48 protein-coding genes and 2 tRNA genes (2 of these 50 cut by a window edge) are annotated in these 57671 nt (G+C 62.2%); 16 read left to right on the top strand and 34 right to left on the bottom strand.

What is annotated here, in order from left to right; all coding sequences use genetic code 11:
* A protein-coding gene (locus FQ320_RS12665) for a chloride channel protein (protein WP_255509485.1) crosses the window boundary here: on the bottom strand, window positions 1–1247 show its 5' portion. 364 nt of this gene lie to the left of the window's left edge; the window shows 1247 of its 1611 coding nt (coding positions 1–1247); its start codon is at window positions 1245–1247; its stop codon lies off the left edge, out of view.
* Between the two features lie 173 nt (window positions 1248–1420).
* On the opposite strand from FQ320_RS12665, the gene FQ320_RS12660 reads away from it, so the two are divergent.
* Both FQ320_RS12660 and FQ320_RS12655 read left to right on the top strand, forming a co-directional pair.
* Window positions 1421–2788 carry an FAD-binding oxidoreductase gene (locus FQ320_RS12660; RefSeq protein WP_148472770.1) on the top strand — a complete coding sequence of 456 codons (1368 nt, stop codon included), beginning with the start codon at window positions 1421–1423 and terminating at the stop codon, window positions 2786–2788.
* Window positions 2789–2901: 113 nt separating this feature from the next.
* Window positions 2902–4137 carry an Hsp70 family protein gene (locus FQ320_RS12655; RefSeq protein WP_148472768.1) on the top strand — a complete coding sequence of 412 codons (1236 nt, stop codon included), beginning with the start codon at window positions 2902–2904 and terminating at the stop codon, window positions 4135–4137.
* A 78-nt stretch (window positions 4138–4215) separates the two neighbouring features.
* On the opposite strand, the gene recN is transcribed toward FQ320_RS12655, so the two are convergent.
* The 14 genes from recN to FQ320_RS12585 all read right to left on the bottom strand — a co-directional run bounded on the left by recN (window position 4216) and on the right by FQ320_RS12585 (window position 18833).
* Entirely contained in the window at window positions 4216–5865 is a 1650-nt protein-coding gene (recN, locus tag FQ320_RS12650) for a DNA repair protein RecN (protein ID WP_148472766.1), read from the bottom strand.
* 39 nt (window positions 5866–5904) lie between these two features.
* A complete protein-coding gene (locus tag FQ320_RS12645) occupies window positions 5905–6750 on the bottom strand; it encodes an outer membrane protein assembly factor BamD (RefSeq protein ID WP_148472764.1) in 846 nt (281 codons plus the stop codon).
* Window positions 6751–6887: 137 nt separating this feature from the next.
* Entirely contained in the window at window positions 6888–7808 is a 921-nt protein-coding gene (lpxC, locus tag FQ320_RS12640) for a UDP-3-O-acyl-N-acetylglucosamine deacetylase (protein ID WP_148472762.1), read from the bottom strand.
* A gap of 227 nt (window positions 7809–8035) precedes the next feature.
* The gene (gene ftsZ, locus FQ320_RS12635) at window positions 8036–9715 is read right to left on the bottom strand and encodes a cell division protein FtsZ (RefSeq protein WP_148472760.1); all 1680 of its coding nucleotides are present in this window, start codon (window positions 9713–9715) and stop codon (window positions 8036–8038) included.
* A 172-nt stretch (window positions 9716–9887) separates the two neighbouring features.
* On the bottom strand, window positions 9888–11222 hold the full coding sequence (gene ftsA / locus FQ320_RS12630) for a cell division protein FtsA (protein ID WP_148472758.1): 1335 nt from the start codon (window positions 11220–11222) through the stop codon (window positions 9888–9890).
* A gap of 1 nt (window position 11223) precedes the next feature.
* Window positions 11224–12099 (bottom strand): cell division protein FtsQ/DivIB, encoded by an 876-nt coding sequence (locus FQ320_RS12625; RefSeq protein ID WP_148472756.1) that lies wholly within the window; start codon window positions 12097–12099, stop codon window positions 11224–11226.
* Window positions 12087–12983 (bottom strand): D-alanine--D-alanine ligase, encoded by an 897-nt coding sequence (locus FQ320_RS12620; RefSeq protein ID WP_370513056.1) that lies wholly within the window; start codon window positions 12981–12983, stop codon window positions 12087–12089. The genes FQ320_RS12625 and FQ320_RS12620 overlap by 13 nt, the downstream gene beginning before the upstream one ends.
* 134 nt (window positions 12984–13117) lie before the next feature.
* Window positions 13118–14038 carry a UDP-N-acetylmuramate dehydrogenase gene (gene murB, locus FQ320_RS12615; RefSeq protein ID WP_148472752.1) on the bottom strand — a complete coding sequence of 307 codons (921 nt, stop codon included), beginning with the start codon at window positions 14036–14038 and terminating at the stop codon, window positions 13118–13120.
* A gap of 197 nt (window positions 14039–14235) precedes the next feature.
* The gene (locus FQ320_RS12610; protein WP_148472750.1) at window positions 14236–14487 is read right to left on the bottom strand and encodes a DUF2484 family protein; all 252 of its coding nucleotides are present in this window, start codon (window positions 14485–14487) and stop codon (window positions 14236–14238) included.
* Window positions 14472–14771, bottom strand: coding sequence for a DUF2484 family protein (locus FQ320_RS12605; protein WP_148472748.1), 300 nt, complete (start codon window positions 14769–14771; stop codon window positions 14472–14474). The genes FQ320_RS12610 and FQ320_RS12605 overlap by 16 nt, the downstream gene beginning before the upstream one ends.
* The gene (locus FQ320_RS12600; RefSeq protein WP_148472746.1) at window positions 14768–15067 is read right to left on the bottom strand and encodes a hypothetical protein; all 300 of its coding nucleotides are present in this window, start codon (window positions 15065–15067) and stop codon (window positions 14768–14770) included. Before FQ320_RS12600 ends, FQ320_RS12605 begins: the two co-directional genes overlap by 4 nt.
* Before the next feature lie 12 nt (window positions 15068–15079).
* Window positions 15080–16483 (bottom strand): UDP-N-acetylmuramate--L-alanine ligase, encoded by a 1404-nt coding sequence (murC, locus tag FQ320_RS12595; protein ID WP_148472974.1) that lies wholly within the window; start codon window positions 16481–16483, stop codon window positions 15080–15082.
* A gap of 19 nt (window positions 16484–16502) precedes the next feature.
* Window positions 16503–17615 (bottom strand): undecaprenyldiphospho-muramoylpentapeptide beta-N-acetylglucosaminyltransferase, encoded by a 1113-nt coding sequence (murG, locus tag FQ320_RS12590; RefSeq protein ID WP_148472744.1) that lies wholly within the window; start codon window positions 17613–17615, stop codon window positions 16503–16505.
* Window positions 17616–17666: 51 nt separating this feature from the next.
* Window positions 17667–18833, bottom strand: coding sequence for a putative peptidoglycan glycosyltransferase FtsW (locus FQ320_RS12585; protein WP_148472742.1), 1167 nt, complete (start codon window positions 18831–18833; stop codon window positions 17667–17669).
* A 151-nt stretch (window positions 18834–18984) separates the two neighbouring features.
* Here FQ320_RS12585 and FQ320_RS12580 point away from each other — a divergent pair, with 151 nt between their 5' ends.
* Window positions 18985–20193: an NAD(P)/FAD-dependent oxidoreductase gene (locus FQ320_RS12580; protein WP_148472740.1), complete on the top strand. Its 1209-nt coding sequence runs from the start codon at window positions 18985–18987 to the stop codon at window positions 20191–20193.
* A 30-nt stretch (window positions 20194–20223) separates the two neighbouring features.
* Here the strand turns inward: FQ320_RS12580 and murD are convergent, their stop codons facing one another.
* From murD to FQ320_RS12535, 9 genes are all read right to left on the bottom strand, one after another.
* The gene (murD, locus tag FQ320_RS12575; RefSeq protein ID WP_148472738.1) at window positions 20224–21615 is read right to left on the bottom strand and encodes a UDP-N-acetylmuramoyl-L-alanine--D-glutamate ligase; all 1392 of its coding nucleotides are present in this window, start codon (window positions 21613–21615) and stop codon (window positions 20224–20226) included.
* 100 nt (window positions 21616–21715) lie between these two features.
* A complete protein-coding gene (gene mraY, locus FQ320_RS12570) occupies window positions 21716–22801 on the bottom strand; it encodes a phospho-N-acetylmuramoyl-pentapeptide-transferase (protein ID WP_148472737.1) in 1086 nt (361 codons plus the stop codon).
* Window positions 22802–24265 carry a UDP-N-acetylmuramoyl-tripeptide--D-alanyl-D-alanine ligase gene (gene murF / locus FQ320_RS12565; RefSeq protein WP_148472735.1) on the bottom strand — a complete coding sequence of 488 codons (1464 nt, stop codon included), beginning with the start codon at window positions 24263–24265 and terminating at the stop codon, window positions 22802–22804.
* Window positions 24262–25761, bottom strand: coding sequence for a UDP-N-acetylmuramoyl-L-alanyl-D-glutamate--2,6-diaminopimelate ligase (locus FQ320_RS12560; RefSeq protein WP_148472733.1), 1500 nt, complete (start codon window positions 25759–25761; stop codon window positions 24262–24264). The genes murF and FQ320_RS12560 overlap by 4 nt, the downstream gene beginning before the upstream one ends.
* 14 nt (window positions 25762–25775) lie before the next feature.
* Entirely contained in the window at window positions 25776–27563 is a 1788-nt protein-coding gene (locus FQ320_RS12555; RefSeq protein ID WP_148472731.1) for a penicillin-binding protein 2, read from the bottom strand.
* The gene (locus FQ320_RS12550; RefSeq protein WP_148472729.1) at window positions 27560–27901 is read right to left on the bottom strand and encodes a cell division protein FtsL; all 342 of its coding nucleotides are present in this window, start codon (window positions 27899–27901) and stop codon (window positions 27560–27562) included. Before FQ320_RS12550 ends, FQ320_RS12555 begins: the two co-directional genes overlap by 4 nt.
* 5 nt (window positions 27902–27906) lie before the next feature.
* Window positions 27907–28893, bottom strand: coding sequence for a 16S rRNA (cytosine(1402)-N(4))-methyltransferase RsmH (gene rsmH, locus FQ320_RS12545; RefSeq protein ID WP_148472728.1), 987 nt, complete (start codon window positions 28891–28893; stop codon window positions 27907–27909).
* Window positions 28894–28897: 4 nt separating this feature from the next.
* Complete coding sequence (locus FQ320_RS12540) at window positions 28898–29401, bottom strand: division/cell wall cluster transcriptional repressor MraZ (RefSeq protein ID WP_148472726.1); 504 nt, start codon at window positions 29399–29401, stop codon at window positions 28898–28900.
* Between the two features lie 767 nt (window positions 29402–30168).
* A complete protein-coding gene (locus tag FQ320_RS12535) occupies window positions 30169–31227 on the bottom strand; it encodes an Mrp/NBP35 family ATP-binding protein (RefSeq protein ID WP_148472724.1) in 1059 nt (352 codons plus the stop codon).
* Window positions 31228–31463: 236 nt separating this feature from the next.
* On the opposite strand from FQ320_RS12535, the gene FQ320_RS12530 reads away from it, so the two are divergent.
* Window positions 31464–31685 carry a DUF1127 domain-containing protein gene (locus tag FQ320_RS12530; protein WP_148472722.1) on the top strand — a complete coding sequence of 74 codons (222 nt, stop codon included), beginning with the start codon at window positions 31464–31466 and terminating at the stop codon, window positions 31683–31685.
* Between the two features lie 692 nt (window positions 31686–32377).
* Here the strand turns inward: FQ320_RS12530 and FQ320_RS12525 are convergent.
* From FQ320_RS12525 to FQ320_RS12515, 3 genes are all read right to left on the bottom strand, one after another.
* Window positions 32378–32824 carry a hypothetical protein gene (locus FQ320_RS12525; protein ID WP_187393886.1) on the bottom strand — a complete coding sequence of 149 codons (447 nt, stop codon included), beginning with the start codon at window positions 32822–32824 and terminating at the stop codon, window positions 32378–32380.
* 66 nt (window positions 32825–32890) lie between these two features.
* Window positions 32891–35332 carry an ATP-dependent helicase gene (locus FQ320_RS12520; RefSeq protein WP_148472718.1) on the bottom strand — a complete coding sequence of 814 codons (2442 nt, stop codon included), beginning with the start codon at window positions 35330–35332 and terminating at the stop codon, window positions 32891–32893.
* Window positions 35333–35390: 58 nt separating this feature from the next.
* Complete coding sequence (locus FQ320_RS12515) at window positions 35391–36494, bottom strand: class I SAM-dependent RNA methyltransferase (protein ID WP_148472716.1); 1104 nt, start codon at window positions 36492–36494, stop codon at window positions 35391–35393.
* A gap of 98 nt (window positions 36495–36592) precedes the next feature.
* On the opposite strand from FQ320_RS12515, the gene FQ320_RS12510 reads away from it, so the two are divergent.
* The 3 genes from FQ320_RS12510 to FQ320_RS12500 all read left to right on the top strand — a co-directional run bounded on the left by FQ320_RS12510 (window position 36593) and on the right by FQ320_RS12500 (window position 41877).
* Window positions 36593–37747 (top strand): alpha-hydroxy acid oxidase, encoded by a 1155-nt coding sequence (locus tag FQ320_RS12510; protein WP_148472714.1) that lies wholly within the window; start codon window positions 36593–36595, stop codon window positions 37745–37747.
* Between the two features lie 497 nt (window positions 37748–38244).
* Window positions 38245–41691 carry a pyruvate carboxylase gene (locus FQ320_RS12505; RefSeq protein WP_148472712.1) on the top strand — a complete coding sequence of 1149 codons (3447 nt, stop codon included), beginning with the start codon at window positions 38245–38247 and terminating at the stop codon, window positions 41689–41691.
* Between the two features lie 111 nt (window positions 41692–41802).
* Window positions 41803–41877: transfer RNA gene (locus tag FQ320_RS12500), tRNA-Gly, on the top strand.
* 154 nt (window positions 41878–42031) lie between these two features.
* Here the strand turns inward: FQ320_RS12500 and FQ320_RS12495 are convergent.
* A tRNA-Leu gene (locus tag FQ320_RS12495) sits at window positions 42032–42115 on the bottom strand.
* A 165-nt stretch (window positions 42116–42280) separates the two neighbouring features.
* On the opposite strand from FQ320_RS12495, the gene FQ320_RS12490 reads away from it, so the two are divergent.
* Window positions 42281–42778 (top strand): Hint domain-containing protein, encoded by a 498-nt coding sequence (locus tag FQ320_RS12490; RefSeq protein WP_148472711.1) that lies wholly within the window; start codon window positions 42281–42283, stop codon window positions 42776–42778.
* A 320-nt stretch (window positions 42779–43098) separates the two neighbouring features.
* Here FQ320_RS12490 and FQ320_RS12485 read toward each other — a convergent pair whose 3' ends face one another.
* On the bottom strand, window positions 43099–44856 hold the full coding sequence (locus tag FQ320_RS12485) for a divergent polysaccharide deacetylase family protein (RefSeq protein WP_187393884.1): 1758 nt from the start codon (window positions 44854–44856) through the stop codon (window positions 43099–43101).
* A gap of 165 nt (window positions 44857–45021) precedes the next feature.
* Between FQ320_RS12485 and FQ320_RS12480 the strand changes: the two genes are divergently transcribed.
* On the top strand, window positions 45022–45603 hold the full coding sequence (locus FQ320_RS12480; RefSeq protein WP_148472707.1) for an aminodeoxychorismate/anthranilate synthase component II: 582 nt from the start codon (window positions 45022–45024) through the stop codon (window positions 45601–45603).
* On the top strand, window positions 45600–46616 hold the full coding sequence (gene trpD, locus FQ320_RS12475; protein WP_148472706.1) for an anthranilate phosphoribosyltransferase: 1017 nt from the start codon (window positions 45600–45602) through the stop codon (window positions 46614–46616). The genes FQ320_RS12480 and trpD overlap by 4 nt, the downstream gene beginning before the upstream one ends.
* A 55-nt stretch (window positions 46617–46671) precedes the next feature.
* Here the strand turns inward: trpD and FQ320_RS12470 are convergent, their stop codons facing one another.
* The gene (locus FQ320_RS12470; protein WP_148472705.1) at window positions 46672–48219 is read right to left on the bottom strand and encodes an NAD(P)H-hydrate dehydratase; all 1548 of its coding nucleotides are present in this window, start codon (window positions 48217–48219) and stop codon (window positions 46672–46674) included.
* 167 nt (window positions 48220–48386) lie between these two features.
* Here FQ320_RS12470 and FQ320_RS12465 point away from each other — a divergent pair, with 167 nt between their 5' ends.
* The 3 genes from FQ320_RS12465 (at window position 48387) to FQ320_RS12455 (ending at window position 51547) form a co-directional block, all read left to right on the top strand.
* On the top strand, window positions 48387–48725 hold the full coding sequence (locus FQ320_RS12465; protein WP_148472703.1) for a P-II family nitrogen regulator: 339 nt from the start codon (window positions 48387–48389) through the stop codon (window positions 48723–48725).
* 69 nt (window positions 48726–48794) lie between these two features.
* Complete coding sequence (glnA, locus tag FQ320_RS12460; protein ID WP_148472699.1) at window positions 48795–50201, top strand: type I glutamate--ammonia ligase; 1407 nt, start codon at window positions 48795–48797, stop codon at window positions 50199–50201.
* Window positions 50202–50323: 122 nt separating this feature from the next.
* On the top strand, window positions 50324–51547 hold the full coding sequence (locus FQ320_RS12455; protein WP_148472697.1) for a GAF domain-containing sensor histidine kinase: 1224 nt from the start codon (window positions 50324–50326) through the stop codon (window positions 51545–51547).
* Window positions 51548–51560: 13 nt separating this feature from the next.
* On the opposite strand, the gene FQ320_RS12450 is transcribed toward FQ320_RS12455, so the two are convergent.
* A complete protein-coding gene (locus tag FQ320_RS12450) occupies window positions 51561–52481 on the bottom strand; it encodes an ADP-ribosylglycohydrolase family protein (protein ID WP_148472695.1) in 921 nt (306 codons plus the stop codon).
* 155 nt (window positions 52482–52636) lie between these two features.
* Between FQ320_RS12450 and FQ320_RS12445 the strand changes: the two genes are divergently transcribed.
* Window positions 52637–53854, top strand: a complete 1218-nt coding sequence (locus FQ320_RS12445) for a bifunctional alpha/beta hydrolase/OsmC family protein (protein WP_148472693.1) — start codon at window positions 52637–52639, stop codon at window positions 53852–53854.
* Between the two features lie 46 nt (window positions 53855–53900).
* Here the strand turns inward: FQ320_RS12445 and coaD are convergent, their stop codons facing one another.
* The 3 genes from coaD to FQ320_RS12430 all read right to left on the bottom strand — a co-directional run bounded on the left by coaD (window position 53901) and on the right by FQ320_RS12430 (window position 55900).
* A complete protein-coding gene (coaD, locus tag FQ320_RS12440) occupies window positions 53901–54398 on the bottom strand; it encodes a pantetheine-phosphate adenylyltransferase (RefSeq protein ID WP_148472691.1) in 498 nt (165 codons plus the stop codon).
* Window positions 54399–54461: 63 nt separating this feature from the next.
* Window positions 54462–54896, bottom strand: coding sequence for a CBS domain-containing protein (locus FQ320_RS12435; protein ID WP_148472690.1), 435 nt, complete (start codon window positions 54894–54896; stop codon window positions 54462–54464).
* Window positions 54897–54991: 95 nt separating this feature from the next.
* Entirely contained in the window at window positions 54992–55900 is a 909-nt protein-coding gene (locus FQ320_RS12430) for a LysR family transcriptional regulator (protein ID WP_148472972.1), read from the bottom strand.
* A 106-nt stretch (window positions 55901–56006) separates the two neighbouring features.
* On the opposite strand from FQ320_RS12430, the gene FQ320_RS12425 reads away from it, so the two are divergent.
* Together FQ320_RS12425 and FQ320_RS12420 are read left to right on the top strand one after the other, a co-directional pair.
* Entirely contained in the window at window positions 56007–57503 is a 1497-nt protein-coding gene (locus tag FQ320_RS12425) for a CoA-acylating methylmalonate-semialdehyde dehydrogenase (RefSeq protein ID WP_148472688.1), read from the top strand.
* A 59-nt stretch (window positions 57504–57562) separates the two neighbouring features.
* Window positions 57563–57671: the beginning of an enoyl-CoA hydratase/isomerase family protein gene (locus FQ320_RS12420; RefSeq protein WP_148472686.1), read on the top strand. The gene runs 932 nt beyond the window's last position; 109 of the gene's 1041 nt are visible here — the first part of the coding sequence; the start codon lies at window positions 57563–57565; its stop codon lies beyond the right edge, outside the window.

The following is a 57671-nucleotide window of genomic DNA, read 5'->3' as shown; positions in this document are numbered from 1 at the left end:
CGCGAGGCCAAGGCGGTGGACAGCGACACCGCCACCATCACCGCCAGTCCGGTCTGCCAGTCCCCGGTCAATTCAAACACGATCAGCGTCGTCGAGATCGGCGCGCCCAGAACTGCCGCCGCCACCGCGCCCATCCCGGCCAGCGCATACAGCGTCTCGGAGCCCGAAACGTTGGGAAACACCCCGGTCGCAATCAGCCCAAAGGCCAGCCCGGTCAAAGCACCCAGCATCAATGAAGGTGAAAACACCCCGCCGCCCATACGCCCGCCCATGGTGATCGCCACCGCGACGGTCTTCAGAACGGCAAAGACGATTGCCTCGTGCAGGATCAGATTGCCGGTCAGGGCGCGGGACGTCGTCTCGTATCCCACACCGATGATATGGGGAAACCAGATCGCCAAACCGCCCAGCAACGCCCCCGCCAAACAGGGTCGCAAGGCGCGCGGCAGACGAATCGCAGCCTGCATCCGCGTCCCCATTTCATCGGCCCAAAAAATTGCCCGCATCAGCACAACGGCAACCAGACCACAGACCAGCCCCAGCATCAGAAAGGCGGGCAGCTCCACATAGAATTCAAGAACACCGTCAGGGCCCAACGAAAACTCGGTCACGTCGCCAAAGGCCAGCCGGTTGATTACCGTTCCCGCGACCGATGCGATGACGATGGGCGCAAAGGCATGAACCGCAAAATGGCGCAGCACGACCTCAAGAGCGAACAGCGCCCCGGCGATGGGCGCATTGAAACTGGCCGACACCGCCGCCGCCACGGCACAGCCCAGCAGATTGCGACCGGTAATCCCATCGGCATGGATCAGGTTCGACACCCAGGACGATACCACCCCGGCCAGGTGCACCACCGGCCCCTCGCGCCCGGATGATCCCCCCGACGACAGGGTGATCATCGATGCCAGCGCACTGGCCAGACCGGCGCGTTTTTCCACCCGCCCGTCGTGCAGCGCCGCGCCCTCGATCACGTCAGCCACCGCGCGCACATGCCCGTCGGGGGTGAATCGATCAAGGATCACACCTACGACCAACCCGCCGATGGTCGGAATCAGCAAGATCCAGTACCAGTCCAGCGTGTTGGCAAAGCTGTGAATATATGCCGGGTCATCAGTGCCATACAGTGCGGATTGCAGCCAGCTGATGCTCTTGCGAAACCCCAGCGAGGCGAACCCCGCCGCCACTCCGACGATCAGCGCGATGAACCAGAACTGCACCTGCCCCGGGCCGCGATGGCGCAGCATACGCCAGCCCCGGCCTCCCGCAGCCCTTGCCCTTGCAAAGAGGATGGGTCGCCGTCGCGCGTTTCTGCTCGCTGATCTCGGGCGTGACATGCCCCCACCCCGTTCTTGCGGGGCTTTCGCAGGTGCGAACAACTCCCTAGGCTTGGACGGACGGCGACGCAGGAGGGCCACGTATGACGAACCAGCAGGCATTGTCCGAATTATCCTCCTTGTTAGGGGATAGGTTCAGCGCCGGGAAGTCCGATCTCGATCTGCATGGCCGATCCGAGACGCATTTCCCCCATTTGCCGCCCGATGCAGTGGTCTATCCGGGCAGCACCAAAGACGTGCAGGCCATTGTCGCGATCTGTGCGCGCCATAGATGCCCGGTCACCGGATGGGGCGCGGGCACCTCGCTTGAGGGCGCGGCACTGGCCATGCGCGGCGGAGTCACCGTCGATTTCAGCCGGATGGACAAGGTGATCGAGGTGAACGCCGAAGATATGGACGTCCGCGTCCAGCCCGGCCTGACCCGCGAGGCGCTGAACCGCGAGCTGCGGGCGACAGGGCTGATGTTTCCGGTCGATCCTGGCGCGAATGCCTCGCTCGGGGGAATGGCTGCGACCCGAGCCAGCGGGACGACGGCGGTGCGCTATGGCACGATGAAGCAGAACGTGCTGGGATTGCAGGCGGTGCTGGCCGACGGACGGATTATCCGCACCGGCAGCCGGGCCCGGAAATCATCCTCGGGATATGACCTGACCTCGCTGCTTGTCGGATCCGAGGGCACCCTGGGGTTGATCACCGAACTGACCCTGAAACTACAGGGCATCCCCGAAGCAGTCAGCGCGGCGACCTGCGCATTCCCGGACATCGGTGCAGCGGTCGATGCGGTGATCGCGACGATCCAGTCCGGCGTGCCCATGGCACGGATCGAATTCGTCGATATCGACACGGTGGCCGCCTTTAACTCCGTGAACGGCGCAGACATGCCGCCCCTGCCCCATCTGATGGTCGAATTCCACGGCTCGCCGCAAGGCACCGAGGAAGACGCCGCTCGGTTTGGCGAGATCGCAGGCGAATTCGGCGCCGGAAACTTTGCCTGGGCCAGTGCCGCAGAGGACCGCAATCGCCTTTGGAAAATGCGCCATGAGGCCTATTGGGCGATCCTGCAAACCCGCCCCGGCGCACGCGCCATTGTCACGGACATCTGCGTGCCGATCTCTCGGTTGGCAGAGGCGGTGGAACAAACCCGCGCCGACATTGCAGAATCGCCAATCCCCGGTCCGATCCTTGGGCATGTGGGTGATGGCAACCTGCATGCGATCCTGCTGGTGAAAGATGACGCAGATATGCAAGTAGCGCAAAGGCTGGCCGGGCGGATGGCCGACCGCGCATTGCGGCTGGGCGGCACGATCACCGGCGAGCACGGCATCGGCATGGGCAAACTGGGGTATATGGAAGCCGAACACGGGGCAGCCTGGGATGTGATGAGCGATATCAAGCGGGCGCTGGATCCATTGGGTATTTTCAACCCCGGCAAGGTGGTGCGGCAGGATTGAGACGCTTCGCCCGGGGCGTCGGGCGGGTTTGAGTATTTGTGCAAAGAAGAAGCAGGGGTTGCGGTTCCAGTCCCTTCCCGGTAGGCGGCGTTCCTTTCAACGGAGACCCCGCCATGGCAACGCTCGGCATTGATTTCGGCACGTCGAATTCCGCCTGCGGGGTGCTGGTGAATGGACGCCCACACCTGATCGAGATCGAGCCGGGCGAAAAGACCCTGCCCACAGCCGTTTTCTTTGATTTCGACGCCCGGCGCACGCTGTTCGGCCACAGCGCCAACCGCGCCCTGATCGCCGGAACCGAGGGGCGGTATATGCGGGCGTTGAAGCGGGTGCTTGGCACGTCGTTGATGCGCGAAAAGCGTCAGTTGATGAACGAGCGGGTGGATTTCATCGATATCATCGCGCGGTTTCTGTCGCGGCTGAAGACTGGGGCCGAGGCGGCCTGTCACACCGAGTTCACCCATGCGCTGTCCGGACGCCCGGTGCATTTTCATTCCTCCGACCCGGTTCGCGATGCACAGGCGCTGACCGATCTGACGGAATGCTATGCCAGAGCCGGGTTTGCGGCGGTCGAATTCCTCTATGAACCCGAAGCGGCCGCGATCGCCAACGGCGCTCTGTCAACCGACGGACCGGGGCTGATCGTCGATATCGGCGGCGGGACCTCGGACTTTACGCTCTACACGGCCCGGGCGGGCGCGATCGAAGTGCTGGCCAGCCATGGACTCCGTCTGGGCGGGACCAATTTTGACCGCAGGCTGAGTCTGGATCACGCGATGCCGCTGTTCGGCGCGGGCGGCGCAATCCGCAACACTTTCGGCGACGGCGCCCTGCCAGCCCCCAACGGGCTGTTTCATGATCTGGCCAGTTGGGAGAAAATCCCGTTTCTCTATTCCGCACAGACCCTGCGCGACGTGCGCGCAATGGCCCGGCAGGCGGTCGACCATGCACCCTTTACGAGGCTTTTGTCGGTGCTGGAGTTGGAACTTGGCCACGACATCGCCTTTGCGGTTGAACGGGGCAAGATCGCGGCGAATGCGGGCACGGGACGGATCGATCTCGCGGTCGTGGAGCGCGGGCTAGATGTCGCGCTGACGGCCGGCGAGGTTGGTGTATCGCTGAGCGATCAGGCGCGGGCCATCGGCGATGCGGCGGGCGAAACCTGTGCGATGTCCGGGGTTGCGCCAAAGGATGTGGGCAGTGTGGTGTTCGTCGGGGGATCGTCGCTGATGCAGGTGGTGATTGACCGGATCACCGAGATGTTTCCCGGGGCGGATCAGAAACGCTCGGACCCTTTCACCGGCGTGGTCGATGGGCTTGCCATCAGCTCGGCAAGTGCATTCAGGTGAAATTTCGGTAGGATTTTTTTGATAATTTCCGGGATGTTCATGGCTGAAATTAGGTTAGACTAGCACATATCCAACAATTCAACCGGCCAGCAGTTTTGCCGCCGCCCCTCGCGCTTCGTCTGTCACCGTGTCGCCCGAGAGCATTCGCGCGATCTCGTCTATGCGCTGATCGGGGTTCAGGGGGATAACGTTTGAGGTGGTGACATCGCCGCTGACGGTTTTTTCCACCCGCCAGTGGTGTTGCCCCAGTGCAGCGACCTGGGGCGAATGGGTGACAACCAGCACCTGTTGCCCCTCGGCCAAAGCCGACAACCGCCGCCCGACAGCATCGGCGGTGGCCCCGCCGACACCCCGGTCGATTTCGTCAAAGATCATTGTCAGGCCGGTGGCTGCGCGGGTCAGGCAGACCTTGAGCGCCAGCAGGAACCGCGACAATTCCCCCCCGGATGCGATGCGGCCCAATTGTCCGGCGGGCGCGCCGGGGTTGGTGGCGACGGTAAACGAGACGGTATCGCGCCCGTCGGGCCCCGGATCAGCTGGGGTGATTTCGGTTGCGAAAACCGCACGTTCCATCTTCAGCGGCGCGAGTTCAGCCGCCATCGCGACATCCAACCGCGCCGCCGCCGCGCGCCGCAATTCGCCCAACCGAAGTGCCGCCGTGTCGTATGCGGCGCCAGAGTCCTCTACGGCACCGTGCAGGCGCGACAGATCGGCGGCGCCCGCGTCCAAAGCCTCGATCCGGGTGCGCAATCCGTCTGCGAATCCGCTCAGATCGTCGGGCTGAACCGAGTGTTTTCGCGCCAGAGCCCGGATGGCGAACAGCCGTTCTTCGGTGAATTCCAGCGCATATGCATCAAATTCAAGCGCATCAAGACAGGTGGACACGCCCTGTTCGGCCTCGCCCAAGGCATCGAGTGCCCGGCCCAACGCCTCAATCGGCGCATCAAGCATACCCTCGGCTTCGGACGCCGCGCCGTCAAGCCAGCGCGCAGCATCGCCCATTTGCCCCTCGGCCCCCTGCCCGCCCAATGCGTTCAACGCACTGACGATCCCTTCGCGGATGCGTTCGGCACCCTGCATCCGGCGACGGGCCGAGTCGAGTTCGGCCTCTTCGCCCGGTTGCGGATCAAGCGTGTCGAATTCAGATATGGCATGGCGCAGGAATTCTTCTTCGGCGCGCAGGGCGGCCAGCGCAGTCTCGGCCTCGGCCAGTTGTTTACGGGCCACAGCCGCCGCACGCCACGCCGCGCGGGTTCCGGCCAATGCAACCTCGGCCCCGGCGAATTGATCCAGCAATGCCATATGACCGCGCGGATTCAGCAATCCGCGATCATCATGCTGCCCGTGCAGTTCGACCAGTGTATCGGACAGCGCGCGCAGCACTTCACCCGACGTGCGGCGGTCGTTTACAAATGCGGTCTTGCGCCCGTCACCGCTGTTGATGCGGCGCAGGATCAATTCGTCGGACTGGGGCAGACCGGCTTCGTCCAGAACGGCGCGCGCAGGGTGATTGGGCGACAGATCGAACCAGGCCGTCACCTCGCCCTGTTCAGCCCCCTGTCGGACAAGATCGGCACGACCGCGCCAACCCAGAACAAAACCCAATGAATCCAGCAGGATGGATTTGCCCGCCCCGGTTTCACCCGTCAACACGTTCAGGCCGGGCTGGAACATCAGTTCAAGCCGGTCGATCAGCAGCATGTCCCGAATATCAAGCCCGCGCAGCATTTTTGTTTATCCAACCGGTGGGGAAACCCCCACCGTACCTCACAACCACTCGCCTTTGAGCACCTGACGATAGACATCGCTGAGCCAGCTTTTGCCCGACGGTTCCAAAGCCAATCCGCGCCCGGTCAGCAGGGTAAAGCCATCCTGATACCATTCGGACGAGCGGAAGTTGTGACCGAGAATTGCACCAGCCGTTTGCGCCTCGGCGTTCAGACCCAACGACAGATAGGCCTCGATCAGGCGAAACAACGCCTCGGGCGTGTGGGTGGTGGTCTGAAACTCCTCAACAACCACGCGAAACCGGTTGATCGAGGCAGGGTAATGTTTGCGCTTAAGATAATAGCGACCGATTTCCATTTCCTTGGCCGCCAGATGATCGAAGGCCAGATCGAATTTGAGAATCGACGAGCGGGCATATTCGCTGTCGGGGTATTTCTCGATCACTTCGCGCATCGCCTGCAGCGCTTGAAAGGTCAGCCCCTGATCGCGGCCCACATCATCGATCTGGTCGTAATACGACAGCGCCATCAGATATTGCGCATAGGCCGCATCCTCGTCAGCCGGATAGAAATCCAGAAACCGCTGCGCTGAAGACCGCGCCGCCTCGTAATCCTCGTCACGGTGATAGGCAAAGGCCTGCATGATCAGCGCGCGCTTGGCCCACTCGGAATAGGGATACAGCCGCTCGACCTCACCGAAGTAACGCGCGGCCTCATCTGGTTTTTTCGCCTCAAGCTCGAATTCCGCGCGCTTATAGATGTCTTCGGCGGAAAAGCTGTCAAGCGGTTGCTGGCGGCTGGAAAAGGAATTGCCGCACCCCGACAGGATCAAGGCGACGAGAATCGTCGCGCCCGCCATCCGATGCCTGCTGTTGCCAAAGATCATGCCACGCTCCTCAAACTCTGCCGGTCCGCACTGGAACCGCGACAGGGCCGAACCCACTCTCGCACCATGGTTTAGCACAGATAAATTCGGGGCAAAACGTCTTTAGGTCGCAAAAGTGCTGCGCGCGACGTATCGTTTCACATTGCGCGCGGGGCGTCCTGACGCGACAGGCCCACTCCGGGCAGGCGGGCCACCATCGGAGCGTCGCAGATCACCATGCGGCAAGCGTCAGGGCGGGCGAAAAGCGTGCGCAACAACGCGTTGGTCATCGCGTGCCCGGCCCGGTATCCGGTGTAGCGGCCCAGCAACGGCGCACCGGCCAGTGCCAGATCGCCCAAAGCATCCAGCATTTTATGGCGCACCGCCTCGTCACGGTGGCGCAGACCGCCGGGCGACAGAACCTCGGCGCCATCGACAACAACGGCATTGTCCAGCGTACCACCCAGTGCCAGACCCCGGGCGCGCATCGCATCCACATCGGACTGACGGCAAAAGGTGCGGCTGTCGCAGAGTTCGTGAACGAAGGCACCGTTCGACATCACGAGATGTTTTTCCTGAACACCAATGGCGGCATCCGGGAAATCGATGTGAAAATCGATCTCCAGCGCGGTTCCCGGCTCAAGGCGGGCAAAGGCATCGCCATTGCGCACTTCGACCGTCGACAGCACCTCGAATGCGCGGATCGGCGCGTCCAGACGACGCAATCCCTTGGACAGAATTCCGGTCACAAAGGCCGCAGACGACCCGTCAAGGATCGGCACTTCGGGCCCGTCCAGTTCGATCAGCAGGTTTTGGATGCCGCATCCGGCGACGGCCGCCATGATATGTTCAATCGTCGAAACGCTGACGCCCTGTGCATTCGCAATCTCTGTGCACAGTTGCGATGGGCGCACGGCATCCCAATGGGCGGGAACCAAAGCGTTGCGATCCGTGATATCCGTGCGGCGGAACCATATGCCATATTCAGCCGAGGCAGGACGCAGGGTCATACGCGCCGGACGGCCCGAGTGAAGGCCGAAGCCGGAAAAGCTCACTGGTGACTTCAGTGTGGTTTGCATGGTTCGCCTCTTGCGTTATCTGTCGCACCGATGCCAGGCCCGGGCGTTAACATCAGCTAATCACAAGAACGGATTGAAACAATTCAATCTTTGTAACGGTCTGAAACAACAGATCACGGCCACGGCGGAAACCTGCCTCATTTCTGATGTTTTGAATTTATCAGATTGTTATTAAACGAAAAAGGCCAGCTTGCGCTGGCCTGATCCGTATAAGTTGTGACCCCGCGTCAGTTCGCTTGACGGCGCAGGAAGGCCGGAATCTCGATCCGCTCCTGTTCGGGCGACAGTTCTTGCTCGGCCTGATGGCTGACCTGAGGCTGTTCGCGACGCACCGCAGGCTGTCCGGCGGCGGGGCGATCGCCCTGACCCTCCTGATGTCCGGTCATCCGGTTGATCAGCGAATTGATCCCGAAACGCGGCTTGTCCGCTGCCGATGCGGGCTGGGCCGGGGCGCGTTGTGCTGCCGGTTGCGCGGCGGGTGCCGGACGCTGCTGGGGCTGTTGGCCCGGTGCGCGCTGAACCGCGTTTTGCAGTCGCGCCAGTGCTTCGGGCGATGGGGTGCCGGGACGCGGGGCGCGGGGGGCCACAAAGGATTCCGCATCGTGATGGTCGGAAACGCTTTCGACCCGAGGCTGGAATGCCGCTTGCTGACGCACCGGCTGTGGTTGCGGACGATAGGCCGGGGCCGGCAGGTCATCGACGGGTGCGGCGCGCTCAAACCTGTCGTCGGCGCTATTCCGACCCGTGTGCATATCGGCGAAGAAATCGTCGATCTCCTCCTCGACCGGCTCGGGCCGCACGCGGGCGACTTCGGCGACCTGAGGAATGTGGCGCGGTGCGGGCGCAGGTGCAGGGGCCTGAACCTCGTCCTCAAGAACCGAGGTCGTGCGCAGCGGTTCGGCCATCCGGCGACGCGGCACCGGGACATCGTGAACTACGGGGCTGGCGTCGATCCCGGTGGCAACGACGGACACGCGCATGCGGCCTTCCATCGCCTCGTCCAGGGTCGAACCGACGATGATATTCGCCTCGGGGTCGACTTCTTCGCGGATGCGGTTGGCGGCTTCGTCCAGTTCGAACAGGGTCAGGTCATGCCCACCGGTGATGTTGATGAGAACACCCTTGGCGCCGCGCAGGCTGATTTCATCCAGCAGCGGGTTGGCAATGGCGCGTTCGGCGGCTTCGATGGCGCGGTTGTCGCCCTCGCCCTCACCGGTGCCCATCATCGCCTTGCCCATTTCATCCATCACGGCGCGGACGTCGGCAAAGTCGAGGTTGATCAGGCCCGGGCGAACCATCAGATCGGTCACGCCCTTGACGCCCTGATACAACACATCGTCGGCCATGCTGAAGGCTTCGGTAAAGGTGGTGCGTTCGTTTGCCAGCCGAAACAGGTTCTGGTTGGGGATGATGATCAGCGTATCGACCATTTTCTGAAGAGCTTCGACGCCCTCCTCGGCCTGCTTCATCCGCTTGGAGCCCTCAAACTGGAACGGTTTGGTGACGACGCCCACGGTCAGAACGCCAAGTTCACGGGCTGCTTGTGCGATGATCGGCGCGGCGCCGGTTCCGGTGCCCCCACCCATTCCGGCCGTGATAAAGCACATATGTGCCCCGGCCAGATGGTCGACGATCTGTTCAATGCTTTCCTCGGCAGCCGCAGCGCCGACGCTGGGGCGGGCTCCGGCGCCCAATCCCTCGGTCACCTTGACGCCCATCTGGATCCGGGCCGGTGCCGTGGACTGCTGCAATGCCTGAGCATCGGTGTTGGCCACGACAAATTCGACACCGTCGAGTTCTTTCGCGATCATATTATTCACAGCATTGCCACCTGCGCCACCGACACCGAACACGGTGATCCGGGGCTTCAGTTCATCCTGCTGAGGCATGGTGAGATTCAGTGCCATGATTTCTGTCCGCCTGTTTTTCGACCCACTTCGGGGCGTTGCTGCCTTGATTTTCGACGATTCTATAGAGTCGTAAGCCTCACGTCATCCAAAAAAGGCAAATTTGCCACAAAATGTGGCCTTTTCTTGGCCGATTTCGGCGGTATTTCGCCCCGGTCCCATCATCTTGCGTCTACCAGTTGTCCTTGAACCATTTCACGGCCCTTTTCAACGACCGTGAAGGATATCTGTCGGCTGGCACTTCGAAGTCCCACCATTCGTCCTGCGGGTGCGCTGCGAAAAGGCACAGTCCCACGGCGCTGGCAAACCCCGCGCCCGTCGCGGCCTGCGGCAGGCCCTGAACCCGCAGCGGCCGGCCAATCCTGACCTGTTGGCCAAGGATCTTGGGTGCAAGCCCGTCCAGCCCCGGAATTTGGCTCGCACCTCCGGTCAGGACAATCTGCTGGCTGGGCAGGTACTCAAATCCGGCCCCGTCAAGACGCATGCGCACTTCCTCAAGGATCTCTTCGACCCTCGGGCGCATCACACCAATAAGTTCGGCCCGGCTGACCGTGCGGCGGTCCAGTTCCCAGTCGCCGGTCTCGCCGCCGATCTCGATCATTTCGCGGTCGTCCACGCCGGTGGCCACGACCCCGCCATAAAACGTCTTAATCCGTTCGGCGACCGCAAGCGGCACCTGCAACCCCTTGGAAATGTCCGAGGTCACCTGATCGCCACCCATCGCCACGGTATCGGCATAAATCATGTGTTTCTTGATAAAGATCGACATCCCGGTCGCACCGCCGCCCATATCGATACAGGCGGCGCCCAACTCTTGCTCGTCCTCGACCAGACTGGAAATACCCGACACATAGGCAGAAGAGGCAAGCCCGGCGAGTTCAAGATCGCACCTCTTGATACAGTACAGAAGATTGCCGATCACGTTGCCGTCCACGGTCAGCAGATGCATGTCACAGGACAGTCGGTTACCGATCTGGCCGCGCGGATCGTTCATCCCGCTGCGGTGATCCAGCGCAAAGTTGACCGGCTGCGCATGGAGCACCTGCCGCCCCTCGCCGATATCGGGCACATCGCAGGCGCCCATCACCCGCGCCACGTCCTGTTCGGTTACGGCTGAATTCTCCAGATCGACCTGCCCGGCCAACCCATAAGACCGGGGCGCGCCCCCTGCCAGACAGGCGATCACATGGTCGACCCGGACATTGGCCATCTTTTGTGCTGCCTGCACCGCGGTGCGGATCGCGCGTTCGGTTTCCTGCATCGTGTCGATTTCGCCGAACCGCACGCCGCGCGACCGGGTGGTGGCCGCGCCGATCACCCGGAAACTGCTTTGCCCGGCCATCGACCCCACGCCATCGCTTTCGCGAAATTCATCGACCCCGTCAAAGCGCAGCACAAGGCAGGCAATCTTCGACGTTCCGACATCGAGGATGGCGATCACCCCGCGCTGCATCGCAGCTTTGCGCATCGCCCGCATGGCGCGCTGCGATTCATAGAGGTCTTTCATCTCAATCCACTCCCAATTCCAGAAGCCTGATCTGGCGCAACTCTTCCGACGCCACTTCCCCCAGCCGCACAGTGGGCCGTCGGTTGTTGCGCATGTCGATGTCCACAACATTGCGGGCAAGGATATCCTGTGCCTGATCCAGCGCGATCACCTGTTCCAACGCGTCGATCGCGCCCTCTTCGGGCAGCATGATCCGCTGACCGTCGGCCAGGATCACATCCCAGCGCCGCTCCCCGACCCGGACCAGACCGCGCAGGCGATCCGACAGCGGTGCCCCGGTGGCAACCAGAGCGACACCCTCGGCCACCGCTTTTTCCGCACCCCATCCGGCAATCAGCGGCAGATCGTGACGGACCGACCGACTGGCCAGCGGGGCAACGCGGTGGCCCTCGACATCCAACAGATCAAGCGAGTCCTCGTTGCGCCAGACGGCAACCGGGACGCGTTCGACCACTTCGATCTGCAACACGCCGCCCGGACGGATACGCAGATCGGCCCGTGCCACAGCATCCAGAGCGGCGACGTCGTGCAGCATCTGCGGCAAGTCCAGATCAAAGGAAGACACCGGGAAATCCACCGGGACTGCCTCGCGGATATCGTCGGCGACACCTGCCGAAGCACCGTCAATCGCCATCAGCTTGACCATGAATTCGGGCCGTTCGCGCACCGCCGCCTTGATGTCATGCACCATCAGCGTGATTGCATCGCGCCGCTCCTGATCGGCCAGATACAGGCCCAGCGCCGACGAAAGGCAAAGCACCGGAAACCCGACCCAGACCAGACGGCGGATGAACGGCGTCAGCAGCAGACGCTGCATCCGGTACGCCATGCGGGATGGGGCGGGATCGCGGCGCGGCGCGGTTCTTATCTGTCGCATGACGCATCCTCGACCATCCAGGCGCAGAGCTCGCCAAACGTTATGCCGCAATGGGCCGCCTGTTCGGGTGCAAGCGATGTCGGCGTCATTCCCGGTTGAGTGTTGGTTTCCAGCAAGATCAGCCCGTCCAGCCCGCGGGTTTCATCCCACCGGAAATCGGTGCGCGACACGCCCCGGCACCCCAACACCTCATGGGCGCGCAGGGCAAAGTCGAGACAGGCCGAGTGGATTTCACGCGGGATCACGGCAGGCACCACATGGCGCGATCCGCCGGGTTTGTATTTCGCGTCGTAGTCATACCAGCCGTCGGTCACGATATCCGTGACGGTCAGCGCCCGCGCATCATATTCGGCACCCGCCCCCATGACTGTGGTGGTCAGCTCGCGCCCCGGTGCAAACCGTTCAACCATCACCCATTCAGGCATATCGGCAGAAAGTTGCGGTGGGCCATTCGCCGCCTCATGCACCAGATAGACCCCGACGCTCGACCCTTCGTTATAGGGTTTGACGACATAGGGCGGGTCCATGACATGAGAGGCCTGAACATGCCGCGCTTGGGCCAAAAGCGATGCAACCACCGGCAGGCCGGCCTTGCGGAACGCGTCTTTGCTGCGCTCCTTGTCCATCGCCATGGCCGAGGCAAGCACGCCAGAGTGGGTATAAGGGATGCGCAGCCATTCCAGCAGGCCCTGCACACAGCCGTCTTCGCCCCACCGTCCATGCAGAGCGTTGAACACCACATCCGGGCGCTCTTCGGCCAATCGCGCAGGCAAATCGACGCCCGCGTCCAGAGTGACCACGTTGAATCCTTCGCCCCGCAGCGCAGCAGCGCATTCGCGCCCCGACGACAGAGACACCTCGCGCTCGGCCGAGGGTCCGCCCATCAATACTGCAACCTTGAGGGATGTCCTGCTCGACATACCCGTCACTTATCGCCTCGCATGGCCTGTATCGGCCATATTTTTAATTATTTCGGGCTGGTTCGCCCGTTTCTGCCTGGTCTTGGTCGTGTACGAAATCAGGGTGCCGGTTCGCCGACACGCATAATTTCCCACTCTAGACGAATTTCGCTGTTTTGAAAGACCTTTTCGCGCACCTCTTCGCCAAGCCCCTCAAGATCTGCGGCACTCGCATTGTCGGCGTTGACCAGAAAGTTGGGGTGCTTTGGCGACATCTGTGCCCCGCCCCGTCTGTGACCGCGCAGACCGGCATCATCAATCACCTTCCACGCCTTCAGATCATGGGTATCGTCGGCCGCGCCCGTACTGGAAAACCCCGCCGGATTGCGAAAGGTGCTGCCCGCCGTGCGATCCTTGGTCGGCTGGGTGGCATCGCGTTTTGCCAGTTGTTCATCCATCCGCGCGGACAGCACCGCCGGATCGCCCGAGGGCGCTTTGAACGTGGCATCGATCAGCACCGCACCGTCCGCCAAAGTGGAATGGCGATAGCTGAAATTCAGCTCATCAGGCGTCAGCGTTATCAGCGATCCATCGCGCAGCACCGCCCGGGCCTGCATCAGATCATCGGCAATATAACGCCCGTAGCACCCCGCATTCATTCGCACCGCCCCGCCGATGGCGCCGGGAATGGTGCGCAGAAACGTCAGGTCTACGCCTTGCTCGGCGGCTTTGCGCGCCACATGCGCATCCAGTGCGGCGGCCCCGGCAGTAACCATGGTGCCGTCAATCGTGATGGTGTTGAACCCCCGCCCAAGGCGGATCACCACGGCACGGATTCCCCCGTCGCGCACGATCAGGTTGCTGCCCACGCCCATGGGAAACACCGGAATATCAGCGTCGAGATCACGCAGGAAGGATTGCAGATCCTCGATATCCGCCGGCTGAAACAGATAATCCGCAGGCCCGCCAACGCGCAGCCATGTCAGATCAGCAAGAGGACGGTTCGCGGTAAGAATGCCGCGGGGGATGGGAAGGGTCATGGGATGCTCGCAGTTTTCTGCCTTTTAGAGCATGTGGCCTTTGAAATGAATCAAATTCCACCCAAGGATTTCGCGAATTTCGATCTGACAGATTTCCGCCAGCCCCATATCGCGTTCAGTCATATGCATAATCCCGGGGATGCTTGAGCGCGTGCCGCTATATGGACAATGCCATATCGAGGCGGCGGCATCCGGCTTCAGGGCCGGTGGGCGCGGCGCTTCATCCAGTCCACCAGATGCCGCAGGGGCCAGCGCAGGATTGACGCTCCGCCTGCCAGCACCAGCAGACCCACCCAGGGGCCATGCTGCCAGGTGACGAACCCCAACAGCGGAATGCCGACCGCAATCAGGCACCATGCCAGCGGCCAGTGATTGCGCCCGCTGGGCAGGATGGCGCCGACGTTGGCCGCAAGGAACCACAGGCTGGCAAGGATCAGGGACAGGGACATCGGGGACTCTCCTCACTGGCTTGCGCGCTTGTCTCGGGGTGGGAAATGGTCAGACCGATCATCCGCCGCGCCAGATAGATCAATGGCCTGCGAAACATCGACAGGGCGGCAGCCAGCACAGCCAGCGCCACCCAGGGTCCATGCGCAACGCCGATCCAGCCGATCAAAACCGGTGCGCCGATCAGCAACGCGATGCCGGGTGCATATTGCCGGCGCATCGGCAGTATCGCCGTCAGGGACGCGACTAGAACCCAAAGGCAGCCAGCGATCAGTGCCGCGCTCACAACGCACCGCCTTCACGCCATTTCAGCGGGCCAACCGCCTGCCCCAGCAGAAGCAGAACGACGCCGGGAACGACCATCCATGGCATGTCGGGACCGTTCAGCAAACTGCCCCCGATGTTGAGCAGAACGGCAATCGCCAGCCCGCCAATCACCGCTCTGCCTCCCATGTTGAGCAGAACGGCAATCGCCAGCCCGCCAATCACCGCTAGCGCGGCCACGGGCCAGACCAAGCGAAAAGGCAGGCTGATCCCCGACCAAAAGCCCGGCCCGAAGGCAGAACAGAGGAGGAGGAACATGACCTCCATCCATCAACCGTCCGAAGCAAGTCGCGCTGGCAACCCGTTCGCCCAGGTCGAAATCGTACCGGCGCCAAGGCAAACCACGATATCACCGGGCCGCGCCTGTTCGCGCACCAGACGTTCCAGATCATCTTCGTCGCGGATGGCGCGGGCGTGACGATGGCCGTGACGGATCAGGCCAGTGACCAGATCGTCGCGCCCGGCGCCTTCAATCGGCTCTTCACCGGCTGCAAAGACATCGGCAATGGCAACCACATCGGCCTCGTTGAAACAGGTGCAGAAATCTTCGAACAGCGAGGCAAGCCGCGAGTACCGGTGCGGCTGATGCACGGCGATCACCCGGCCTTCGCTGGCCTGACGCGCGGCTTTGAGAACGGCGGCAATTTCCACCGGATGGTGACCGTAATCGTCGATGATCGTCACGCCGTTCACTTCGCCCACCCGGGTAAAGCGCCGGTTGACGCCACCAAAGGCGGCCAATGCCTTGCGGATTGCATCGTCGGACATGCCAAGGTGCCGCGCCACGGCCACCGCCGCAAGGGCGTTGGAAACGTTGTGATCGCCGGGCATTGGCAGGGTGCAGCCCTCGATCACCACATCCTCGGCCTGAAGCGCGATATCGAAATGCGCGACGCCTTTTTCATACCGCAGGTTCACCGCCCGCACATCGGCCTGAGCGTTGAACCCAAAGGTGACGACACGCCGGTCGGTGATCCGGCCCACCAGCACCTGTACTTCGGGGTGGTCGGTGCAGCACACGGCAAGCCCGTAGAACGGGATGTTGCTCACGAAATCCAGAAACCCCTGACGCAGGGTGTCGAAATCGCCCCAATGCTCCATATGTTCGGGATCGATATTGGTCACGATAGCGATGGTGGCGGGCAACCGGTTGAAGGTGCCGTCGGATTCGTCCGCCTCGACGACCATCCATTCGCCCTGCCCCATCCGCGCGTTCGATCCATAGGCGTGGATGATGCCGCCGTTGATCACGGTCGGGTCGATCCCGCCTTCGTCCAGCAGGGCCGCAACCATGGTGGTTGTCGTCGTCTTGCCATGGGTGCCCGCGACGGCGATGTTGGATTTCAGCCGCATCAGTTCGGCCAGCATTTCGGCCCGGCGCACCACCGGCAAGCCGCGCAGACGGGCAGCGTCCAATTCCGGGTTGCCCTTCTTGATCGCCGACGAGATCACGACCACCTCGGCCTTGTCCAGATTCTCGGCGCGCTGCCCGGTGAACACGGTCGCGCCCAAAGTCTCCAGCCGTTCGGTGATCGGCGATGCCTTCAGGTCAGACCCCTGCACGGTATATCCGTGGTTCAGCAGCACTTCGGCAATGCCGGACATGCCGATGCCGCCAATTCCGACAAAGTGAATGGGTCCCATCTGAGTGGGCAGTTTGGTTGCAGCGTTCATGGCGGGCTCTTTCAGGACATCAAACATCCGCAGTCTCCTGGCGGTTCTCGGGCGGTAACAGGGAATCGATCAGCGCGACAAGGCGCTGGGTGGCATCGGGACGGCCCAGTGACAGGGCGGCGGCGGCCATCCGCGCCGCACGGACGGGATCGGACAGGATGGCAGCGGTTTCTGCGGCAAGGGCTTCGGCTGTGAATTCGGTTTCGTTCATCAGGGACGCGGCTCCGGCCTCGACCAAGGCACGGGCATTTGCGGATTGCTCATCGCGGATGGCGGCGGCCAAGGGAACCAGAATCGCCGGACGGCCAATCACGGTTATGTCAGCCATGGTCGACGCACCCGATCGGGTGATCACCAGCTGCGCATCGCGGAACCGCTGCGGCGCATCGTCAAAAAAGGCCCGCACATCAGCGGTGATCCCGGCGGCGCGATAGGCCTCGGTCACCCGCTCGTGATCCTCGACCCGGGCTTGATGGGCCACGGTCAGACCCGCACGCCGCGCGTCGGGCAGCAGCGCCAGTGCGGCGGGAACAACATCAGACAGAATGCGTGCGCCCTGACTGCCCCCCATCACCAGCACCGATGCCCTGTCGCCCGGCAAATCATAGGGACTGGCGGCCAGTTCCAAAATTGCGGCACGAACCGGATTGCCGATATGCACACCTTTGACACCGCCGGGCAGAGCCGTTGGCCAGGTGCCACAGGCAACCGCATGGACATGGCGGGCGAAAAGCTGGTTCACCCGGCCAAGCACGCCGTTCTGTTCATGGATCAGTCGGGGCAGACGCAGCATGGTGGCGGCAAGCATCGCAGGAACAGCGGGATAGCCGCCAAATCCGATGACAACGGCAGGCGGATCGCGGCGCATCGACGCCCGCGCCCGCATTGCCCCCGCCAGAATACGAAACGGCACCGCCGCCTTGGCGAACAGGCCACCCCGCGCAAAGGTGGCGGCTGGCACCTGTTCGATCCCCACGGCCCCCGGAAATCCGTCGGTATATCGCGCACCGCGGGCGTCGGTCGACAGTTTCACCCGCCAGCCTCGCGCCAGCATCGCTTCCGCCAAGGCCTGCGCCGGGAACATATGCCCGCCCGTGCCGCCTGCGGCGATCACGATCAGCGGCGCACTCACCGCCCGGGCACCGCGATGAGGGCCGGCACGGACCGAAGAGCGCACCGCATCTCAGCGCCCCCGCTGGATCAGGATATCGCCGATTTCACCCTGCGGACGCACCCGCGTAAACGCCAGCAACATACCGACGGCAATACCGCTCGCGATCACCGAAGAACCGCCATAGCTGACGAAAGGCAGCGTCATGCCCTTGGCCGGCAACAGCCGCACCGCGACGCCCATGTTGATCATTGCCTGCACGCCGAACACACAGGCCAGACCCGTGCCCGCAAGCCGGATGAACGGATCACGCTCGCGCATCAGCCGGATCAGCGACCGCACGACCACGGTGGCGTAAAGCGCAATGATGCACATCACCAAGAGCAGCCCGTATTCTTCGGCGGCCACCGCGATGATAAAATCCGTATGCGCGTCAGGCAGCGACCATTTGACCTGCCCCTCGCCGACGCCGACACCCCAGAAACCACCTTCGCGGATTGCATTTGTGGCATAGCCAAGCTGCGTCGTCGGATCCAGATCGGCCGACAGGAACCCATCGATCCGCCGCGCAAAGTGTTGCGAGTTGTTATAGGCGAAGGTGCCCAGAAACACGACGCTTGCCGCCAGCCCGACAAGCAGGGTGATCGGCGCCCCGGCAACGAAATACATCACGCCCCATGAAAACAGCACCAGCGCCGCCTGACCGAAATCCGGCTGCAATGCCAGAAATGCCACGACCGTAACGCACAGGATCAGCGAGAACGTCTTGCCCGGCGGTCCGCCCACCTCGTAACTGGCGGCAAGCATCCAGGCGGCGACGACGATGAACCCGGGCTTCAGAAACTCGGATGGCTGGAGGCTGGCAAAGCCAAGCGAATACCATCGCACTGCACCCTTGCCGAAATCCGTGCCGAACACCGGCAGCAACGCAAGCGCCACAAATGACCCCATGAACCCGATCACCGCCAGACGCCGCACCAGAACGGGCGACATCAGCGTGGTGATCCACAGCGCCATCAGGGCCGCGCCACCGAACACGGCCTGTTTCTTGACATAATAAAACGGTTCGAACCCGTTGCGCGCGGCCAAAGGCGGCGACGCCGCAAGCCCCAACAACAAGCCGACACCGAACAACAGCAGAATACACGACAGCGACCATCGGTCGATCGTGTTCCACCATCGCGGAAGAATCGGCTCACCGCCCTGCATGGGAACCGTGCCGTACACCATTTCTGTCATTTGACTGCTGCCCGCTGCCTTGGAACGTGCCCGGTTGTCCGGGTCTGAGCCAAACAATAGCGCGAATTTTCCGGTCATGCCAGAGTTTTGCGCGATCTCTGCCACATCGTTGCCCCCTTGCCGCGCCAACCGCAACGTGGTCACAGGAGATATGGAGCATTTCGACACCCTGATCCTTGGCGCCGGTGCAGCCGGCATGATGTGTGCCGCGCATGCGGGCCACAAAAACGGCAAGCCCGGAGGCGGCGTGTTGATCGTCGATCATGCGCGGGCACCGGGCGAAAAAATCCGGATTTCCGGGGGTGGGCGGTGCAATTTCACCAATCTCCACACCGATCCGGCGGCATTTCTGTCGGCCAACCCACATTTCTGCAAATCCGCGCTTTCACGGTATACGCAGTGGGATTTCCTTGATCTTGTCGCGCGTCACTCGATCCCTTGGCATGAAAAAACGCTGGGTCAGCTTTTCTGCGACCATTCGGCCAAGGATATCATCGCCATGCTGCTGGCCGAGATGTCGGGCGCGAACCTATGGCTGAAAACGGCAATCCGTGCGGTTCGCCACGATGGCAAACTGTTCACCGCCGACCTTGAGCGTGACGGCACGCCGGTCACCGTCACCGCGCGCCATCTGGTGCTGGCGACGGGCGGCAAATCAATTCCCAAGATGGGTGCAACCGGGTTGGCCTATACTTTGGCGCGGCAATTCGGCGTCCGGCTGACCGACACGCGCCCGGGTCTAGTGCCGTTGACCTTTGGTGACGATGTCATGGCCCGCTTTCGTCCGCTGGCCGGAGTTGCCGCGCCGGTGCGCATCAGCGCGGGTGGGACGAGCTTTGATGAAGCGATGTTGTTCACCCACCGCGGGTTGTCCGGTCCGGCGGTGCTTCAGGCCTCATCCTATTGGCACGAAGGCGAAGCGGTTCTTGTCGATCTGTCGCCCGGCGTTTCGCTGTTCGATACTCTGCGCGAAAGGCGCACAACGGCGGGGCGCAAGGCGCTGGCAACCCATCTTGGCGATCTGCTGCCTGCACGGTTGGCCGCCGATCTGGTTGCCGCGCACGGGCTGAGCGGCAATCTGGCCGATTGTTCCGACGCCCGCCTGCGCCAGGTCGCCGATCTGTTGCACGGCTGGGAATTGCACCCGTCCGGCACCGAGGGCTACCGCACCGCGGAAGTCACCTTGGGCGGCATCGACACCGGTGATCTGGACAGCCGCACGATGGAGTGCCGCCCCTGCCCCGGTCTGTTCGCCATAGGCGAAGCGGTGGACGTGACCGGCTGGCTGGGCGGATACAACTTTCAATGGGCCTGGTCATCGGGTTGGGCGGCAGGCCGGGCCATCGCCGAACGGGCCTGACGCGGCATCACCCTGCCGCTCCACCAAAACTCAGAGCAGTTTCGCCACCTCGGCCACAAAATCATCACCGCGTTTTTCAAAGTCGGCGTATTGATCAAAGGACGCCGCCGCCGGGGCAAGCAGCACCGTATCGCCGGTTTCCGCATCGGCGGCGGCCCGGGCCACGGCAACGGCCATGGTTTCGCAGATCTCATGCGGCACCGATCCCAGTTGCAGCGCAAATTCCCGGGCCGAGTGACCGATAAGATAGGCCTTTTTCACGCCGCCCAGATGTGGCGCCAAAGCCGAGATACCACCGTCCTTACCCAGCCCTCCGGCGATCCAACGGATGTTTTGAAACGCCAAAAGCGCCTTTTCGGCGCTGTCGACATTCGTCGCCTTGCTGTCGTTGACGAAACGCACACCGTCCTTTTCACCCACAAGCTGACTGCGGTGGGGCAAACCGGCAAAGCTGTGCAGCGCCTGCTCAATAATCCGCGGCGCCAGACCCAGCGCCCGCGCCACCGCAAAAGCAGCGCAGGCATTTTGATGATTGTGAGTGCCCGGCAGCCCTGAAATCTCGCGCAGATCGATATTCGCCATCTGACGGCCCTTGCGCCACTCGCTCAGGAATCCCTTTCGGGCCTGCACATACCATCCCGGTCCGGTCAGCTTGCGTGCCACCGATACGCGGATCAGCCGGTCGTCGGCGGGCCCTTCGGCCAGTTGGTTGGCCAGATAAGCGCCCTCGGGCTCATCCACGCCGATCACCGCGCGATCTGGTCCGCCTTCGGCAAACAGGCGCCGCTTGGCCGCGAAATAGCCACCCATTCCGCCGTGGCGGTCCAGATGATCGGGGGTCAGGTTGGTGAAAACGGCGATGTCAGGCGTCAGCGCGCGCGCCAGTTCGGTCTGATAGCTGCTGAGCTCCAACACGATCACCGCAGCTTCGCCGGGCGGATCGATGTCCAGAACACCGCGCCCGATATTTCCGGCCAATTGCGTGGGGCGACCCACCGATGTAAAAATGTGGTGGAGCAGTGCCGCAGTGGTGGATTTGCCATTGCTGCCCGTCACGGCCACGATACGCGGCAGGATCTCCAACTGATCCCAGACATTCACCGCCAGAGAGCGGAAAAACAGGCCGATGTCGTTATCGACGGGAACACCCGCCTCCATCGCAGAGCTGATCACCGGATGCGGCGCGGGATAGAGATGGGGAATTCCCGGCGACACGATCAGCGCGGCGATTCCGGTCCAGTCGTGCGACGGATCGGCCACGGTAAAGCCTTCGGCCTCGGCCCGCTCCCGGCCCTCGACGCTATCATCCCAACACAGGGGTTCGGCACCGCCCGCCTTGAGAGAGCGGGCCGTCGCGATACCCGACCGGCCCAGACCAAGAACGGCGACACGGGCGTTTTCGTAACCTTGGGCGGGGATCATGGCATGCCTTCAAATTGCTGTGCGCTCAGGCTTTAACCCAGGTGCCGCTCCGCGCCTAGGGGGCAGGCACCTGAGAACCGACCAACAGCCGTGCGCGATTTTACCGCAGCTTGAGCGTTGCGAGACCAATCAGGGCAAGGATCAGCGAAATGATCCAGAACCGAATCACGATCTGTGGTTCGGCCCAGCCGCGTTTTTCGAAATGATGGTGGATCGGTGCCATCAGGAATACCCGCCGCCCGGTCCGTTTGAAATACAGCACCTGAATGATCACGCTCATCGCCTCGACCACGAACAACCCGCCGACAATGCCCAGGACCAGTTCATGCTTGATCGCCACCGCGATTGCGCCCAGCGATCCGCCCAGAGCCAGCGACCCGGTGTCGCCCATGAACACCGCCGCGGGCGGCGCATTGTACCACAGGAACCCCAAGCCACCGCCGATCAGCCCGGCGGTGAATATCAGCAGTTCACCCGTGCCCGGCACATAATGCACCTCAAGATAGTCGGTGAAATCGACCCGGCCCACCGCATAGGCGATCACCCCAAGAGTTGCCGCAGCGATCATCACTGGCATGATCGCCAGACCGTCCAATCCGTCCGTCAGGTTCACCGCATTCGCCGCGCCGACGATGACGAACATTGCGAAGGGGATATAGAACCAGCCCATATGCAGCAGCACGTTCTTGAACACCGGAAATGCGAGATTATAGCTGAGATCGGCGGGGTGGTGCCAGGCGGCCCAGATCGACGCAGCGGCGGCAATCGCGAAGCCAAGCAGCAACCGCATACGTCCCGACAGCCCGGCATGGCTGTTTTTTGTGACCTTGGAGTAATCGTCGGCAAAGCCAATCATCCCGAAACCAATGGTGACCAGCAGCACCATCCAGACATAGGGATTGTCGAGCCGCGCCCAAAGCAGTGTCGAAATCACCAGCGCCGACAGGATCAGCAGGCCACCCATCGTCGGCGTACCCGCCTTTGTCTCGATATGGCTGGCCGGCCCGTCTTCGCGGATCGGCTGGCCGAATTTCTGGCGGCGGCGCAACAGTTCGATCAGCGGTCGTCCAAAGACGAAACCAAAGATCAGTGCAGTGAAAAACGCCGCACCCGCCCGGAAGGTGATATAGCGAAACAGGTTGAAGACGTCGCCGCCGTCGGAAAACTCGGTCAGCCAGTACAGCACTCAGTCAATCCCCTTCTGACCCGCAGGATGCGCGTTGCGTGCGCCGCGATGGCCCAATTTGCGGATCGCGTCAACAACCAGACTGACCTTTGACCCCTTGCTGCCCTTGACCAGCACAATATCCCCTGCGTCCACCAGCCTGTGCGCCTGCGCCGCAAGCTCCGGCGCCGCAGCCACCCAAACCCCGCGCTGATCCCCCGGCAGAGTGTCCCAGAGATGTTTCATCAGCGGCCCGACACAATGCACCAGATCGGCCGCGCCGATTGTTGGCAGATCGCCGATGGCCCGGTGCATCGCAACTTCGTCGGGTCCGAGTTCAAGCATGTCGCCCAGAATGGCAATGCGGCGGCCCTGAGCGATCCGGCCGATCCCCTGCACCGGCTGGCTTGCCGCCAGAACCTCGAGCGCGGCAACCATCGACGTGGGGTTGGCGTTGAAGGCATCGTCGATCAGCTCGATCGTCAGCGAAGGTTCGCCTGCGTCAAGCGGAACGGTTTCCCGGGTGCCGCGTCCGGGCGGCGGTGCCCATTTGGCGATATCACAGGCTGCAAGTGCCGGGTCCGTGTCGAGCGCACCCGCCGTGGCAAGCACCCCGAGCGCATTCATCGCAAAATGGCTGCCGGGGCTCATCACCTTGAACAGCATGCGTTCTTCGCCGTGCAGCGCCTGCACCACAGTGCTGTCAGCGGTCAGCGTGATGTCTGTAAGGCGATAATCCGCACTCTCGGCCCGCCCATAGCCAAGGATCGTCGCACCCTGCGCCCGGGCCTCTGCCAGCAGGATCGGTGTTGTCGGCAGGTCAAGATTCACGATGGCGATGCCGCCCGGCTCCAGCCCGGCAAAGATCGCGGCCTTTTCACGCGCGATGCCGTCGATGTCGTCGAACGCCTCAAGATGCGCGGCGGCCACGGTGGTGATCAAGGCGACATGGGGGCGGGTCATGGCCGTCAGCGGCGCAATCTCGCCCGGGTGGTTCATCCCCATCTCGATCACCGCGAATTCAGTGTCGGCAGGCATCCGCGCAAGGGTCAGCGGCACGCCCCAATGGTTGTTGTAACTTGCCTCAGCCGCGTGGGTCCGGCCCTGCCCGGCCAAAACGCAGCGCAACATTTCCTTGGCCGAAGTCTTGCCCACCGATCCGGTTATGCCGATCACCCGCGCATCCGTCCGGGCGCGGGCCACGCGCGCCATGTCGCCGAGGGCGGCCAGAACATCAGGCACCAGCAACAGCGGCGCATCGGGCGCGACGCCGTCGGGAATGCGCGATACCATGGCCGCGACAGCGCCGGCGGCCAGTGCCCGTGCGACAAATTCGTGACCGTCGCGCTGATCGGACAGCGCGACGAACAGATCGCCGGGGGCTAGGGTGCGGGTGTCGATGCTGACGCCGGTCGCCTGCCAGTCGGTCGCACAGGTGCCGCCCGTGGCCTGCACTGCCGTGTCCCGGGTCCACAGCGGGTTCATGCGATATGTCCGTCCAGAGCGGCGACAGCGACGCTGGCCTGTTCGACGTCATCAAAGGGAAACACGACATCGCCCACTGTCTGACCCTTTTCGTGGCCCTTGCCTGCGATCAGCAAGGCATCGCCCGGCTCCAGCGCATCAATGCCACGCAGGATCGCCTCGGCACGGTCGCCGACCTCGCTCGCCTCGGGGTCGGACTGTAGGATTTGCGATCTTATCACTGCCGGTTCCTCGGATCTCGGGTTGTCATCTGTCACTATTCGAACATCCGCATGTTTCGCCGCAGCCGCCCCCATCAGCGGACGTTTCGACGTGTCGCGGTCGCCCCCCGCGCCGTAAACAACGATCAGCCGGCCCATCACATGGGGCCGCAGGTTGGACAGAGCGGTGGCCAGCGCGTCAGGCGTATGGGCATAATCGACGAACACCGCCGCGCCATTGTCGCGCGTCGCCGCCAACTGCATCCGGCCCGGTACATTCTCAAGCTGTGGCAGCGTGGCGAACACCCGGACCGGATCGTCACCACAGGCGATGACCAGCCCGGCCGCGACCAGAACATTCTCGGCCTGAAACCCGCCTATCAGGTTCAGTCGGACCTGATCGACACGCCCGTTGAACGAAAACCGCAGATCCTGTCCGGTGGCATCGAACCGCTGGTTGAGGATGCGCAGGCTTGCATCCCCCGACCGCCCGACCCGCAGAACATCCTGCCCGCGCAACTCCGCCGCCTGGGCCATTTCGGAGGCATAAGCGCCGTCGATATTGATTACCGCGATGGCATCTTCCGACAGGACGCGGCTGAACAACCCCGCCTTGGCCTTGAAATAATCCGCGAACGTCGCGTGATAATCCAGATGATCCTGGGTCATGTTGGTAAAGGCCGCCGCCGACAGGTGCACACCGTCCAGCCGCCGCTGGTCCAAACCGTGTGACGAAGCCTCCATCGCCGCATGGGTGATGCCGGCATTCGCCAGTTTCGCCAGCATGCGGTGCAGCGTAACCGGTTCGGGTGTCGTGTGTTTCAGCGGCGCAGAATACGCCCCTTCGACGCCTGTGGTTCCTAGGTTGACCGCCACATGCCCCAGCGCCATCCAGATCTGCCGGGTAAAGGTGGCGACCGATGTCTTGCCGTTGGTTCCGGTGGTGGCGACGATGGTTCCGGGCTGTTTGACGAACCACAGCGAAGCAGCCAGCGCCAGCGTCTGACGCGGATCCTCGGCCACCACCAACGCAACGGATGACGACGCAAGATCGTCGGCGGCGCGGCGCGCACCTTCGCGGTCGGTCAGAATCGCGCTAGCACCCATGCGCAGGGCAAAGCCGATGAAATCGCCCCCATGCACCCGGCCGCCCGGCAACGCCGCGAACAGCGTGCCTTCGACCACGTCGCGGCTGTCGACCGCCAGCCCGGTGATCCGCGCCTCGCGGCCCATTTGGGCGGTCAGCCCCAGATCCGCCAGTGTTGCCACCCTGTCTGCCTTGCCGTTTTCGGCCATGTCTCGCCCTCGCCTCAGTTCGAGGTGAGTGTTAACTCAGGAACCTCGACCTTTTCAACAATCGGTCTGATCCCCAGCAACGGAGCTGCGCGGCGGATCACTTCGGCGGCGACGGGAACAGCCGTCCAGCCTGCGGTGCGGCGCGGTTGATCGCTGGACGTGTCCGATGCCTCGTCCATCGTCAGGATCAGCACATACTGCGGGTCCGATGCCGGAAAGACGCTGGCAAAGGTGTTGATGTTCTTGTCCTGATAATAGCCGCCATTGCCCTTTGGCTTGTTCGCCGTGCCGGTCTTGCCCGCCACCTCGTACCCCGGAACCGCACCGAAACTGGCGGTTCCGCGCGTGACGACCTGACGCAGCATATCGACCGCAGCGGCAGAAACCCGTTCGGACACGATGCGTTCGCCCAACTCAACCCGGTCGCGTTTGAGCAGCGTAGGTTTCACCATGGTGCCGCCGTTCAACAGCGATGAATATGCCGCGGCCAGATGCAGCGGCGAGGCGGCGATCCCATGACCATAGGAGGCGGTGATCGTCGTGATCTCGCTCCAATTGGCGGGATAGAGCGGTGCGGCGCCCGGCGCCTCGACCAATTCGACGGGGGTCGGATCAAGAAAGCCAAGTCGGCGCAGGAACTCTTTTTGCCGCGTGCCGCCGATCTCCATCGCCATCTTTGCTGTACCGACGTTGGACGATTTCACGATAACATCCGTCACCGACAGTTTCGGACCATAGTTCTTGTTCTGAAATTCGCGGATCGTGAACCGGCCCCATTTCATCGGTGCATTGGCATCGACCATTGTATTCGCGCTGGTTATTCCCAGTTCCATCGACTGGGCCACAGTGAAGATCTTGAAGGTTGAACCAAGTTCGTACACCCCCTGCACCGCACGGTTGAACAGCGGGCTGTCGGCTGGATCGCCCTTCAAAAGGGGGCGCGGGCGGTCGTTCGGATCGAAATCGGGCAGAGAGACAAGCGAAACAACTTCGCCCGTGTGAATATTCATCAACACAGCCGCCGCGCCCTTGGCGTTCATCAAGCGCATACCACCGTTCAACACCCGACGAATCGCCGACTGGACCGTCAGATCAATCGAAAGCTGTAGCGGTCGTCCATCTTGGGCAGGGTCACGCAAATAGTCGTCGAACGCACTTTCGACCCCGGCAACACCGATCACCTCGGCCGAATGAACGCCTTCGCGACCGAAACGCGCACCGCCAAGAATATGGGCCGCCAGCTTGCCGTTTGGATAAAGCCGCATCTCGCGCGGGCCGAACAACAGGCCGGGATCGCCGATGTCATGCACCGCCTGCTTCTGCTCGGGGCTCAGCTTTTTGCGAATCCACAGAAATTTCCGCTTGCCGGTGAAATCGTCCAGCAGATCCTTTTCAACCAATTCCGGGAAGATCTTGGCCAGTTCCCGTGCCGCGTGCGCCTTGTCTATCATGTGCGGCGGCTGCGCATACAGCGCGTCGGTGGTCATGTTTGTCGCAAGAATCCGCCCGTTGCGGTCCGTGATATCGGCGCGCTGGGCAAAGATTCCGGCACCCGACGTCTGAGCGCGCGGTTCTTCAGCCTCGGACGCGGCCAAAAGACCCATCCGTGCGCCCACGACGGCAAAGGCGCAGAAAAAGAACACCGACAACACCAAAAGACGGCCCTCGGCCTGAAACCGCGACCGGTCGCGCATCTCCTCGTGACGCAGGCGCAGGTTCTCGGCTTCGATCGCATCAGGGTTTTCACCGGTTTCGCGCGCTTTGAGAATGCGGGCAAGCGGGCGCAGGGGGGTTCTCATCATGGCTCCAGATCTCCCTGCACGGTTACGGTTCCGGTGAGGTCCAGTTCGGGCACAATCGGATATGGAATCTGATCGACACGGCCCAGTTGTTCGGGGTTCAGCGGCAACAGGCCCAGCCGGTCAAAGTTCAGCGCGGCCAGATCCAGCAATCTGTCCGGACGGTTCAGATAGGCCCATTCGGCGCGCAGCACGGCGATGGCTTCGCGCCGGATGCCGATGTCGCGTTGCAGTTTGTCCACATCCTTCAGCGCCTGCTGGGTTTTGTAGTTCTCGTGATAGGCCCAAAAGGCCAATCCCATAACGGACAGCGCCGACAGGATGAAAAAGATGTTTCGCATGACGGTCAGTCCCCCTGATGGTCGTATTTTGGCAGTCCCAGAGCACTGCGGTCCGCCGGGCCCGCTGACGCCTCGGTGCGCCGCCCCACACGCAGTCTTGCGGAGCGAGCGCGCGGATTTTCGGCCAGTTCGGCATCGTCCGCAGCGATGCCCTTGGACAGCCGGTCAAACCGCGGCTGTTCGGTCTCGATCTCCGGCGCATAGCGGTTGGCCCGCCCGCCCCCGCCGGAACGCGCAGTGAAAAACCGTTTGACCACGCGGTCTTCCAGCGAGTGAAAACTGACCACCGCGAGTTGCCCGCCGGGTTTCAGCGCACGTTCTGCCGCCTCAAGCCCTGCAACCAGTTCGCCGAATTCGTCGTTCACCGCGATACGGATCGCCTGAAATGTACGGGTCGCCGGGTGGCTTTGCCCCGGTTTGGAACGCGGCAGGCAACCCTCAACAATCCGCGCCAGAGCCCGGGTGGTATCGATGGTGCCCTCGGCGCGGATTTTAACGATGGCACGGGCGATGCGGCGGGCGGCGCGTTCTTCGCCGAAATGAAACAGGATATCGGCGAGTTGCTGCTCGTCAGCTGTGTTGACCAGATCGGCGGCGCTCTGACCACTGTCGCCCATCCGCATGTCCAGCGGTCCGTCCCTTTGAAAGGAAAACCCCCGGTCGGCCTGATCCAGTTGCATCGAGCTGACCCCAAGGTCCAGAACGACCCCGTCAAGCGGTTCGCCCGCATGTTCGTCAAGCTGCGAAAACGTGCCCTGCACAAGGCTCAGACGGTCCGTGAACTCTTTGGCCCAGGACTCGGCCATGGCGAAGACCGCAGGATCGCGATCAACCCCGATCACCCGGTCCGCACCCGCCGCAAGCAATCCCCGCGCATAGCCGCCAGCACCGAAGGTACCGTCAAGCCAAACACCCGATACGGGCGCCACGGCGGCCAGAAGCGGGCGGAGAAGTACCGGAACATGCGGCGCGGCAGGAGCAGTCACGACCATGTTGTCACGGCCTGACTGCGGGCAACCACGCCGACGGATCAAGGTTGGGATCGTAGTCGTCGTCTTTCAGCAGCGCCGCTTCGTGCTGGGCGTCATAGACTTCGGGCTGCCAGATCTCAAAGTTCTGACCCTTACCAATGATATAAAGCAGGTCGCCGGGTTTCAGCCCGAGCTTTTCGCGCGGCTTGGGGCCAACGACGATCCGTCCGGTTTCATCCAGCGTCGCCTTGACGGCCTTGGCGCCATAGAAGTTCTGGAGATCGGCGCGTTTGGCAGAGCCGCGGGGCATCTCTGCGATCATCTGGTGGATGCTCATCATGTCTTTCATCGTCAGGACTTCCAGGTGGCGGCGGCGTTCATCGCCATAAACGATGAACATCGAAGCGTTCCTGCCGGACGACCACGTCGGGTCGGCCTCTTCAACGTCGTGACGGAAATCGGCCGGTATCGACAACCGGTACTTGGTGTCGATCTTGTTTTCGTGCTCTCCGATGAACACTCCAAACACGGCCTGAAAACCTCTTTGTCCCACCCCAGATGTTGTGTATGCTGAACCCTGAACGGAAAACGGCGGACCGTACTGCTGCCACTGTACGGTCCGCCGCGATCACCCGTTACCGGGGTTGTCCGACTGCGCGCGCCACCTGGGGGGATGTCTGCTCGCCCGCGCGCCGGATACGGTTTCGTCCGTTGACCGGACGTATGTTTTCGAAGAATTGGTGCCTGTATGCTACCTATGCCATTGTTTTTATTGATCCGGTTTCAGTCTTGCTGCCTAGTCCCGCTCTGCTCTTCGATGTTCAAAGGGATGCCATGGGAAACCGTGGGAAGCAACTAAAAACATGCCCGGCCAGATGCATTGCCGGTCCGAATTGTGCCCGTTTGGCAACAACACGCTTTAGAGAGTAGCTAAATTTTACTGAACCTAGGCGAAGAGCCACTTTGGCAACACTAGATGTAGTGTCCGGCCGATCGATGAAATTTTTCGGTTACCCAAAAATTATCGGTGGGAATCCGCTCTGTGTGCAGCGTCGATCCCACGGTCCTTTTCAGAATCAGACCGAATCCGGGGCTCTCACGGCGACTCACGCGCCCGTGATTCGGATGATTTCGGGGAAACTTTGGGAACGGTGGTACAAACTGCACCCAGTCTGCCGGGAAAGTCTGCGGATTTGCCGGGAACCACAGGTTTCCCAAGATTTCCCGGACGGGGCCGTGGGGCGCGGTCTTTCCCACGTCTTCCCAGCCGGCCCCGGCCACCGCTGACTTTGGTGGTTAAAGTTTCGCGTCTACAATCAGGCGTGCCGCCAGCGCATGATAGGCCTCGGCTTCGGGCGCATCGGTGGCCGCCACCGGAATGCCACCATCTCCGGACACCCGTACGTCCAACGACAAAGGCAGCGCACCCAGAAACGGCAGGCCAAGACGCGCGGCCTCGTCCTTCACGCCACCATGGCCGAAGATATGGGATTCCTCTCCGCAATGGGGGCAGACGAAAACCGACATGTTCTCGATCAGCCCAAGGACCGGAGTATTCAGCGTGCGGAACATATCCAGCGCCTTGCGCGCATCCAGCAGCGCCACATCCTGTGGCGTCGACACCACGACGGCGCCGGTCACCTCATACTTCTGACACAATGTCAGTTGCACGTCGCCGGTGCCGGGCGGCAGGTCGATCACCAGAACGTCCAGATCACCCCAGGCCACCTGCCCCAGCATCTGCTGCAAGGCCCCCATCAACATCGGACCGCGCCAGACGACCGCTTTGTCGGGGTCAAGCATCAGCCCGATCGACATCATCGTCACCCCATGGGCCGACAGGGGAATGATCGTTTTGCCATCCGGCGACGCCGGGCGGCCTGAAACCCCCATCATCCGCGGTTGTGACGGACCGTATATATCGGCGTCAAGAAGCCCCACCCGCTTGCCCGCCCGCGCCAGAGCGACGGCCAGATTGGATGACACGGTCGACTTCCCGACTCCACCCTTGCCCGAACCAACAGCGATGATCCGCGCCACACCCGGCACCTTTTGCGGCCCTTCGGCCTGTGGTGTGGGATGGCGCCCGATCTTGAGACTGGGCGGCGCCTGATGGGCGGTCAGGATCACCGAAACCGATGTGACCCCCGGCATTTCGCCAACCATCTTTTCGGCGGCTTCCTTGATTGCGTTCATGCGGCGGGCGGTGTCGGCGTCGGGTGCCTCGATCACAAAGCGTACCGCGCCTGATTCGACGCTCAGCGCGCGAATCATGTCGGCGGCGACAAGTGAGCCACCCCCCGGCAGCGTCAGCCGTTCGAGTGTGGAAAGAATGTCGTCCTGCGTCACGGCCATGTCGCGTACCCCTGTTTTGTGGTCGCGCACACCATGCACCCTGTGACGTCACCGGCAAGGCCGTTTGTCTGGGGTCCAAAAAAAACGGAATGAGAGCCTGACGTTAGGTCAGCGCCACATATGCAAATGCTGCATAGCAGCATTGAGCACCCGGGCTATTGCGCAACTGCAGCAAATGCCTATCTTCAGTCTCAACAAGACCAGCGTATCTACGCAGAACCGAATGAGGTAATAATATGGCCTATATGACCAGCACCGGCGGCGCAGCCCGCACCGCACCGATTTCCCGCCTGAGCGGCCTTTTCACGGCTTTCGGCGCCCGCATGGAGCAATACCGCACCTATCGTCGCACGGTGAACGAACTGACTTCGCTGAACGATCGCGAATTGGCGGACCTTGGAATTAACCGGTCGATGATCGGCAGCATTGCGACAGACGCCGCCTACGGCGCGCGCTGAAGCCACGGAATCAGGCGGCCCCACTCTCCTCCCGGGGTCTCCTGTCTCTTGCGGCGGCATCCACCTCCTCCCGGGTGTCGTCGCACTTTTCTTTCGGGGTTCGCGCAGATGCGTCCAACCCCACCGCAGATCTCGCTGGCCTTCTCCTCCCATTGGGCCGGTGTGATGCAAGCGGCGGCACCCACCTCCTCCCGGGTGTCGCCGCACAGTTACCGGGGTTCGCGCAGATGCGTCCAACCCCACCACAGATCTCGCTGGCCTTCTCCTCCCATTGGGCCGGTGTGATGCAAGCGGCGGCACCCACCTCCTCCCGGGTGTCGCCGCACAGTTACCGGGGTTCGCGCAGATGCGCCCAACCCCACCACAGATCTCGCTGGCCTTCTCCTCCCATTGGGCCGGTGTGATGCAAGCGGCGGCACCCACCTCCTCCCGGGTGTCGCCGCACAGTTACCGGGGTTCGCGCAGATGCGTCCAACCCCACCACAGATCTCGCTGGCCTTCTCCTCCCATTGGGCCGGTGTGATGCAAGCGGCGGCACCCACCTCCTCCCGGGTGTCGCCGCACAGTTACCGGGGTTCGCGCGGATGCGCCCAACCCCACCACAGATCCCGCTGGCCTTCTCCTCCCATTGGGCCGGTGTGATGTAAGCGGCGGCACCCACCTCCTCCCGGGTGTCGCCGAATTTTCCCTTTTCAGTGCTGATATGCCTCCCGAACGGCAGGTTTTCTTGCCGGAGCGTCCCGGGACACCGCCTGTTCGCAATGGATTACCAGATCGGCGTCGCTGACAGGTTGGCGCACGATCCGGATCGCTGGAGGCATCATCCCGAACAATTCGCGGCGCTGGAACAGGTTGGTCTTGGTCAGAATGATCAGACGGCAGCCGGGACAGGTCAATCGCACCAACGGCAGCGATGGCATTGCGGTTGCAGCGTTGGAAAACGGATCGAGCAACAGGACGTCGAAACGCCTGCGCCGCAGGATTGCCAAAGCCTGATTTCCATCGGCCACTGTTTCAGCCCGGTGCCCTGCCAGCATGAACAGCGATTGTCGTGCCGCCCGACACGTGGGTTCGGGATCGAGAATAAGGATATTCACGGTTTTCAACGCTCCGAAACGGCCGTTCTGGCCACCGGTCATCGATACGTGATTCGCATTAAGATATGTCTGAGAAGTGCCGGTGCTGGCCCCTGGGCAATTTGCGCATCAAAACGGCACGTCGCCCGCGCTGTCAGCATCGGTGACGAATCTGGCCACGACCTTTTTCGACCCGGCCTTGTCAAAGGCGATGTCCAGCTTGTCGCCCTCAATCCCCATGACGGTGCCATAGCCGAATTTCTGGTGAAACACGCGGTCGCCTTCCGTGTGGGCCGAAATGGCGGTGGCATCGATCACCATATTGCGCGATTCGCGCGGTTGGCCCATGGGGCGGGCCGATGATCGAGCCTGCATCCGTTTCCAACCGGGCGAGTTATAGACGTTCGCATCCGCCACCCGTTCATGCAGGGTTGATTTCGATCCCATGGAGATCGATGGCGACGCCTGTGCCGCCATTCCCGCCGCACCATACCCGCCACCATACAATCCCGGCGGGGTCAGCACTTCGACATGTTTCGTAGGCAGTTCGTCGATGAACCGCGAAGGCATCGCAGATTGCCACTGGCCATAGACCCGACGGTTGGCGGCAAAGCTGATCGTGGCCAGCCGTTCGGCGCGGGTGATACCGACATAGGCAAGCCGCCGCTCCTCCTCCAGGCCCTTCAGACCCGATTCGTCCATGCTGCGCTGGCTGGGGAACAACCCGTCCTCCCATCCCGGCAGAAATACGGCAGGAAACTCCAGCCCCTTTGCGCCGTGCAGCGTCATGATTGACACTTTGGCGCCGCTGGAATTACTTTCATTGTCCATGATGAGGCTGACGTGTTCGAGAAACCCCTGAAGATTCTCGAACTGCTCCAGCGCCTTCACCAGTTCCTTAAGGTTTTCCAGCCTTCCCGGCCCCTCGGGCGTCTTGTCGTTCTGCCAATGGGCGACATAGCCCGACTCTTCCAATATTTGCTCGGCCAGCTCGATGTGTGAAATCCGGGTCTGCACCGAAGTGCCATCGTCGATCACCGCGTCTTCATCATCCATGACAACGGGTCGGATCAGTTCATGCCAGCGTTCGATATTGTCGATCAGCCGGCGCAATTCGACTGCGCCCTTGCCGCCCAGCCCCTTGTCGGCCAGCAGGATTCGCGCGCCATCGACCAGATTTGCGCCGTTTTCCCGCGCCGCAAGCTGGATGTTCTTCTGGGCCTTGTCGCCCAGACCGCGTTTCGGCGTGTTGACCACTCGTTCAAACGCCAGATCATCGTCAGGCGACACAGCCAGCCGGAAATAGGCCATGGCGTCACGAATCTCCATCCGTTCGTAAAACCGCGGACCCCCAATGACCCGGTACGGCAGGCCGATGGTCAGGAACCGATCCTCGAACGCGCGCATCTGGTGCGAGGCACGCACAAGGATCGCTATGTCGTCCAGCGACATAGGGTCCAGCCCCCGGGTGCCGCGTTGCAGTGATTCGACATCTTCACCGATCCAACGGGCTTCTTCCTCGCCGTCCCAGTGGCCGATAAGCCGCACTTTTTCGCCGGACTCTTCGGCCGTCCACAAGGATTTGCCCAACCGGCCCTGATTCGCGTCGATCACACCTGATGCAGCAGCCAGAATATGCGGGGTCGAGCGATAATTTTGCTCCAGACGCACCACATGGGCACCCTCGAAATCCTTCTCGAACCGCAGGATGTTGCCCACCTCGGCGCCGCGCCAGCCATAGATCGACTGATCGTCGTCACCGACACAGCAAATGTTACGGTGCCCCTGCGCCAACAGCCGCAGCCACATATACTGGGCGACGTTGGTGTCCTGATATTCGTCGACAAGGATGTATTTAAACCAGCGCTGATATTGCTCCAGCACGTCATTGTGGGTTTGAAAAATCGTCACCACATGCAGCAGCAAATCGCCAAAATCGACCGCGTTCAGGGTTTTCAGCCGTTGCTGATAGAAATCATACAGTTCGGTCCCGCGATTGTTGAACGCCGCCGCTTCGGACGCCGGGACGTTTCCCGGAGTCCAGGCGCGGTTTTTCCAACCATCAATGAGTCCGGCCAGTTGCCGTGCGGGCCAGCGTTTCTCATCGATGTTTTCCGCCAGTATCAGTTGTTTCATCAGGCGGATCTGATCGTCGGTGTCGAGAATCGTGAAGTTCGACTTGAGCCCGACAAGCTCGGCGTGGCGGCGCAGCAGTTTCACACAGATCGCGTGGAATGTGCCCAGCCACGGCATACCCTCAACCGTCTGACCCAGCAAACGACCCACGCGATCCTTCATCTCGCGCGCGGCTTTGTTGGTAAAGGTGACGGCAAGAACCTCGTTCGGTCTTGCGCGTCCGGTCATCATCAGATGCGCGATCCGGGCGGTCAGCGCCTTGGTCTTGCCAGTACCGGCACCCGCCAGCATCAGGACCGGACCGTCCAGCGTTTCAACCGCCTTGCGCTGTGCCGGGTTCAGATCGTCAAGATAGGGCGCGCGTGCACCAGCCATCGCCCGCTGGCTCAGCGGGACAGCGGCGTCAAATGCATCGGCTTCGTCAAAACTGCTCATAGGTAATACTATAGTAGGGACATGGGACAAGTTAAAGCGTTGTTCCGGTTCCGTTCCCTCAACGCAGCGGATTCGTGCGGAATAGATGTACCTTCAGCCCGCCATGGGCCACGGGTGGGCCGGGCGGGAGAAACGGCAGCCCGGTCGCCTTGGCCAGCCCTGCGTCGCTGGTGACGATGCCAACGCGCCAGCCGTGAAACTGCGACAGCACCTTGCCCAGCGTGGCATAAAGCCCGAACAACAGCTTTCGCTCGCCGATCCGCGCACCATAGGGCGGGTTGATCATCACCAGCCCCGGCGGGCCTTCTGGCGGCACAAGATCGCTGATCGGTTGCGCGGCAAATGTGGTCAGATCACCCACCCCGGCACGATCCGCGTTGGCGGTCGCCATTCGTATCGCGCCGGTGTCGCGGTCGTATCCGTAAAACCGCACCGGCACGTCGCGCGGCGTGGCCAGCTTCAGGGCGGCGACAGCCGCTTCGTCGTATCCGGCCAGCCGTTCGAATGCGAAATCCCGGTCGCGCCCGGGCATCAGGCCACGGGCGATTTCAGCAGCCTCGATCACAAAGGTGCCGGACCCACACATAGGATCGACCACCGGTTCGGTGCCATCAAATCCGCACTGCCGCAGAAACAGTGCCGCCAGAGTTTCGCGCATCGGGGCCTTACCCACCGCCTGTTTATGGCCGCGTTTGTGCAGCGACTCGCCAGATGTATCGAGAGAGAAGGTGCACAGGTCATCCTCGATCCTTGCCATCAGGCGGATCGGCGCATCGTCGGCCAAGGTGATTCCATGTGTCTCGCGCAGGGCAGTTTCGATCCGCTGTACCGCAGCGCCAGCGTGATAGATGCGGGACTTGCGGCATGTCGCCTCGACCTTGACCGGCACATCCTTGCGCAGCACGGCTGACCAATCGAACCGGCGCGACCGTTTATCCAGTTGCGCCAGATGCATCACACGGAATGATCCAACCCGCGCCAGCACCCGCGAGGCACCGCGCAACCCGATATTTGCGCGCCAAACCTCGGGCCAGCCGCCCCGCACCGTCACCCCGCCCGGCACGACCACCGGATCGGCAAACCCCAAGGTTCGTGCTTCTTCGGCCAAAGCCTGTTCCAGCCCCGGCGCCACGGTCAGGAAAATTTCAAAATCGTTGTCCATCGCCGCTGCTTATCTGCAATGCCGGGATGCCGCGACCGCTTTTTGTTGCGAATGGAACCGGGCCGTTTCATATGTGTGCGATCAAAGCGGAGAGCGCTATGGAGATCGACCACCAGTATCCGACGCTGAACGATATTCGACGGCGCGCGAAACGCCGCCTGCCCCGCTTTGTCTGGGAATATCTGGACAGCGGCACGGGCGAGGAAACCGCCAAGGCCCGCACCGGTGCCGCATTGGACGCCGTCACCCTGACGCCTCGCGCCTTGAAAAGCGCGGCGACACCCGATCTTTCGGTCACGCTGATGGGGCGACGCCATCCCCTGCCCTTTGGTTTTGCGCCCGTCGGCATGTCAGGGCTGGTCTGGCCGGGGACCGAGTCGATGTTGGCGCGCACCGCCGCCCGCGAAGGTATTCCGTTCTGCCTGTCGACCGTCGCCGCCGCCAGCCCCGAGGATCTGGCGCCCGATATTGGCGATCAAGGCTGGTTTCAGCTCTATGCCCCCGGGCAACCAGATATCCGGCGCGACATGCTGGCCCGCGCCCGTGACGCGGGGTTTCACACGCTGATTCTGACAGCGGATGTGCCGGTCCCGAGTCGCCGGGAACGACTGACCCGGGCGGGCATCACCAATCCGATGCGGATGACTCCGGGCGTGATCTGGCAGGCCGCACAATGCCCGGCCTGGGCATTGGCCACCGCGCGCTCCGGTATCCCGACCCTGCGAACACTGGCGAAATATGCCGATACAAGCACGACCCACAGCGGCACCGGGCATGTAGGATATCAGCTGCGCACAGCGCCCGACCGCGCCTATCTGGAGACCCTGCGCCGCGAATGGGCGGGCAAGCTGGTGGTCAAAGGCGTGTTGCATCCGGGCGATGCCGCCGACATGGCCGAACTTTGCGATGCAATCTGGGTGTCGAACCACGGTGGGCGGCAATTCGATGCCGGGCCGGCCCCGATTGACGCTCTGGTCACAATTCGCGATGCCGTTGGCCCCGATATACCACTAATCTGCGACGGGGCGGTGCGCGGTGGCACGGATATTTTGCGGCTTTTGTCGCGCGGGGCAGATTTCGTAATGCTGGGCCGCGCGCCCCATTGGGGTGCCGCCGCCTTTGGTCAAAGGGGCGTGGATCACGTCGTTCATGTGCTGCGCGCCGGGATGATCGCCGATATGGGCCAGTTGGGGTTGACGCGGCTGCCGGATATCGGGCGTCCAGCATTTCCGACCGACAGCAACGAACGGTAGAATGTGACCTGACCGAACCCGAGAGATAGTTCGCTCATCCCTGGGACAGAGCCCGACCGGAAATCTGATACCGGGAGCGTCGCAGCGTCGCGGAAAACCTCTCACCCAACCCCGCCGGATCGATTGATTTCGGTGGCGGCTGCGGTTCGCTCGACCCGGTTTCCAAAGTCTGATCGACAAACGCCGGCATGGGCTGCGACGCGGCAAAATTACGGTGCCGGTGGTTGGTTTCGCCATGGTTTTCCGGGCGCTGCACGACATTCGCAGCACCGCTGCACCTCCAAAATCCCAAGGATGTCCCAAAGCGCGCACACGGACAACAGGCATTGGAAAAAACCATTCAATACACTGTAAATACAGCCAAAAAATCGCTCCTTATCTGCGCTGATTGGCCGCATTTCTCTTCGAACAAAATGGGCGGGTGAGACGCGAAGTTTCTGCTTTCCCAATGGTCAATGGCCGCTATGCTGCGCCTGCAAAACAAGGGATGGACCAAGATGGCTGACTTCAAGAAGATACTGATCGCCAACCGCGGCGAGATCGCCATCAGGGTCATGCGCGCCGCCAACGAATTGAGCAAGCGCACCGTCGCAGTCTATGCCGAAGAAGACAAACTGAGCCTGCACCGCTTCAAGGCGGACGAGGCCTACTGCATCGGCGAGGGTCTGGGACCGGTCGCCGCATATCTGTCGATCGAAGAAATCATCCGCGTTGCCCGGATGTCGGGCGCCGACGCGATCCACCCCGGGTATGGACTGCTTTCGGAAAACCCCGATTTCGTCGATGCCTGTGTTGAAAACGGCATCACATTCATCGGCCCCAAGGCAAAAACCATGCGCGAGCTTGGTGACAAGGCGAGCGCACGGCAGGTGGCAATCGCCGCCGGCGTTCCGGTCATCCCGGCCACCGGCGTTCTGGGCGACGACATGGATGTGATCCGCAAGGAAGCGGCAGAAATCGGCTATCCCCTGATGCTCAAGGCCTCATGGGGCGGCGGCGGACGCGGCATGCGGGCGATTGAAGGCCCGGATGAGCTGGAGGCAAAGGTGCTGGAAGGCCGTCGCGAGGCCGAGGCTGCCTTTGGCAACGGCGAAGGCTATCTGGAAAAGATGATCCTGCGCGCCCGCCATGTGGAAGTGCAAATTCTGGGCGACCAACACGGTGCGATCTATCACCTGTGGGAGCGGGACTGTTCGGTCCAGCGGCGCAACCAGAAGGTCGTGGAACGCGCCCCCGCCCCCTATCTGTCCGGCGCACAGCGCGAAAAGCTGTGCAATCTTGGCAAGAAGGTCTGTGAATACGTCAATTACGAATGTGCCGGAACGGTCGAATTCCTCATGGATATGGATTCAGGCGAATTCTTCTTCATCGAGGTGAACCCCCGCGTTCAGGTCGAACATACGGTGACCGAAGAAGTGACCGGCATCGACATCGTGCGCGCGCAGATCCTGATCGCCGAGGGGAAATCCCTGGTCGAGGCGACGGGAACCCCATCGCAATATGACGTCCAGTTGCGCGGTCATGCCATCCAGTGCCGGATCACCTCCGAAGACCCGATGAACAACTTCATCCCCGATTATGGCCGGATCACCGCCTATCGCGGCGCGACGGGGATGGGCATTCGGCTGGACGGTGGCACGGCCTATTCCGGGGCGGTAATCACCCGATATTATGACTCATTGCTGGAAAAGGTCACCGCATGGGCCCCAACCCCCGAAGCGGCCATCGCGCGGATGGACCGGGCGTTGCGCGAGTTTCGTATTCGCGGCGTCTCAACCAACATCGCCTTTGTCGAGAATCTGCTGAAACATCCGACATTCCTCAACAATGAATATCACACGAAATTCATCGACCAGACGCCGGAACTGTTCGAATTCAAGAAACGCCGTGACCGCGCGACCAAGATCCTGACCTATATCGGCGACATCACGATCAACGGGCATCCCGAAACCGAGGGCCGTCCGCGCCCGCCCGCCTATGTCAAAACGCCCCACGCGCCGAAACTGCGCACTGATTCTCCGCGCCCGGGCACCCGTCAGATCCTTGAGGAATTCGGCCCTCAGGCGGTGGCCGACTGGATGGCCGACCAGAAACGCCTGCTGATCACCGACACCACGATGCGCGACGGGCACCAGTCGCTGCTGGCCACGCGGATGCGGTCAATCGACATGATCACCGCCGCCCCCGCCTATGCTGCCAACCTGCCCGAACTGTTTTCGGTCGAATGCTGGGGTGGTGCAACGTTCGATGTGGCCTATCGGTTTTTGCAGGAATGTCCGTGGCAGCGGCTGCGCGACATCCGTTCTGCGATGCCTAACCTGATGACCCAGATGCTTTTGCGCGCGTCCAACGGTGTGGGATATACCAATTACCCTGACAATGTGGTCCAGAGCTTTATCGCGCGGGCGGCAGAATCGGGTGTCGACGTGTTCCGGGTGTTTGATTCGCTGAACTGGGTCGAAAACATGCGCGTCGCGATGGATGCGGTGATCTCGGCGAACAAGGTCTGCGAAGGCACGATCTGTTACACTGGCGATCTGCTGAACCCTGACCGGTCAAAATACGACCTTAAGTACTACGTTGCCATGGGCAAGGAACTGAAAGCCGCAGGCGCGCATGTTCTCGGGCTCAAGGATATGGCCGGCCTGTTGAAACCCGTCGGCGCAAGCATCCTGATCAAGGCGTTGAAGGAAGAAGTGGGCCTGCCGATCCATTTCCACACCCACGACACCGCCGGAATTGCCTGCGCCACGATTCTTGCCGCCGCTGACGCAGGGGTCGACGCAGTTGACTGCGCGATGGATTCGTTGTCGGGCAACACCTCGCAAGCGACGCTTGGCACGATTGTCGAGGCTCTGGCCAATACGCCGCGCGAAACCGGGCTTGATATTGGCGCTGTGCGCGAAATTTCCAACTATTTCGAAACGGTCCGCTCGCATTATGCGGCGTTCGAATCGGGCATGCAGGCCCCGGCATCCGAGGTCTATCTGCACGAAATGCCCGGCGGACAGTTCACCAACCTCAAGGCGCAGGCACGGTCCCTGGGGCTTGAGGAGCGCTGGCACCAGGTCGCGCAGACCTATGCCGATGTGAACCGGATGTTCGGCGATATCGTCAAGGTCACGCCCTCGTCCAAGGTAGTGGGCGACATGGCGCTGATGATGGTGGCGCAGGGGCTGACGCGTGAACAGGTCGAAGACCCGAATGTCGATGTGGCCTTCCCCGACAGTGTGATCGACATGATGCGCGGCTCGCTTGGCCAACCGCCGGGCGGATGGCCAAAAGCGATCCAGAAAAAGATCCTCAAGGACGAAAAGCCGTTTTCCGAACGTCCCGGCAAGAGATTGAAACCCGTCGATCTTGAAGCGGCCCGCAAGGAAGTCTCGGATGCGCTGGACGGAGTCGATGTGGATGACGAGGATCTGAACGGTTACCTGATGTATCCCAAGGTGTATCTCGACTATCGCCGCCGCAATCTGGAATACGGCCCGGTGCGCACCCTGCCGACCCATACGTTCTTTTACGGCATGGCGCCGGGCGAAGAGATCACCGCAGAAATCGATCCCGGTAAAACGCTGGAAATCAGATGTCTGGCCGTCGGTGAAACCACTGACTCGGGCGAGGCCCGGGTGTTTTTCGAGCTGAACGGCCAGCCCCGTCTGGTCCGTGTTCCCGATCGCAAGGCCACCGGCATCGCCGCCCGCCGCCCGAAGGCCGAACCGGGCAACCCGGCCCATATCGGTGCGCCCATGCCGGGTGTTGTCGCCACCGTCGCCGCCCAACCGGGTATGAAAGTGAAAACCGGCGACCTGTTGTTGACCATCGAGGCGATGAAAATGGAAACCGGAATCCATGCCGAACGCGCCGCCACGATCAAGGCGGTTCACGTCACACCCGCGGCCCAGATCGATGCAAAAGATCTGCTGATCGAATTTGAGCCGTGATCCGGGAATTTTCCGCCACCGCGAGCCTTTGGAGCCGGATATTCCTGCGCCATTGAACTTTTCCCCTTGCGGCCTCCTTTGGGGTTGAGTATCCCGACCTCACCAACGGATGCGGGCGTAGCTCAGGGGTAGAGCATAACCTTGCCAAGGTTAGGGTCGAGAGTTCGAATCTCTTCGCCCGCTCCAATTTAACCGATTACCCACGGTTAGTGAGACAAGGCCGCCTTAGGGCGGCCTTTCTGTTTTTGGCGTATGGGTTGCGCCGCCGGGGACAGAACGCGTGAATTGACGCGTCATCAACCCAACTGAAACCGCTTAAATCAATCTAATGAGAATAAGGTGGTGCGGGTGAAGGGACTCGAACCCCCACGCCAAAGGCGCCAGAACCTAAATCTGGTGCGTCTACCAGTTCCGCCACACCCGCACATTTCCGTCGCATGATCCGATTACGGTCCGCGCGGCAAATGTTGTCTAGCAAAGCACACCAGACAACGCGAGTGGAAACAGGGCTGTGTTTTTGTCGTTGGTAACGATTTATTTCCTTATGCTGTGAGAAAAAAGGCCCGAGGCAGCAATCGTGAGGCAACACATGCACAAAACCCTTTCCGGCGCATCAACGCCGACCCCTTCCCGAACAACGGCGCCGCGAGATAAAACGAATCAAACCGCGCTGGCAGGATTCGCCGCGCCGGCCCGGATCATGACGCTGGATGGCGCGGTCCCGGTCGATTGCCTGCGCCCCGGTGACCGGATTGTGACGCGCGACACAGGCATGTGCCGCCTTGTGGCCGTGACATCGCGAATTCATCGGGATGTGACACCGATCAACGTGAGCGGTTCCAGCCTTGGCCATGGCCGGCCTGAACACGGTCTGACGCTGGGGCCCGAGCAACAGGTGTTGCTGCGCGACTGGCGCGCGCTTGCTCTGTTTGGGCAACACACGGCGATGGTGCCCGTGGAGCGGCTTGTCGATGGGGAATTCATCTCACGCCGGGAAACGCCCATGCGGTTGCGCTTGTTCACGCTCGATCTTGGCGGCGATCATGTAATCTATGTCGACGGGTTGGAATGTTCGTCCAAGGCCTGACGTTCGGACACCCACTGGATCACAGCCACCGCGACGAAGGAGGCGGGGCCTCTTTTTTAAACATGCCCGAGACAGGGAGTTTTGTGGCGCGCGTCCGCAACGCGAAACGCACAATGCAGCAGGCCTGTGCGACCTTCTTTCACAGATCTCGCGGTAAGGTCGCACAACTTCAGCGTTTCGTATCCGGTGCAATAGAACCAGAGCACGTCGCGCAATTGTCCAGGCGAACCGTGCCGCCCGGTGACGGGCGCACCGGAAATCAACGTTACGGGTGTGAGCGACGTTTCACCGCCTCCCTGCCGATCACTGCCCCGGACCTGTCACTGCCCCAAAGCGCGCAGTGCCGCCGAAACCGGAGCGAGCGCGACACTGGCTGCGCGATTGCCCAGCGCCCATTCCGTGAGCGCCGCAATCGTTTCCGGTCGGTTTCGGCCGATCAGAATCACCGCTTCCTCCTGCCGGGCGCGGAACGCCGCCTGATCGAGAAACCGTTTGACGGCGCGGGTATCCTGCCCCTGATCGTCGATCTGACGAAACACCAGCGCTGCGGGAACATCAGCCTGCGCCGCCACCTGCCGCGTCGTGTTCAGCCCACGGGGAAAAAGAACGAGCCCGTGACCGGTGGCCGCAATCTCAGTTACGATCTGCCCCGCCACCTCACGATTGGTCAGGCCCCCGCCCTCGGGCGGCTCCAATACGGCGACTGCCATCGGGATCGCCTGCAGGCTGGATTGCATCGCCACAGATACATCAGAAGCCCGCGCGCCTTCGGGCAAGGCGGGAATCAGCAGAACCTCGGACCCGGCAGATTGATACCCGACGGCGCGCCCAGCGGCATCTGGCCTGACCGCATCCACCGCAATACTTACCGCGAATGGCAGATCCACCGGCGGACCATCGGAATCGATCAGAACGATGGCCACGATCGGCCGGCCTTCGGGATTGTCGAAGGGTAAGCCGTTGCGTGTCAAAGCATCTTTAGCCTCGGGCGCATCGGGTATATTGGCGGTTTCTGCGGTCGTATCAGGCGTATCGCCAATCCGGGGCAGCCGGTTGGTGATCACTGTGGGTGTGTCGTCGGGCGCGGGTCGGGCTGTGGGTTCCGGCGTGTCATCCACACGATCCGGCAGCGGCGCAACGACCGGAAGCGCGCTGTCCTGTGCCGTCTCAACCGGCGCGGGGTCTGTCTCGGGCGCCTCCGGCGGCGTGCCTACATTCGGCAGTTCCCCGTCGTCGGTCGCAGCGACGGGGGCTGTGGGCGGTGCGGCCGGGCGCAAGGGAGCATTGGTCACGTCAGATGCGGGCGGCACAAAATCCGGTGGCGTTTCGGGCAGTGCAACCACAGGCGCGTCAATCACTCCGGCAGGCAGCGGCGCGGAGGGCATCGGTGAGTTTGCATTTTCCGCCAGAACGACGGCACCCGGAATCTCAGCCGGAGCGGCGATCTTCGGGCCGGTTTCCGCGGAGGGCATGGTCGGCACTTCGTCTTCGGCAACGGTGGGAACAGGCGCGTCCGGCGCCGTGCCCCGATCAGGAACCTCGGGCCCCGGTCCGGCGGGCGGCGCAACTGCGATAACGGGCGGCGCATCATCCATCGGCGTCCCGGGCGAAATATCGTCCACCGGCACCGCCAAAGGAGTATCTGTTGCCGGTTCAGGCGCGGCGGCCCCGAAATTTTCGCTGGGTGTAACCGGCGGCATCACCGGGGCAGGATCGGTTCGAGGCATGTCAGCAGGGGCAGTTTCCAGCGGCGACATCAACCTGTCGCCGTCTGTATCGGGAGCTTCAACCGGCGGTTTCAACGCCGCGACCACGCCGGGCGATGGCTGTTCGGATGCGGGCCGAAGCGGCCCCGGTTCGTCCACAGACGGGTTGACCGGCAGTCCCACAGGCATATCGGTCGCCGCCGCCTCGGGGGGGGGGCCGACGATCACGCGTCGTTCAGCGAACTGGCTTCCGCCGATCAGCGCCACGCCCGTCACCACAACACCCCAGAGCGCACCCGTCAGAATTCCCTTCACGCCGTTCCCTTCACGCTGCGCTTTCGCCGCTTCGGCATCAAAAGCCGAAATTTCCAATTGTACCGCCGGACCGCCCAAGGGTGCTTGACCCCTGCCCGCCCCTGCGCCCATGTATAGCGTGACACCCTGCGGGGTTCACCCCCTCTTGCCGCGCCTTGGCAGGTGACGGAGTGGCTCCGGGTTTTGCACCGTACCACAAGCCACCCACAAGGAATCGACTCTGTGCTGCTTTTGATCGATAATTACGACAGTTTCACCTATAATCTTGTTCACTATCTGGGGGAACTTGGCGCGCAGGTGCAGGTGCACCGCAATGACGCGCTGAATGTGCAGCAGGCAATGGCGCTGCGCCCCTCGGCGATCCTGTTGTCACCGGGCCCCTGTGACCCTGACCGTGCCGGGATCTGTCTTGACCTGACGCTGGCTGCTGCCGAGGCCCGCACGCCGCTTCTGGGTGTCTGTCTGGGGCATCAGACCATCGGTCAGGCCTTCGGGGGTAACGTTGTACCCTGTCACGAGATCGTTCACGGCAAGGCGGGGCACATCCGTCACACCGGCAAGGGGATGTTCGCCGGGCTGCCTTCCCCCCTGTCGGCGACGCGGTATCATTCGCTGGTGGTGGACCGCGCGACCCTGCCTGATTGTCTGGAAATCACCGCCGAACTGGAGGACGGGACCATCATGGGCCTGGCACACCGCGAACTGCCGATTGAAGGGGTGCAATTTCACCCCGAATCCATCGCCTCGGAACATGGGCACGCAATGCTGCGCAATTTCCTGAGCCGCGTGGCGTTGCCGGCATGAGCGACCTGAAAGACCTGATCGCTGCCGCCGTCGACCGCCCGCTTACCCGGGCCGAAGCCGAGATTGCCTTTAGCATCCTGTTTGAGGGAAAAGCGACGCCCAGCCAAATCGGTGGGTTCCTGATGACTCTGCGCACCCGGGGCGAAACCGTGGACGAATACGCGGCTGCCGCCGCCGTAATGCGCGCCAAATGCCGCCCCGTCCGCGCGCCCGAGGGCGCGATGGATATCGTCGGAACGGGCGGCGACGGGATGAAAACCCTGAACATTTCCACTGCCACCGCCTTTGTCGTGGCGGGCTGCGGCGTCGTTGTGGCGAAACACGGCAACCGCAACCTGTCGTCGAAATCCGGCGCGGCGGACGCGCTGACCCAGATGGGAATCAATGTGATGGTCGGCCCCGAGGTGGTAGAGCGCGCACTGACCGAGGTCGGCATCGGCTTCATGATGGCCCCGATGCACCATCCAGCCACCGCCCATGTGATGCCCGCGCGCAGCGAACTGGGCACGCGCACGATCTTTAACATCCTTGGCCCGCTGACCAATCCGGCAGGCGTGAAACGCCAGTTGACTGGCGCTTTCTCGGCCGACGTGATCCGCCCCATGGCCGAAACCCTTGCGGCGCTTGGGGCCGAAAAGGCGTGGCTTGTCCATGGGGGCGACGGCACCGACGAAATCTCTATCGCTGCGCCGACCAAGGTGGCGGCGCTGGAAAACGGCATAGTCACAATGCGCGAGATTGCACCCGAGGACGCCGGGTTGCCCGTGCATCCGTTCGAGGCAATCCTCGGCGGCTCACCGGCTGAAAACGGTGCGGCCCTGCGGGCCCTGCTGGACGGCGCGCCGGGGGCTTACCGCGACTCGGTGCTGTTCAACGCAGCAGCGGCGCTGGTGGTGGCCGACCGGGTTTCATCATTGCCCGAGGGCGTGGAAATGGCACGGGAAAGCATCGATTCAGGCGCGGCAAAGGGCAAGGTCGAAGCGCTGGCGCGGATCACGTCCGATCCCGCGTGAGGCGGGCCTTTCTTTTTGAGTATTTGTGCAAGGAGAATCCAGAGGCGGCGCGTCCTTACAATCGGCGCAGCACTTCGGGCAGGGCTTCGGGCAGGTCTTCGGCGATCAGTCCGGGGCCGAAGGCAAGGGCCGCCTGGGTGTGCAGCCATGCAGCGCCACAGGCGGATTCGAACGGGGCATGGCCCCGCGCCAGCAATCCGGTCACGATCCCGGCCAGTACATCGCCTGCCCCCGCTGTGGCCAGCCAGGGTGCAGCCCGACCATAGGCCGCAGAGTGGATCGCCGCCCGCCCGTCCGGCGCAGCGACAACCGTGTCGGGGCCCTTGAACACCACCGTGCAGCCGACCTGTCGCGCCGCATCGCGGGTTGCATCCAGCTTGGAAAACGCAGCGCCTGCCGCCGGAACATCCGACAGGCGCTGCGCGATATCGGGAAACAACCGCGCAAATTCGCCGGCATGGGGCGTCAGGACACAGGCGGCGTGCAGTTGCGCAACCAATTCGGGACGTTCCGCCAGCAGGGTGATCGCATCCGCATCCAGCACACAGGCGCGGCGCGAGGCCAGTGCCCCGGCCACCAGCCCCGCCGCCCGCCGGTCGCGCCCCAACCCGGGCCCAAGGCAAAGCGCGTTGATTCGCCGATCCTCCAGCAGGGACTCCAGCGCCGCTGCATCCGCGATCCGGCTCAGCATCGCCGCCGTGATCTGCGAGGCGACCTCGAACTGTGCGGCGGGGGGCACGCCCAGCGTCACCAGCCCCGCACCGATCCGCATGGCCCCCCGCGCCGCCAGTCGCGCAGCCCCCGTGCGCCCCGGCCCTCCAGTCAGCACCAGCGCGTGCCCGTGATCAAACTTGTGGCCCCCGCTCTTGCCGACCGGACCCGGACCGTTGACCAGCCGCGGCACCTCCGCCGGCAGTGGATCGACGCGGCTAGGCAAACCGATATCAACCACCGCCAGCGCGCCACAGAGTCCCGGACCATCAGCCAGATAATGCCCCGGCTTGCCGGTGTGGAACGTCACCGTCAAATCGTATTTGCATGGGTTGCCGCGGTTGCGACCGCTGTCGGCGCACAGGCCCGTGGGCACATCAACCGCCACCATGGGCGGGTGCACCATGCGCCGTTCCTTGTATTGCTGTATCCCGGAGACTGCTTGGTTGATCTGAGGCCCGAGATCGCGGGTCAGGCCGATCCCGAGGATCGCATCGACAATCAGTTCAGGCGGTTCATCCCAGAACCCCGGAAACACGGTTTCCGGCGCACCGTTACAAAATGCCACCTGCCCGACGCCCCGCCATACATCAAAGGCAGCGCGCGCATCTGGCGGCAGGGCGGCGGGATCGCCAATCATCCAAACCGCGACCTGCCAACCGCGCTTGGCCAACAAGCGCGCAATGATGAAACCGTCGCCACCATTGTTGCCCGGCCCGCAATACACCGCCGCCCGCCCGACTCGCGTCGCCAGAGCGGGCCATTGTGCGAGGATGGCGCTCAGGGTGCCCTGTCCGGCCCTTTCCATCAGGGCAAAACCGGTCACCGCGCCGCTGTCGATCTCTGCCCGTTCCAGCGCCCGCATCTGCGCCGATGTCGCCAGCCCGATCATCGCGCCCCGAGGCGAATTTTAAAACTGCCCAAAAAACTGGCATGGCGCACAAAATCGTGGCGTTCCATTGCAATTCCTTCTTGCCGTTGCGCTTGCCTGCCCACGGCGAATTGTAGCCGCCGACGAGAAGTGGTCTGTCCCAACCAACAGCACGTAGGAGTCGGCCCATGAAGAAGATCGAGGCAATCATCAAGCCATTCAAGCTGGATGAGGTCAAGGAAGCCTTGCAGGACATCGGCGTTCAGGGGTTGAGCGTAATCGAGGTGAAGGGGTTCGGTCGCCAGAAGGGGCACACCGAGCTTTATCGCGGCGCCGAATACGTGGTCGATTTCCTGCCGAAAGTGAAGATCGAGGTGGTGCTGGACGACGAACAGGTCGACGCCGCCATCGAGGCCATCGTATCGGCCGCCAAGACCGACAAGATCGGTGACGGCAAGATTTTTGTATCGTCCGTCGAACAGGCGATCCGCATCCGCACCGGCGAAACCGGCAGCGAAGCGTTGTAATCCGGCCGCCCGGCCCTGCCCGGGCAGCCACAAGGTCTCAATCGAAAAACCGAAGGAAAGAAGGACACCATGAACCCCACGGACATGCTGAAGAAGATCAAGGACGAGGATATCGAATATCTCGATGTCCGCTTCACCGACCCGCGCGGCACGTTGCAGCATATCACGATGATGTCCGATCAGGTCGATGAGGATTTCATCGAGGATGGCCTGATGTTCGACGGATCATCCATCGCGGGTTGGAAATCGATCGACCAGTCCGACATGAAACTGATGCTCGACACCAGCACCGTGTATATGGATCCGTTCTATGCGGAAAAAACCATGGCGGTGCATTGCACGGTTTGCGAACCGGACACTGGCGAACGCTACGAGCGCGATCCGCGCGGCACAGCGCGCAACGCCGAGGAATATCTGAAATCGACCGGTATCGGCGACACGGCCTATATGGGTCCGGAGGCCGAATTCTTCCTGTTCGACAACGTCCGATTTGCCGTTCAGATCAACAAGGTATCCTATGAGGTCGATGCGGTCGACGGCTCGTGGAATTCGGATGCCGAGTTCGAAATGGGCAATATGGGCCACCGGCCCGGGCTCAAGGGTGGCTATTTTCCGGTAAACCCGGTGGATGACGCACAGGACCTGCGCAGCGAAATGCTGTCGACGATGAAGCGGATCGGCATGAGGGTCGACAAGCATCACCACGAGGTCGCATCGTGCCAGCACGAACTGGGCCTGTTGCACGGGTCGTTGACCAAACAGGCCGACGAGATCCAGAAATTCAAGTACATCGTAAAGAACGTCGCCCATTCCTATGGGAAATCCGCGTCCTTCATGCCGAAACCCATTTCAGGCGACAACGGCAGCGGGATGCACGTGAACATGTCCATCTGGAAGGACGGCAAGCCGACCTTTGCGGGCGATAAATACGCCGATCTGTCGGATGAGGCGCTGTGGTATATCGGCGGCATCCTGAAGCACGCCAAGGCTCTGAACGCCTTCACCAACCCGACGACCAACAGCTATAAGCGGCTGATTCCCGGGTTCGAGGCTCCGGTCCTGCGCGCCTATTCCGCACGCAACCGGTCGGGCTGTGTGCGCATTCCCTGGGCCGAAAACCCCAAGGCCAAGCGGGTCGAGGCGCGGTTCCCCGATCCTGCCGCCAACCCCTATCTGTGTTTTTCCGCGCTGTTGATGGCCGGGCTTGACGGGATCAAGAACAAGATCAACCCGGGCGAAGCGATGGACAAGGATCTGTACGATCTTCCCGCCGAAGAGCTGGCCGGCATCCCGACCGTCTGCGGCAGTCTGCGCGAGGCGATGGATGAGCTTGAAAAGGACATGGATTTCCTGACTGCGGGCAATGTGTTCACCAAGAATCAGATCGAAGGCTACATGGATCTCAAGTGGGAGGAGATCTATGCCTATGAACAGACCCCCCACCCGATCGAGTTCAAGATGTACTATAGCTGCTGATCCGGACACCCGGGTTTGACCATGCGGGGCGTCCTTCGGGGCGCCCCGTTTTGTTACGGGCACTCACCGATTGTTAACCCATCACGGCTAGGTCTTGCCATCACCGCGATGTGAGGCCCTTCATGACCGTACAGACCCCGATCCGACCCTATCCCGTGCCCGTGAATGACCTGTCACGATCCCGCATCACCGACGCGATGGAGCTTGAAAAACGCCGATCCGACCCGTTCTTTACCCATGTCACAGACGTCGTGCGCGGCATCTTCGACACACCTGTCGCATTCCTGTCTCTGCTCAGCGGCGACCATCTGACGTTTCTGTGCATGAACGGCATCGATATGACCGGAACGCCGCGCACCCACTCGCTGTGCGCCTTTACTGTGGCCAAGGGGCAGACGATCATCCTGCCCGACACCCTTCTCGATCCGCGCACAGCCGATCATCCGGTGGTCGCCGGGCCGCCCCATGTGCGATTTTCTGCCAGCGCGCCGGTGATCCTGTCCTCGGGGTTTTGCATCGGGACGCTCTGCGCGATTGATCTGGTGCCGCGTGATGCGCCCGGCGAAACACAAGTGCGGCAGTTGGAACATCTGGCAGCAATGGTCGCCCGGTTTTATGAGGTGCCGCTGGAACCCGATCCCGCACAGCTTGCCCGGCTCAACCGCATCGCCGCCGACGCGCAAGAAGAATTCCTGACCCTGATCGGCCACGAGTTGCGCACACCGCTGAACGGCATTCAGGGTCTGGCGCAGGTGTTGGAACCCGCGAACGAAGATCAGGCGGAACTGATTGCAATCCTGTTGGAAAGCGCCAGCCACTTGGAAAAGATCGTCGAAAGTATTCTGACCTTTACCGATCTGCGGACCGGCGACATTGCCCTGCCCGACACCTTGGTCGACATCGGCGCTTTGCTGGGCGGTGTGTTGCACCGCATGGGCCGGTTGGCCGGGTTGAACGGTAAACACCTGAATACCGGTGCACTGCCCGACGGGATGACGCTGAAAGGCGATCCGGCGCTGCTCGAGCTTGGGGTGACCTGCCTATTGCTGAACTTCATCGCCCATGGCGGCCCGACCGGCCACATCAGCCTGCGCGAAGATCCGGGCGGTGACCTGACACTCGAGATTCTGGATGACGGCGCGGGAATACCCGAGGATCGCATTGCCGGCATATGGCAGGCCTTTGCGGTTGGTGCCAGACCGACCGAACGGGCATCCGACGGGATCGGGCTCGGCCTTCCGTTGACCCGGCGGATCGTCGAGCTGCATGGCGGCGAACTTGATGTGGTCCGTCACAACGGGCAAACCCTCGCGCAGATTCGCGTGCCGGCCTGGCGGCGAGGTTAAGTGCCCCACCGGATCAGAGGGCGGACAGCGCCCGGCACTCAGCCCAGATCGACCGCCCGTCCTCCAGCGCAAGCACCCAATCCAGCGGTATATCCCCCGCACCCCGCACGGCCCCCATGACCGCACCGATTACGATCGCCCGTCCCGCACTGTCACCACCCGCGCGGATGTTACGCTCGACTACGTCGGCAAAATCAGTGGCATGGACCAGAATATGAAAGGCAAGAGGCATCCCCATCGACAAATGGCAGGCTCGGCCCGTCGTTTCGCCAAAGACAACAGAATCCGGTTGATCACTGTCCAGAGCGGCCAGCAGCGGGGCGTCTGTCCCTGCCGCAGAACGCAGCGCCTGCGGCAGGGGAATTCCGTTCAACACCTGCGTCAGAAGATCGGTGAACACCCTGCCATACCTGCCCGCCTCGGGATTTACGTTGGTGGCGCGCTGCGCGGCCTGAACCCGTTCCGCCAGATCGCCCCGCCCGCCATGGGCCACGATCACCGCAGGCAGCGTCGCCAGGGCTGGCAATTGATCATCGTCGACCCCAGAAGGATCGGTTTGATTCTTAGCCAAATTCGCCAGCGTGCCCTTTGTGGGGCGGTCGATATACCCGCGCCAATCACCACCCGCTCCAAAGAACCCGGCATAATCCGCCTGATAGGCAGTGATATCCAGCGGCACCCCCTGCCGCAAAATCGTCGCCATCACCAACCGCAGCGCCGCACCATATTGTGTCGGTTGCCCGTCCCGCCGCGCTCTATGGGCGAAATACCCCTCGGCTCCGTCGAAATACGCCGCGTCGACCGGTACAAAGGCAGCGCTTCCGTGGCGCTCCGCGACCTCGGCCAGGCGCGACACATCGTATAGCCAATGCAAACCAAGCGCCGCCGCATCCGCCACCAAAGCCCCAAATACCGCCGCTGCACTCTTATCCATTCCGCCTCCTGACTGACTTCAATCCACACCGTATTACGCTTCGGATCAAGCAGCGGAAGTTGAAACAACCGTCACCTTGACGTGACACTGTGTTTTCCAGTCTTGTTGCGACGGGCCCCGCGTCACAGGTTCAGTTCAAGACAGGAGGGCATCAGATGGCCATGGAAAAAATTACCTTTCAGGGGCACGACGGCCAATCACTTGCGGCCCGACTGGATCTTCCCGACGGTCCGCATCTGGGCACCGCGCTGTTTGCGCATTGTTTTACCTGCTCCAAGGATATTCCGGCGGCGCGGCGCATCGCCGGGCGTTTGGCTGCTATGGGGCTGGCGGTCCTGCGATTCGATTTCACCGGGCTCGGACATTCCGAGGGCGAATTTTCGAATACGGATTTCACCAGCAATGTCGCCGATCTGACCGCCGCAGCCGGGTATCTGGCCGCGCGCGGAATGGCGCCGGAACTGTTGATCGGTCACTCGCTGGGCGGAGCAGCTGTGCTGAAGGCAGCCGGGGAGATCGACAGCGCGCGCGCCGTGGTCACGATCGGCGCGCCCTTCGACCCCAGCCATGTTACCCACAATTTTGCAGGCGCGCTGGATACCATCCGCACCGATGGCAGCGCCGAAGTCTCGCTCGGCGGCCGCCCTTTCCGGATTTCGCGCGAATTTGTCGAGGATGTAGAAAAGGCCAATCTGGCCCCCGCCATCCACGGATTGAAACGCGCGCTGCTGGTGATGCACGCGCCCCGGGATGAGATCGTGGGAATCGACAGCGCGTCACAGATATTTACCGCCGCGCAGCACCCCAAAAGCTTCGTGACCCTGGATAATGCGGATCATTTGATTACCCGCGCCGAGGATGCGGAATATGCCGCCGAGGTGATTGCCGCCTGGTCCGCGCGGTATCTGTCGCTGCGCCAGCCCGCACCGCCCCCCGGTGCGCCCGAAGGCATCGTGCGGGTCTCCGAGGCCGATGCCGAAGGATTCCTTCAGGATATCAGTTCAGGACCCGACCATCACATTCTGGCTGACGAACCGCTGGCCTATGGCGGCACGAACCGGGGAATGTCGCCCTATGGGCTGATCGCGGCGGGGCTTGGCGCCTGCACATCGATGACGATTCGGATGTATGCGCGGCGCAAGGGCTGGCTATTGGATCATGTTCGTGTCGACGTCAGCCACAACAAGGTGCACGCTCAGGATGCCGACACGCGTGGCGAGGAAAAGATCGACGAGTTCCAACGCGAGGTGCATCTGGCCGGCGATCTGGACACCGAACAACTGGACCGACTGATGGAGATTGCGGATCGCTGTCCGGTGCACCGGACACTGGAACGCTCGGCCCGGGTGGTGACCCGGATGCTGAAAGAATAACCGCGCCCGAATTCCCTTCGCGCTGGCCTTTTCATCACGACGCGCGTCAGGAATGTGAAAATTTTGCCTTAAGGGCGTCATTGACCGGTGGCGTGACAAATTTCGAAACGTCGCCGCCCAAGCGGGCAATTTCCTTGACCAGTTTCGATGCGATGGGTTGATGTCGTCCTTCTGCCATCAGAAAAACCGTCTCCACCGAATCGTCCAGCATCCGGTTCATTCCCACCATCTGATATTCGTATTCGAAATCCGCCACCGCGCGCAGACCGCGCACGATCACACCGGCCCCAACATCCCGGGCACAGTCGATCAGCAGGTTTTCGAACGGATGCACCACCAGTTCGCAACCGGTCAATTCCGTCACGCGGGCGAATTCGGCTTCGACCATCTCGACGCGCTGCTCAAGCGAAAACAGCGGTCCCTTATCACGGTTAACCGCCACGCCGATGACCAGACGGTCAACCAGACGGCATGCCCGGCGGATAATGTCGAGATGGCCAAGTGTTATCGGATCGAACGTGCCGGGATAGAGGCCGATGCGCATGGGAACCCCCGCTTTTTGCTGCGTGACAGCAACAATATTACGCGCCCGGATGCAACCCCGGACTTAATGCCCCATTACCATGGATTCCAGCGCGTCACGTTCCATCGCCAGTTCTGCCAGTCGCGCCTTGACTGCATCGCCAATGGAAATCAGCCCGACCATTTCATCGTTCTGCATCACCGGCATGTGGCGAAATCGTCCTTCGGTCATTTTTTCCAACACTGTGTTGGCGTTGTCGCTCGGGGTGCAGGTCGTCAGGTCGGACGTCATCAGATCGTCCACTTTGTCCGTCAGGCACCCGGCCCCGCGCCGGCCCAGTTCGCGCACAATGTCCCTTTCGGACAGGATGCCCAGCGGCACCGTTCCATCCGCCGAGACGATCACCGCGCCGATCCGTTTTTCCGACAGCAGCTTTGCCGCCTCGCCGACGGGGGTTCCGGGGGCCAGGGTGATCACACCCGCTGCCGCCTTGCTGTTAAGAATCTGTTGCACCAGCATACTGTTTTCCTTTGCATCCCGAGCCCTGTGTCAAGCGTGGCGCGGCGATGCCCGACCTGTCAACCCATCGCTGCACGTCGGGCCATCGTCGTAAGTCAGCGCATTGCATCTGGTCGGGCCATCGTTTCGAGCCGGGCAAGTTCGGCGCGCACCCCATCGACCAGAAATCCCGCAAACCGGTTCAGGCGCACTGTGCGGTGGTCATCGGCATGACGTATCAGCCAGAACGTGCGCGTCAGCCGCACCTGATCGGCCAGAACGCGCACCAGCCCGGGTGCGGCAGGCAGCGCGAAATCATGCACCACCCCGACTCCGGCCCCCATGGCAAGCCATTGAAATTGCACAGCGACAGAATTTGACGACAGAGCAACCCGGTCGATCCCGATCCCCCCTAGATAATCCAGTTCCTTGTCAAAGATCATGTCGGGAACATAGCCGACCATCCGGTGATGCCGCAGATCCTCCAAGGAATTCAGCGCCGGCGCGCCAGTCAAATAGTCCCGGTGCGCAGCCAGCGACAGGTGGTAATCCGCGATCTTTTGTACGCTCAGCCGTCCGCCGCTGGGCGGAGATACGGCAATTGCCATATCGGCCTCGCGCCGTGGCAGGTTGAACACCCGGGGCAGCGCGACGATCTGAATGTCCAGATCCGGGTGCATTTCCGTCAACGCGACGCAAACCCGGGGCAACAGAAAATTGGCGCAGCCATCGGGGGCACCCACACGGATGGTGCCTGACAGCGCCTCGCCATCGCCGCGCAATTCATCCTTCGCGGCCAACATCGCCTGTTCGGCCTGTTCGGCGTGGGCGACAAAGCGCTGACCCGCTTCCGTCAGGCGATAGCCTTGGGGCGATTTGGCGAAAAGTGCTGCGCCCAGCGCCGATTCAAGCCGGGCAATCCGTCGCCCGACCGTGGCCGCATCCCGTTTCAACACGCGGGCGGCGGCTGACAGACTGTCGGTGCGGGCAACGGACAGGAAAATCCGCATGTCGTCCCACTGAATTTCCATGTTCATACCTGCATTTTTGCAAAACGCTTTTGCCAAACTGCCGCTTTTCCCCGGGCACGCGCAACCCTAGACTGCCGCTAGCTCACAATCGGAGGATACTATGGAAACCCTGTCTCACTGGATTTCAGGTGCTCACGTCAAAGGCGGCGACCGCCACGCTGACGTTTTCAACCCCGCCACCGGCGAAGTTCAGGCAAAGGTGCCGCTCGCCAGCAAGGCCGAGGTCGACGCCGCCATCGCTGCGGCGGCTGCGGCGCAACCTGCATGGGGCGCGACAAACCCGCAACGCCGCGCCCGGGTGATGATGGAGTTCGTGCGCCTGTTGAACCGCGACATGGACAAGCTGGCCGAGGCTCTGTCGCGCGAACACGGCAAGACGATCCCCGATGCCAAGGGCGATGTTCAGCGCGGGCTTGAAGTGATTGAGTTCTGCATCGGCGCGCCACATCTGCTGAAGGGTGAATTCACCGACAGCGCTGGCCCCGGAATCGACATGTACTCCCTTCGCCAACCTCTTGGTGTCGTTGCAGGAATCACGCCGTTCAACTTTCCCGCAATGATCCCGCTCTGGAAAATGGGCCCCGCCCTGTCCTGTGGCAACGCGTTCATTCTGAAACCGTCCGAGCGTGACCCATCCGTCCCGCTGATGCTGGCCGAATTGCTGAAAGAGGCAGGATTGCCCGACGGCATCCTGCAAGTGGTGAACGGTGACAAAGAGGCGGTGGACGCCATTCTGGACAACGAAACCATTCAGGCGGTGGGCTTTGTCGGCTCGACCCCGATTGCGCAATATATCTATGCCCGGGGCTGTGCGAACGGTAAGCGCGTTCAGTGTTTCGGCGGCGCGAAGAACCACATGATCATCATGCCTGACGCCGACATGGACAAGGCCGCAGATGCGCTGATCGGTGCAGGTTACGGCGCTGCCGGCGAACGCTGCATGGCGATCTCGGTCGCGGTTCCGGTGGGCGACGCGACGGCGGATGCGCTGATCGAACGGCTGATCCCACGGATCGAAAAGCTGAAGGTCGGCCCCTATACCGCTGGCGATGATGTAGATTATGGCCCGGTCGTCACTGCCGCCGCCAAGGCCAACATCGAAAAACTGGTGCAATCGGGTATCGATCAAGGCGCGAAACTGGTGGTGGACGGGCGGAATTTCAGCCTGCAGGGCTATGAAGAAGGATTTTTCGTCGGCCCGCACCTTTTCGACCATGTGACCACGGAAATGGACATCTACCGCAAGGAAATCTTCGGCCCGGTGCTGTCGACCGTGCGTGCGCAAACCTATGAAGAAGCCTTGGGTTACGCGATGGACCACGAATATGGCAACGGCACCGCGATCTTTACCCGCGATGGCGACACGGCGCGCGATTTCGCGGCCCGGATCAACGTCGGGATGGTCGGGATCAACGTGCCGATCCCCGTGCCGCTGGCCTATCACACCTTTGGTGGTTGGAAGAAATCCGGATTTGGCGACCTGAATCAGCACGGGCCGGATTCATTCCGGTTCTATACCCGGACGAAAACCGTGACCGCGCGCTGGCCCTCGGGCATTCGTGAAGGCGGAGAGTTCAACTTCAAGGCAATGGACTGACAAAAACGCGGGGTGCTCCAAACGGGGCACCCCGACATCACCCACAGAAAGGGCCCGGGTTGGGCGACATTGATATCCACATTGCAGGCCGTGTCGGACGGATCACCCTGAACCGGCCACAAGCTCTGAACGCGCTGACCTATGACATGGTGCAAGCCGTGGATGAGG

It is taken from the genome of Oceaniovalibus sp. ACAM 378 (assembly GCF_008085915.1).
Lineage (GTDB): Bacteria > Pseudomonadota > Alphaproteobacteria > Rhodobacterales > Rhodobacteraceae > Oceaniglobus.
This window is presented reverse-complemented; position numbering and strand designations above follow the sequence as displayed.

Excerpts from the sequence above, each read along its gene's own strand:
- FQ320_RS12660 (WP_148472770.1), top strand. The coding sequence starts at position 1,421 with ATGACGAACCAGCAGGCATTGTCCGAATTATCCTCCTTGTTAGGGGAT.
- FQ320_RS12655 (WP_148472768.1), top strand. The coding sequence starts at position 2,902 with ATGGCAACGCTCGGCATTGATTTCGGCACGTCGAATTCCGCCTGCGGG.
- recN (WP_148472766.1), bottom strand. The coding sequence starts at position 5,865 with ATGCTGCGCGGGCTTGATATTCGGGACATGCTGCTGATCGACCGGCTT.
- FQ320_RS12645 (WP_148472764.1), bottom strand. The coding sequence starts at position 6,750 with ATGATCTTTGGCAACAGCAGGCATCGGATGGCGGGCGCGACGATTCTC.
- lpxC (WP_148472762.1), bottom strand. The coding sequence starts at position 7,808 with ATGCAAACCACACTGAAGTCACCAGTGAGCTTTTCCGGCTTCGGCCTT.
- ftsZ (WP_148472760.1), bottom strand. The coding sequence starts at position 9,715 with ATGGCACTGAATCTCACCATGCCTCAGCAGGATGAACTGAAGCCCCGG.
- ftsA (WP_148472758.1), bottom strand. The coding sequence starts at position 11,222 with ATGAAAGACCTCTATGAATCGCAGCGCGCCATGCGGGCGATGCGCAAA.
- FQ320_RS12625 (WP_148472756.1), bottom strand. The coding sequence starts at position 12,099 with ATGCGACAGATAAGAACCGCGCCGCGCCGCGATCCCGCCCCATCCCGC.
- FQ320_RS12620 (WP_370513056.1), bottom strand. The coding sequence starts at position 12,983 with ATGGGCGGACCCTCGGCCGAGCGCGAGGTGTCTCTGTCGTCGGGGCGC.
- murB (WP_148472752.1), bottom strand. The coding sequence starts at position 14,038 with ATGACCCTTCCCATCCCCCGCGGCATTCTTACCGCGAACCGTCCTCTT.
- FQ320_RS12610 (WP_148472750.1), bottom strand. The coding sequence starts at position 14,487 with ATGTCCCTGTCCCTGATCCTTGCCAGCCTGTGGTTCCTTGCGGCCAAC.
- FQ320_RS12600 (WP_148472746.1), bottom strand. The coding sequence starts at position 15,067 with ATGTTCCTCCTCCTCTGTTCTGCCTTCGGGCCGGGCTTTTGGTCGGGG.
- murC (WP_148472974.1), bottom strand. The coding sequence starts at position 16,483 with ATGAACGCTGCAACCAAACTGCCCACTCAGATGGGACCCATTCACTTT.
- FQ320_RS12585 (WP_148472742.1), bottom strand. The coding sequence starts at position 18,833 with ATGACAGAAATGGTGTACGGCACGGTTCCCATGCAGGGCGGTGAGCCG.
- FQ320_RS12580 (WP_148472740.1), top strand. The coding sequence starts at position 18,985 with ATGGAGCATTTCGACACCCTGATCCTTGGCGCCGGTGCAGCCGGCATG.
- murD (WP_148472738.1), bottom strand. The coding sequence starts at position 21,615 with ATGATCCCCGCCCAAGGTTACGAAAACGCCCGTGTCGCCGTTCTTGGT.
- murF (WP_148472735.1), bottom strand. The coding sequence starts at position 24,265 with ATGAACCCGCTGTGGACCCGGGACACGGCAGTGCAGGCCACGGGCGGC.
- FQ320_RS12560 (WP_148472733.1), bottom strand. The coding sequence starts at position 25,761 with ATGGCCGAAAACGGCAAGGCAGACAGGGTGGCAACACTGGCGGATCTG.
- FQ320_RS12555 (WP_148472731.1), bottom strand. The coding sequence starts at position 27,563 with ATGATGAGAACCCCCCTGCGCCCGCTTGCCCGCATTCTCAAAGCGCGC.
- FQ320_RS12550 (WP_148472729.1), bottom strand. The coding sequence starts at position 27,901 with ATGCGAAACATCTTTTTCATCCTGTCGGCGCTGTCCGTTATGGGATTG.
- rsmH (WP_148472728.1), bottom strand. The coding sequence starts at position 28,893 with ATGGTCGTGACTGCTCCTGCCGCGCCGCATGTTCCGGTACTTCTCCGC.
- FQ320_RS12535 (WP_148472724.1), bottom strand. The coding sequence starts at position 31,227 with ATGGCCGTGACGCAGGACGACATTCTTTCCACACTCGAACGGCTGACG.
- FQ320_RS12530 (WP_148472722.1), top strand. The coding sequence starts at position 31,464 with ATGGCCTATATGACCAGCACCGGCGGCGCAGCCCGCACCGCACCGATT.
- FQ320_RS12525 (WP_187393886.1), bottom strand. The coding sequence starts at position 32,824 with ATGACCGGTGGCCAGAACGGCCGTTTCGGAGCGTTGAAAACCGTGAAT.
- FQ320_RS12520 (WP_148472718.1), bottom strand. The coding sequence starts at position 35,332 with ATGAGCAGTTTTGACGAAGCCGATGCATTTGACGCCGCTGTCCCGCTG.
- FQ320_RS12515 (WP_148472716.1), bottom strand. The coding sequence starts at position 36,494 with ATGGACAACGATTTTGAAATTTTCCTGACCGTGGCGCCGGGGCTGGAA.
- FQ320_RS12510 (WP_148472714.1), top strand. The coding sequence starts at position 36,593 with ATGGAGATCGACCACCAGTATCCGACGCTGAACGATATTCGACGGCGC.
- FQ320_RS12505 (WP_148472712.1), top strand. The coding sequence starts at position 38,245 with ATGGCTGACTTCAAGAAGATACTGATCGCCAACCGCGGCGAGATCGCC.
- FQ320_RS12490 (WP_148472711.1), top strand. The coding sequence starts at position 42,281 with ATGCACAAAACCCTTTCCGGCGCATCAACGCCGACCCCTTCCCGAACA.
- trpD (WP_148472706.1), top strand. The coding sequence starts at position 45,600 with ATGAGCGACCTGAAAGACCTGATCGCTGCCGCCGTCGACCGCCCGCTT.
- FQ320_RS12470 (WP_148472705.1), bottom strand. The coding sequence starts at position 48,219 with ATGATCGGGCTGGCGACATCGGCGCAGATGCGGGCGCTGGAACGGGCA.
- FQ320_RS12465 (WP_148472703.1), top strand. The coding sequence starts at position 48,387 with ATGAAGAAGATCGAGGCAATCATCAAGCCATTCAAGCTGGATGAGGTC.
- glnA (WP_148472699.1), top strand. The coding sequence starts at position 48,795 with ATGAACCCCACGGACATGCTGAAGAAGATCAAGGACGAGGATATCGAA.
- FQ320_RS12455 (WP_148472697.1), top strand. The coding sequence starts at position 50,324 with ATGACCGTACAGACCCCGATCCGACCCTATCCCGTGCCCGTGAATGAC.
- FQ320_RS12450 (WP_148472695.1), bottom strand. The coding sequence starts at position 52,481 with ATGGATAAGAGTGCAGCGGCGGTATTTGGGGCTTTGGTGGCGGATGCG.
- FQ320_RS12445 (WP_148472693.1), top strand. The coding sequence starts at position 52,637 with ATGGCCATGGAAAAAATTACCTTTCAGGGGCACGACGGCCAATCACTT.
- coaD (WP_148472691.1), bottom strand. The coding sequence starts at position 54,398 with ATGCGCATCGGCCTCTATCCCGGCACGTTCGATCCGATAACACTTGGC.
- FQ320_RS12435 (WP_148472690.1), bottom strand. The coding sequence starts at position 54,896 with ATGCTGGTGCAACAGATTCTTAACAGCAAGGCGGCAGCGGGTGTGATC.
- FQ320_RS12425 (WP_148472688.1), top strand. The coding sequence starts at position 56,007 with ATGGAAACCCTGTCTCACTGGATTTCAGGTGCTCACGTCAAAGGCGGC.